Genomic DNA, 49,307 nt, shown 5'->3' on the forward strand with positions numbered 1-49,307 from the left:
ATGAATTTGTCCGCCTTAAAAAGCTGGGCCTGGTGGTGGACCGGATCCCGCTGGATCAGATTGCGACCAGCAAACTGGTGCGTGACCGGGCTGTGTCGCGCGACCCGGAATTGGAAGAGCTGAAAGCCTCTATTCGCAGCATTGGTCTGTCCAACCCGATCCGGGTGGAAGAGGTCGGCGATGGCAGCTACCAGCTGATCCAGGGGTTCCGTCGGCTGTCGGCCTATCGCGCGCTGCTAGAGGAAACCGGTGCCGCAGAATACGCCAGCATCCCGGCAGGTTTGATTGCCAAGGGAGAAGATTTGCAGGGGCTCTATCGCCGCATGGTGGATGAAAACCTGGTGCGCCGCGATATCTCTTTTGCGGAAATGGCGCAGCTTGCGCTGTCTTATGCGCAGGATCCGGAAACAGACTGCGACGGGGTCGAGGGTGCGGTGACGCATCTCTATGGATCGGCGGGTCGGCAAAAGCGGAGTTACATTCGCCACTTCGCCGATCTGCTTGAAATGATCGGTGCGCATCTGCGTTTTGCCGAGGCAATTCCGCGTGCGCTGGGGTTGGATCTAAAAAAGAAACTGGCGGAAAACGATGATTTGGCGGCCGATTTAATCCAGCAGTTGCAGGCTGGCGAAGTCCGATCTGAAGAAGCCGAACTGGCGATGTTGCGCACTTTCTTGTCATCAAGTCCCGGTTCTGGTCCTGTGGCCAAGCAGGGCGGCGCGTCGGGGCGCACGTCAGAAACCGGCGTCGCCAAGACCACGCTGCGCTGCAGTGTCCCTGCGGGGACAGTGCGCTGTCAGGCCCGCGACGGGCGGATTGAATTGGCGATGGAGCGCGACTTTTCGGTGATTGATCGCTATCGGCTGGAAGGCGCAATTGCCGCATTTTTTGCCGCGCTAGAGGACGGGGAGCCCTCGCAAGAATAGCCTTGCCAGATCTTCCCGATGTGAGATGACGGCGGCAGATGGTATGCTGGGATCAGTAATGCGATACTAAAAAAGGGCTGTCCCCGCAGGGACAGCCCTTTTGCATTGTCATTCATACCGGGTTAGCCGGGGGTGGGATCAGTTCAAAACCTTGAACGCGATGCGCCGATTTTTTGCCCGGTTCTGTGCGTTGGAGTTGGCAACCAGCGGGCTTGCTTCGCCATAACCCACGGGCTTGAGCCGTTCGGTTGCAATACCCTTGGCCGCCAAATAACTGACAACCGAGGCCGCGCGCCGCTGGCTCAGCCTTTTGTTGGCGGTTTCGCTGCCCTTGTCGTCCGTATGGCCACCGACCTCGATCACCATATCAGGGCAGCGGCTTACGATATCAAACAGGCTGTCAAGAAACTGGGTCGAGCGCTGATCCAGCCGCGAGGTGCCGGGGGCAAAGTTGACACTTCGGCTGCGTGACAGGATGTCAAAACGCCCGATGCAGGCCTCGCGGCTGAAATCGCCGGTCGTTTCCAGCGCGGCGGTGGCACCACTGGCAGCGGCAATTGGCAGCACTTGAGTGCCTGCAGCGCTGCGATCGAACGTAAGGTTCAGATTGACAATTCCCAGCGGCGTAATGGTCACATTTGCGGCCTCTTGCAGTTTTTCACGCCCTTCCATCAGATTGAAATCCGCCAGTTGCAGGATGACGGGATTCAGGGTGGAAATATTGACCCGGTCATTATCCAGCAGGGTGACTGCAACTTTGGCAGACAGATCCATTTCAACTCCATGCAGGGACAGGGTGACCGGTACCTCGATCACCTTGCGGCGTCGCTGGGGCAGGTCCATCAGCTGGGTCGGATCCAACACCGCTGTCACCTTTGCCTCGGGATGAGTGAAAGTTTCAAAGAACAAAAACCGCATTCGCACATTGCGCAGATCAATCTTGGTATCAACTGAATCCAGCGCCACAACCAGCTGCGCAATACCGCCTTCGGTAATCTGGCCGCTGATGGAGGCAAATTGGCTGGTCTCTGCGATCGTGTCTTTCTTGACGGATAAAAAGGTAATGGCAGAGGCCTCAGGGTCAAGTTGCCAGCCGTGTTCAAACGGATCCAGCGCCAGCGCAGGCTGTGCGGCCAAGAACAAAAGGGCGAGAAGGGGGCGAAGAATTAAGCGTACCATGATAAAACTCATACAAGACTAAAGGGGGCAGGGCTGACGATTGGGGTGGCAAAGACGCACGCGCGGCGCAAATCGCGGTTCCTCAGCGCGCTACCTCTTTGATTAACGGCGATAGTGACGCATAATGCAAGGATTGCGGTAATTCGGCGCGGAAAAACCTCGCCAATGTGTAATGTCCCCGCGGGGACGGGTTCGGAGTATTGGTGCAGTGAATTTCTTGTGGTCGCAGGGCCTGTTTAAACACCTGTTTTCCCTTTTTGCGGTTTTTGCTTTTTCCGCTGGCGTGACCTGGGCGCAAGAGATCGAAAGGGAGCCGCGGCTGGCGCTGGTGGTTGGAAATGCCTTGTATGGGCAGGTTGCGCCGCTGGATAATCCGGTGAATGATGCTAACCTGATTGCCAATACATTGAAAGATCTAGGTTTTACGGTGACGCTGGCAACCGACCTACGCCAAGTGGAGATGAAGCGGGCTATTGCCCAGTTCGGTCGTGATCTACGCGCCGCCGGCAGCGAGGCAACGGGGCTGTTTTACTATGCCGGTCACGGGGTGCAGAGCTTTGGCAACAATTATTTATTGCCAGTGGATGTGGCATTGGCGGATGCTGCTGATCTGGATTTGATGGCGGTCGAGGCCCAGTCAGTGCTGCGGCAGATGGGCTCTGCGCGCAATCGCACCAATTTGGTGATCCTGGATGCCTGCCGCAACAATCCCTTTGAAAATGTGGCCGATCTTGATGAAAGCGGGCTGGCGGAAATGAAGGCCCCAACCGGGACATTTCTGGCCTATGCCACTGCGCCTGGCAGTGTGGCGCTGGATGGGCAGCGCGGCAATAGCCCTTTTACCCAGGCTTTGGCACATGAAATTGTTGTTCCAGGCCAACCGGTTGAGCAGGCTTTCAAGGCGGTGCGCCGTACAGTGTTAGCACATAGCGGGGGCCAGCAAACGCCTTGGGATACCTCTTCGCTGGTCAGTGACTTCGTCTTTGTCGATTCTCCGGCTGCCCCGGTGCTTAGCCCGGCTGAAACAGAGGAATTGCAGCTTTGGCAGTCGGTGCGCGCGACGCGAGATCCGGTGCAGTTGATGCTGTTTTTGCGGGGCTACCCCGAGGGGGCTTTTACAAACGAGGCCCGCGCCTTGCTCAGCGCGGTGATGGAAGAAGAGCTGGGCGGCGGATCATCCGCGCCTGTGCCGCCATCTGTGGAACCCGACACAGGCGAAACCGCTATGTTTACCGCTGCACAGCAAGATGGCTCTGTCACCGGGTATGAGGCCTATTTGCAAAGCTATCCTGATGGTACCTATGCGGAAATCGCCCGCACTGAAATCGCTGCTCTCCAGGCCGGGCAGGCGCAGGACCCTGCCGGTGCAGAGCCGTCAGAAGAGGTGACAGCTGAAGTTGCTGAAACACCCGAGAGCACGCCGAAGCAAGCCGAAGCCGGGCCGGTGACATTCGTCAGCCCGCTGGTTTCGGATCTGGCGCAGATCAGTGGCCTCAGTCTGGCAGAGATCGTTGAGCAATCGCCAATGTTCCCCCCGATTGAGGGGCTGCCGGAAAGCTATTGGAAAACAGAGACCTGCAGCTCTTGCCATGAATGGACGCGCGACCGCCTTTGCACCCAGGCAAATACCTATCTGAGCCTCAATATGCAGCGATCCTTGAACAAGCAGCATCCCTTTGGCGGGGTGATGAAGCGCAGCCTGAAGTCCTGGGCGGCGGGGGGCTGCCAATAGGGGGCGTGGGCTGAACGCGGCGCTTTAGCGCGGGGTGGTTTCAATCAGGAAATAGACCCATTCCCCTTTGAAATCAGTGTCTTGATTGCGTACCTCGGCAATTCTTTCGCGTAGGAAATCCAGATAGGGCGCGGCGGGTTCGTTTATGGGGCGTGGGGTTTGGTATAGCGGTGCAGAGGCTGCAAAGGCGACGGCGATTTCCTGCCCGTAGGGGGGGGCAATTGTGATTTGCAGGCCTGGCTCTTCCGGGGTTCTCGCCCCCACCCGCTGGGCGCTTTTTGCCGGTGCAAGCTGCAGCGGGGCTGCGCCGTTGGGGCTGAGGTGGATTACATCGCCCGCGGCATCAAAATAGTCCACGTAGATATAGGCTGGGTAATCCGGTGCTGTCAGTTCAAAGAACAACTGTTCGCCGCCTGAATAGGACAGCACCCGTGCCTGTGAATCTGTTCCCAGCAGCAATGGGTTGGTAATCTGGTCGGTGCTTTGCGGCAGGCCAACAGTGGAAATACCGCTGAGCGCGCCACATTGCGGGCGCGGCAGCAATCGCATGTTGTCCTTGAGCGCGATATCACGCCCCATCTGCGCCTGTAGCGCGGCAAGAACCGGTGCACGCAGGCCGGCTTCGGGCAGGTGACCGCGCAGCTCCAGGGTTGCGGTTTCGGGGTCAAAAGCAACCTGCAAACGGGCGCAGGGCACCGCGCTAAGCAGGGCTTCCAGGCCATCGCGTAGATTCGCGGATTGTGCCGCAAGATCCCCCGGTCTGGTGAAGCTATGAAAGGCGGCCAGAGAAACAGGATCGACCACGCCCATATCCTGCCCCTGAAAGGCCAGCGCAGCGGTGACCTGGGTGGCCTGTGGTGTGCTTTGCGTGAGCGCGAGCGCGGCTGGCGTGGCCTCGGGCAGGGGCTGTGCCGCCTGAGTGGGCGGCGTGACCGGGGCAGGGGGGCTATTGGCCTGTGTCGACGGAAGGGCAGCCGCGACGCTGGCAAGGTTGGTTCTGCGCGCAGGTTCCGCGCTGGCGACCTGGGCGGCGAGGGTATTTGGGCGCAGCTGAGCGATGGCGGCTGGCTGGGCCTGTGCTGGTTGTGGGCGGGCCTTTTGCGCGGGCAGCGGTTTGGCAGTGCTTGGGCGGCTTGGCGGCAGATCTGCGACCAGTGTTGTCGCCTGTGTTGCGGCTGAAATGGGCGCCTGTTGTTTTGTGCGGGTTGCCGTATTGGTCGGCCTCGCCCTTGTCTGGGGTAAGGCCCCGGCGCTAAGGTTGTCGCCTGTGGTGGCCAATTGTTTACCGAGGTCTGCAGCGGGGGCGCGTGGTTGTGCCTGGCTCCGCGTGATCTGTTGAGAGGCAAGCGTGAGGGCGCTTTCGGGGCCGGGTTTCTGCGGCACAGGCACCGGATTGAGAAACGGTAAAAGAACTGCAAAAACAGCAAGGTGAGCAATAACTGACGTCCCGAACGCCAGCGTCCATATGCCAATCCTTGGCGTCATTTTCCTACCCCTGCGCTGGCCTCTGGTGTGACCACAAGCACCACATCTACGAACCCCAGAGCTTCGGCCAGGGAGACATGCGGCAGAACATGGCGCAGATCTGCGTCGCGGTGGGCATTGATACGCAGACGGAGTGCCGGGTCTTTGGTCAGCGCTTCGGCCAGCGCAGCGGAAATTTCTGATTTGGGCAGGGCATCGCCATCCAGCGCCAGCCCGCCGTTTTGCGAGATTGCCAGAGTGATGCCGCCCGTCGGCATATCCCGCCCGGTTTGCGCCTGTGGTGGTGTGACCTCAAAGGGGGCGGTTGCGTCCATTCGCCCGATCAGCATGAAAAAGACCAGCAGGAAAAATACCACGTCGATCAGGGCGATGATGGTTTCAGTGGGGGCGGTTCGGCGGTTCTGTTTCAGTTTCACGGCCGGGCCTCCAATTGCAGAACCCGCATGTTTTTCACCCCGGCGCTGGCTGCCCGATCCATCAGAGAAATCAGCGCCTGGGTTGGTGCCGCGCCGGAGGGCAGGATCATCAGCTGCGTCTGTGGGTCCAGGGCAAGGCTGCGGCGCAAAAGTTGATCCAGGGTTTCGCTGGACAGCGCCTGGGCGCGCAGGTGCGGCGTACCAGTGGCATCCAGTCGGATCATCAGCCTCTGTTGCGCCGAACTGTCCGAATTGACCGCGTCATCTGTGGGGCGCAGCGCCGGGATCATATCCAGGTTGAGATAGCTAGAGGTCACCATGAAAAATACCAATAGAATCAACATCACATCGATCATCGGCACCAGAGAGATCAGGGCTTGGGGGCGCGGGCGTCTTGCTAGCTGCATGGCGGCCTCTGTCGGGGGATGCAGCGCGCGTTACTGGCCATGATCTGCCAACATCAGCTGACCAACTGCGCTTTCGATCATTTGCGATGCCCGGTCGATACGCGCGGCAAAAAGACCGGCGGCAATTGCTGCCGGGATGGCCACCACCAGCCCGGCAGCGGTGGTCAGCAGCGCCTGCCAGATGCCACCTGCCAGAACCGAAGCATCGGCAGCCCCCTGGGCCAGCTCTAGCTCTTGGAACGACTGGATCATGCCCAGCACTGTTCCCAACAGCCCAAGCAGGGGGGCGACCATGGCGATCAGCTCTAGCAAGCGGATGAGCCCATTCATCCGCTGGACCTCTTCGTTGCCGCGGCGTTCCAGTTCTGCAATCAGGACGGGCCCCTTCAGACCGTTTTGCAGGGCTTCCATCGCATAGCGGAGCACCCGGTCTGCCGGCGCCTTGTCTGCGACGATATCGCCCTGGGCACCCGGCCTGTCGCCGCTTTGCCAGCGGGCGATGGCGGCGGTGCGTTGTGCGGTTCCAGAGGTCACCGGCCAGAGCTGCGCCAGCTTCACCGCAATCACGGTCAGCGAGAGCAGAGAGGTTGCGGCCAGCAGGACAATCACCGGCCCGCCATTTGTGAGAATCTGTAGCAGAAAACCCATGGCTATTTCACCAGTTTGGCGGTGCTGCGAGAGGCTAGATCCAGCAGCGGGAAGCAATCCATTTCCGCTTCGTTCTGCGGCTGGCAAGAGGTGATGTCATGTAGCAAAAGCTCGGAAATATTGCTGCAGGCGATTTCGGGAATTTCAAAGAGTTTCAACGTGGTGCGCTGCACCGGCAGGGGGGCCGCATCCACTGAGAGCAGCCGGTCGATGATGCCGGCCCCATTCAGAATGGCCAGGGACATTTCAAAGCCTGCAAAGCTCTTGCCGGTCTGGTTGCGAAACAGAAAAAAGGCGCGGCAACCGCCCCCCTCGATCTCTTCCATTTTGTTCAGTTCGACCAGCAGCGACCCGTCGGCAGAACTGGCGGTTTCGCTAAGCGCCTGCACCGGCAGTAGCGCCAGCAGCGCCAGCGCAGCACCGCGGGTAATCAGGGGGAAAGAAGGGCAGGGTAGGGGCATCGCGGTCTCCAGTGGGTTTGAAACAGGGTTTGCAAGGGGCGGCGGAATTTGACGGCGACGCCGAATTATACCAGCGAGGTCAGGGCTTTTTCGATCTTGTCCATGGCATCGCGGGCACCGTCCAGGTCGCGTTGCTTCAATAGTTTGGCGGCTTTGTGGATGGCGCGGGTAAGCCGGTCGCGTGCGGGGCCTGGGGCGCGCGCAACATCCGCCTGCAGGCTCTGGACCCGTTTAACCTGCGCCCCGAGCGAGCGCGTATCTGTGGCGCGTTGACCGCGTTTGAGCGTGGTTTCTTCGTCCTCGCGGTCTTTGCCAAGGGCGGCGATGGCGCGTTCACTGACAAGGATCAGCACCTCTGCCTCTTGCAGCCGCCCGGCATTGATCAGGGTCACCGATTTTGCCAGCGCGCGGTTAAGCTTCAGTTCCAAGGGGCCGGGGGCCAGGGCGATTCGTGGCTGCAGCCGTTTCATCCGCTGTTTCAGCGGCAGCACCGCCTTTGGATCAACTTCGGGGGCGTCAATATCGCTACTATCGGCCGAACGAGGCGTGGTCTCGCTGGCGACTTCTGGCTTTAGGCTGTCCAGAATATTGCCGCCATCGTCAAGGAACAGGACGTTCACCTTGGGGCGGTTGTTCTTGAGGAACCGTTTGAGCTGCAACAGGATTCTTGCCGAAGTCTGCTCGCAGATCATTTCCATCTGATCGCCCTTAACAACATAGGTCCCCCAGAGCATGGGAGTCTTGCCACCGGCCTTTTTCAGGGGCGCGCGCAGGGCTTCGGGTTTGTTGCCGGGCTGGATCATCAGAAGGGCATCTTTGGTGTCATCCAGACAGAAGCCAAAACTGGTCCGTCGCTTGGTGCCCTCGCGTACCATCGCCCTTATTTCGTCACCGGTAACACGGTCAGCACACATCACCACCACTCACAAAAAGGTGTAAAAACAATTGACTTTAAGATGGCGATAAGGCTCACTCAACGTCAAGTTATTGTTTTGTAAGTGGCGCGCCTGGAGGCTGCCGCATCTCTGTATGTCCATATGGTATGTGGTTTTTTCTGATCGCGCTTGACCTGGTTTTTGGGGGGTCAACTGTATGGATCTGGCTGTTTTGTTACAGCCCAAAGGGGAAGACGCCCCCAGCGGGGATAATCTTGAATATGATCCGGCCTTCACAGAGATGGCGCTTGCCGCGCAGCCTGGTGAAGAGACTGTGGTCGGTGATGAGCGTGTCGATGCAACCGACCCGGATTATGCAACCGTAGAGGAAAACGCGCTGGATGTTTTGGCGCGCAGCCATGATTTGCGGGCGGCGGTATTCTTGGCAGATGCGGTGCTGCAACGCGATGGGCTGGTTGGCTTTGCCGAGTGCATCAGTTTTATCCGTGGTTGCCTGGAACAATTCTGGCCGAGCTGTCACCCAGAGTTGGACGAAGATGACGGCGACCCGATCATGCGGATCAATGCGGTGCAGGATCTGTGCGGGCAGCCTGATGGGATGGGGGGGCCATCGCCCGTATTTCGCTCGTTGCGACGCTGCGCGTTAAGCGACAGTCGCGGCTTTGGTCGCTTTACCCTGCGCGATATTGAAATTGCCGAAGGGTTGCTGGCCGCACCCAACAGCATGGATACAGTTCCGGATCGGGCCACCATCGGGGCGGCCTTTCAGGACAGCGACAGTGCCGGAATTGCAGAACGCCTTGTTGCTGTCGAACAGGCCGAGCAAGACATCCGGGCGATTTCGGCGGTGTTTGACGTTCAGACGCCTGGGCAGGGCCCCGAATTGGACCCGCTGATTAAACTGCTGCGCCAGATCAGCAAACGGCTGCGCGACTATGGTGACCTTAAAGATGCCCCGGCGACAGAGGCGAGCGATGAGGCGGCTGATGACGCAGAGGGTGCGGAGGCGGCTGTTGCACCGGGGCGCAGTGCTGCGGTGCCTGGTGCAATCAATTCTCCTACTGATGTGGCGAATACGCTGGATCGCATTATTGCCTATTACCAGCGGGAAGAACCCTCTAGCCCGCTGCCCTTGTTGCTGGAACGTGCCAAGCGCCTGGTGGGGGCTGATTTCCTTACCATTGTGAATGACATGGCGCCGCGTGGTCTGGAAAATGTGCAGCTGATCGGCGGCCTGGAGGATGACGATTGACAAAATCGAGGGGGATGCAAGTACCCAAGCCGCGCAAAAGAGGTGTTTTTGCCAAGGGTCCTTGTCAAGTTTGATGACGAGTTAAGGAGAGCTAGATGGCTGGAAGTTCACAAAAGTTTATTGCCCGCAATCGGGCGCCACGGGTGCAGATCGAATATGATGTGGAACTGTATGGCGCTGAAAAGAAGGTCCAGCTGCCCTTTGTGATGGGGGTTTTGGCGGATCTCACCGGCAAGTCCGAGGTCGAGCAACCCGCCGTTGCGGATCGCAAGTTTCTGGAAATAGACGTTGATAACTTTGACAGCCGGATGAAATCCATGGCACCGCGCGCCGCCTTTACGGTGCCCAATACCCTGACGGGTGAAGGCAATATGGCGGTCGATATCACCTTTGAAAGCATGGATGATTTCAAGCCCGCAGCTATCGCGGCGAAGGTGGCGCCGCTGAAAGAGTTGCTGGAGGCGCGCAGTCAGCTGAGCAATCTGATGACCTATATGGATGGCAAAACCGGGGCCGAAGATCTGATCACCAAGATCATCCAGGACCCCAGCCTGCTGAAGACCCTTGCAGCGCAGCCCAAACCCGGCGGTGACGCCGATGGCGACACGGAATAGGAGGTAGACATGGCAGAAGAACAACTCCAGACCGAGGCCGCCCCGGAAGAAAGCGCCTTTGGCTCCAGTGAATTTGCAAGCCTGTTGCACAAGGAATTTCGCCCTAAGTCCGACCAGGCCAAAACGGCAGTGGAAAGCGCGGTCAAAACCTTGGCAGAACAGGCCCTGGCCAATGCCGGGCTGATTTCGGATGATGCGCTACGGTCGATCGAAAGCATCGTGGCCGAGATCGACAAAAAGCTGACAGAGCAGGTCAACCTGATCCTGCATAACGAAGAATTTCAGCAGCTTGAAAGCGCCTGGCGCGGGTTGCATTATCTGGTCAACAATACCGAAACTGACGAGATGCTGAAAATCCGGGTGATCCCGATCACCAAAAAGGAACTGGGCAAGACTTTGAAGAAATTCAAAGGCACGGCCTGGGATCAGTCACCGATCTTCAAGAAACTCTATACCGAGGAGTTCAGCCAGTTGGGGGGCGAGCCCTATGGCTCTTTGGTGGCGGATTTCCATTTTGACCATTCACCACCAGATATTGAGCTGCTGGGCGAGATGTCCAAAATCGCCGCCGGGGCCCATGCGCCGCTGATTACCGGTGCCAAGCCCTCTCTGTTTCAGATGGATAGCTGGTCGGAACTGTCCAATCCGCGCGATCTGACCAAGATCTTTCAGACCCCGGAATATGCCGCCTGGCGGTCGTTGCGTGAAAGCGAAGATTCCAAATATGTCGGGTTGGCAATGCCGCGGTTTCTGGGCCGGATGCCCTATGGCTCCAAAACAGATCCAGTGGATGAATTCGCTTTTGAGGAAGACACAACAGGCGCCGACAGCGAGAAATATTCCTGGGTGAACGCGGCCTATGGCATGGCGACCAATATCACCCGCTCGTTCAAATCCTATGGCTGGTGCTCGCGCATTCGCGGGGTTGAAAGCGGTGGGACGTTGGAAGAGCTGCCCTCGCATACCTTCCCGACTACCGATGGCGGGGTGGATCAGAAATGCCCCACCGAGATTGCCATCGATGACCGGCGCGAGGCCGAGCTGGCCAAGAACGGCATGATGCCGCTCTTGCATCGCAAAAATACTGATGTAGCAACATTCATGGGCGCGCAATCCTTGCACAAGCCCACCGAATACGACGACCCGGATGCAACCGCCAACGCCAATCTTGGCGCGCGTTTGCCCTATCTTTTTGCCACCTGCCGCTTTGCGCATTATCTGAAATGCATGGTGCGCGACAAGGTTGGGTCGTTCAAAAGCCGTCAGGACATGGAATCCTGGTTGCAGAACTGGATCAACAATTACGTTGATTTCAACGCGGATATCTCTTCCGAGAACGAAAAGGCGCGCAAACCTCTGGCCGCTGCCGAAGTGGTGGTCGAAGAGGTCGAGGGCAACCCGGGTTATTACAGCTCAAAATTCTTTCTGCGCCCGCACTACCAGCTGGAAGGCCTGTCGGTCTCGCTTCGGCTGGTGTCAAAATTGCCCTCGGAAAAGGGAGGCTAACAACCACTCTGGCCTCAAATTTATGTCAATGAGTTATGGTTTGAAAGGATAGCAAAATGGCTGCTAGCATGTTCGTGGAAATCTCGGATATCGAGGGTGATGCGACCGAAGATAAACACAAGAATTGGATCGTCATTCAGTCGGCAAACTGGAATGTTGAACGCGCGGTTGAAATGACCGATCTCGGTTCGACCCAGCGGATGCACTCCAATTCCAATTTTGGCAAGATCGAGCTGACGTCGCAGATGGGCAAGGCGTCGAACGAGCTGGCCAAATCGGTTGCCAACGGCACCGTACGTCCGGAAATCATCATGCATTGGTGCCGGTCTGGCGATGCTCAGGCCGAAGGTCTGCTGGAATATTCCGTGTGGAAGCTGAAAGACGTGGTGATCGACAGTTATTCGATCTCGGCCAGTGATGATGGCATTCCAGAGGAGACCTGGTCGCTGGCCTATGCCGCGATTGAGCATACCTATAAATCCACCAATCAAAAGACAGGTAAGTTGGAAAGCCCAATTGTTTTCCAATGGAACGTCCAAACCGGCAAGTTCGAGTATTGATTTGCCTCTCCCTCGGGCGTGGCTGCACGTCCGGGGGTTTTATGTGTATTTGACATGGCGGAGTAGTGCCCATGACCCCTGAAGCGCATTTGCGGGCTGGTGATCCGGAACAGGCCCTGGCCACTTTGCAGGCCCAGGTGCGCGCGGACCCTTCCAATGCCAAACTGCGAATTTTTCTGTTTCAGCTCCTGTGCATAATGGGAGACTGGAAGCGGGCGGTGGCGCAGCTGCGGCTGAGCGCCGAACTGGATGCCGGGGCAACGATCATGGCGCAGGCCTACCGAGAGGCCATCTTATGTGAAGTTTACCGTGAAAAGGTGTTCAAGGGTGAAAAAGACCCCTTGATCCTGGGCGAGCCAGCCCCCTGGCTGGCGCAGTTGATCGAGGCGCAGAAACAACTGGCGCAGGGCCATGCGGACCAGGCGCAGGCCCTGCGAGAGGCTGCATATGCGGCGGCCCCGACAACGGCGGGAACAGTGAATGGCACTGCCTTTGATTGGATTTCTGATGCCGATATGCGCCTTGGCCCGGTGCTAGAGGTGATCCTGAATGGGCGTTATTTCTGGCTGCCCTTTGCCCAGATCCAGAGCCTTGAAATCGATGAACCCAGCGATCTGCGCGATACCGTCTGGATGGCAGGCACGCTGACCCTGGCAAATGAAGGTGCCCTGGCGGTGCTGATACCGACCCGCTATCCCGGCAGTGAAACGGCGGATGCAGCGGCCCAACTGGCGCGGGCTACCCATTGGCAAGAGGCGGGAGGCGGGGCCTATATTGGTCTGGGTCAGCGGCTTTTGACCATCGGTGACGAGGATTTCGCCCTGATGGACATTCGCCAGCTGCAGATCGGCGGCGCGGGCGCTGAGGATGCACTGAACAACAGCGATGCACCGGGCGGCAGCGATGGCTGACAAGATGCTTGCCGAACGCCTGCAACCTTCGCTGTTGGATCGGTTGACGGACAACGCGCCGAGGGAGCGCAGGGAAAGCCGCGATGCGCGGGTGATTGATCTGAACCGGCTGCGCGAAATCATTCAACGCGACCTGTCCTGGCTGCTCAACACACAGAACGCTGGGCGCCAGATTGATGGCGACCGCTACCCGGCGGTGGCGGGCTCTGTGTTGAACTATGGGCTGAGCGAAGTCACCGGCGAGTTCTCGACCACTGAAAAGGCTGAAAGGATCCGCCGCGCGATTGAACAGGCCATCAGCAGTTTTGAACCCCGCATTATCGAAGGCACGGTGGATGTGCAGTTGATTGGCGATGCGGAGGCGGCAGGCATGACCATTGGGTTGGATATCCGCGCCGACATGTGGGCGCAGCCGCTGCCGCTGGAATTGTACCTGCGCAGCAAGGTCGATGTGACCACCGGCGAAGTCAAAATGGAACGGGGGCTCTAACCATGGATACCCGCCTGCTGGGCCACTATGAGAACGAGCTGAACTATCTGCGAGACATGGGCGCAGAATTCGCGGCTGCCTATCCCAAGATTGCCTCGCGTCTGGGGATGGAGGGGGTCGAGGTTCTGGACCCCTATGTTGAACGGCTGCTGGAAGGCGTGGCCTTCTTGTCGGCGCGCGTCCAGCTGGAGCTGGAGCTGCAATATCCCAATTTCACCTCGAACCTCCTGGAAATCATCTATCCGCATTACCTTGCGCCAACCCCATCGATGATGATTGCGCGGCTGGATCCGGATCCCAGCAATTCTGCGGTCAAAAGCGGCTATCTGATGCCGCGTGGCTCGGTGCTGCGCTCGCGCTTGCAAGACGGCGCGCAGACGGCTTGCGAATTTCGCACCGCCGCCGATCTGACGCTCTGGCCGGTAGAGATTACCGAGGCGCAGTATATCGACGGGCGCGGTGATCTGGTAGCCGCTGGGGTGGCCGCCGGCTATGAGGCCCGCGCCGGGATCCGGCTGCGCCTGAAACGCAGCGACGGAGAGCCGCTGCGCGACCTCGATATGGATCGCTTGCAGATCTATCTGGGCAATGCTGCCGGCAATAGCTGGCCACTGCTGGAACTCTTGTGCACCCAGGTGCAGGGCATCGTGGCGCGTTCGACCGACCGGCGGGCCGACTGGCAGCTGCCCCTGCCTGACGGGGCCGTGGTGCAAAAGGGCTTTTCCCGCGATGAGGCGCTGTTGCCGGTGCCTGCGCGGGTGTTTGATGGCTACCGTCTGTTGCAAGAATTCTTTGCCATGCCGGAGAGGTTTCGCTTTGTTGAACTGCAGGGGCTGCGCCCGGCGCTGCAACAAAGCACAGGAGCAGAGGTGGACCTATACATTCCGCTGCGTGAAGGGCTGCGCGAAGCAGCGCCTGTGGTCCTACCGGAGGTATTTCAGATCAATTGTATCCCGGCGGTAAACCTGTTTGAAAAGCGTTGCGACCGGGTGCGGCTGACCACACGCGACACCGAACATCAGGTTATTCCCAATCGTACTGCGGGGCTTGATTTTGAAATATACGCGCTGAAAAAAGTGATCGGAATCAGCGGAGAAGGTGCCGATGATATCGAGTTCCGCCCGTTTTATTCATCGGATGATTTCACTGCTGCTGGCGAAACCCACCCGGCCTATTACACCCTGAAACGGCGCATGCGGGAACGATCCGAAAAGGAACGGCTGCGCGGGGTGCGTTCGTCCTATCTCGGCTCTGAGGTCTACCTGACGCTGGTCGATCGGTCGCAGGCGCCCTATGGACCGGATCTGGAGCAGCTAGCGGTACAGGCGCTTTGCACCAATCGCGATCTGCCGCTGCTTTTGGCGACAGGCAATGAAGGCCTGTTTCACCTGCCCGAAGGTGGCCCGGTCAAGCAGATCACGCTGCCGATTTCACCAACGCGGCCGCATCCGTCGCTGGGGCAGGGGGATACGGCCTGGCGGCTGATTTCACATCTTAGCCTGAATTATGTGTCGATTGCCGACAGCGGGCGTGGCCAGGCCGCCGAAGCCCTGCGCGAGCTGGTTGGTCTATACGCGCCGCTGGGAAACCGGGTCACCGAAAAGCAGCTAGAGGGAATTGTCTCGGTTTCAAGCCGCCCCATCGTGCGCCGGATGAGCGATGAAATCCTGTCAACGGCAGTGCGTGGGATGGAAATATCCATAGGTTTTGACGAGAGCTTTTTTGAAGGCAGCAATATCTATGCGCTGGGGGCGGTGCTGGAACGGTTCTTCCATGGCTACGCCAGCATCAACACATTCACCGAAACCGTACTGACAACCGAAAAACGAGGGGAAATCGCCAGATGGCGACCACAAAAGGGCCTGGGCCGAATGATTTGAGCCACTTTGACCGGCTGGTCAAAGCCCCTGAGGAACACCATGTTTTTCAGGCCCTGAGGGTATTGGAAGCGCATTACCGGGACTCGCCCCGCCTGGGCGAGAGCCGCCGCCCGCGCCAGGATCCGTTGCGCCTTGGCCAAGAGGCAGAGCTGGCCTTTCCGCCCTCAACCATTGCCAGTTTCACCCCGGCCACCAAGGACGGCCCAGCCCGGTTGACCAATCGGTTTTTTGGGTTGTTTGGCCCGCAGGGGCCATTGCCACTGCATCTGACTGAATATGCCCGCGATCGCTACCGTAACCACCGGGATCCAACGCTGGTGGGCTTTGCCGATATGCTGACGCATCGGATGATGTCGCTGCTTTACCGGGCCTGGGCCGAGGGTGCCCCGGCGGTCAGCTTTGACCGCGACGAAGATCCGCTGGCGGACCGGGTGGCGGCGCTGGCGGGGTATCACGGCACCGGGCTGCGCAACCGGGATGAAATGCCGGACCTGTCCAAGTTGCATTTTACGGGGATCATGGCGCAGGGCACCAAGACGCCTGCCGGGCTGGTGGCCCTGCTGTCTGATTTCTTTCAGGTGCCGGTGCATCTGGAAGAATTTGTCGGCAGCTGGCTAGAGCTGGAACCGGATGACCGCTGGCAGATGGGGCGCGGGCAGGGGGGCTTGGGGCAGAACACCAGCCTTGGCGAGAAGGTCTGGAGCCGATCTGCCAAGTTTCGCCTGCGTATCGGCCCGCTTAGCCTGCAGGATTATGAACGCCTGTTGCCGGGCGGAGCAGCGCTGGCGCGTTTGCGGGCGATTGTACGCAATTATCTGGGGGATTTCCTGGATTGGGATGTGAATTTGGTGCTGGCCGGGGATGCAGTGCCGCGCGCCAGTTTGGGCGGCACAACCCGGCTTGGCCATACCAGCTGGATTCGCAGTCGTCCGGACCCAGAGGCGGACCAGGCGGATGTGAGCGATTTGTATTTGTACCCCGGCCTAAACACCGGAACGTAAGAGTGCCTATAGGGAGCGAAGTGACATGACCGAGATCAGCCGTGTGGCGCTATTTGGGAAGCTCAATAAATTGGGCTATCAGGCGGTAGAAGGGGCAACCGTGTTCTGTAAGATGCGTGGCAACCCCTATGTGGAACTGGTGCATTGGATGCATCAACTCTTGGCCCAGCCGGACAGTGATCTGCATCGAATTATCGCCCATTACGATCTCGATACTGGAAAAATCTCTAGTGAAATGACCCGCGCGCTGGACATGTTGCCGCGCGGGGCCTCGGCGATTTCGGATCTGAGCGATCATTTGATGGATGCGATGGAACGGGGCTGGGTCTGGGGCTCGTTGCTGTTTTCCGCCAGCCAGGTGCGCAGCGGCTATCTGCTTTTGGGCATGCTGAAGACACCAGCACTGCGCAATATTCTGACCTCGATTTCGCCAGAACTGGCGCGGATTGGCGCGGATGATTTGGCCGATAACTTTGCTGCAGCCACCGATGGCTCGCCCGAGGCCGGGATGTCGGCGCAGGATGGCAGCATGGTCACCGGAGGTGGTGCCGAACCTGGCGAGACCTCTGCCGCTATGGCCCCTGGTGCCATGGGCAAGGGAGAGGCGCTGGCGCAGTTTTGCACTGATCTGACGGAACAGGCCCGCGCGGGCGAGATTGATCCGATTGTGGGGCGTGACGAAGAGATCCGCCAGATTGTTGATATCCTGATGCGGCGACGCCAGAACAACCCGATCCTGACCGGCGAGGCCGGGGTTGGCAAAACAGCGGTGGTCGAAGGCTTTGCCCTGCGCATTGCCCGTGGGGATGTGCCACCTGCCCTGCGCAACGTGCGGCTCTTGGTGCTGGATATCGGGTTGTTGCAGGCTGGTGCCTCGATGAAAGGGGAATTTGAAAATCGGTTGCGTCAGGTGATTGATGAGGTTCAGGCCAGTGCCGAGCCTATCGTGATGTTTATCGATGAAACCCACACGCTGGTGGGGGCTGGCGGCGCGGCGGGCACCGGCGATGCGGCCAATCTGCTGAAACCGGCCCTGGCCCGCGGCACCCTGCGCACCATCGGCGCAACCACCTGGGCGGAATACAAGAAATATATCGAGAAAGACCCGGCTCTGACCCGCCGCTTTCAGGTGGTCAAGATTGACGAACCCTCGGTGCCAAAGGCGATCCTGATGATGCGGGGCATTGCTTCGATGCTGGAAGCGCATCACCGGGTGCAGATTTTGGACGAAGGGATTGAGGCTGCTGTCAGTCTGTCGGCCCGCTATATTCCGGCGCGGCAACTGCCGGACAAATCGGTAAGCCTGCTGGATACCGCCTGCGCCCGCGTTGCCGTCAGCCAACACGCGGTCCCGGCAGAGGTTGACGACAGTCAGCGCCGGATTGAGGCCCTGACCACCGAGCTGGAGATCATCAGCCGTGATGAAACTGCTGGTTACGAGGTGGCAGAACGCCGCGCGGCTGTCGCGGACGCAAAGACCCGCGAGGAAGAGCGGCTCGCCGCTCTGACCACCCGTTGGGACAATGAAAAAGCGGTGGTCCAGGAGATCCTCGACCTGCGCGCCAAGCTCCGAGAGGGGGCCGCGCCCGTAGATGATGTCGCGGATGCTGGGGAAGAGGCGGCCGAGGGCGCATCGAACAGCCCGCTATCCGAGGAAGAGCGCGCCGCCCTGATGCAACAGCTCAAGGAAAAGAATGCCGAACTGCAAGTGCTGCAGGGTGAGTCCGCCCTGATCTTGCCGATTGTCGACCAGCAAGCGATTGCCAGCGTGGTAGGCGACTGGACTGGCATCCCGGTTGGACGCATGGTCAAGGATGAAATCGACACCATTCTGCACCTCGAAGAACATCTGGCAAAGCGGGTGATCGGTCAGGATCACGCGATGCAGATGATCGCCAAGCGGATCCAGACCAGCCGCGCCGGGCTGGACAATCCCAACAAACCCATCGGGGTTTTTCTGCTCGCCGGGACCTCGGGCGTTGGCAAGACCGAAACGGCCCTGGCCCTGGCCGAGGTGCTTTATGGGGGGGAACAGAATGTCATCACGATCAATATGTCGGAATACCAAGAGGCCCATACCGTTAGCAGCCTGAAGGGCGCACCGCCCGGATATGTCGGCTATGGCGAAGGTGGCGTGCTGACCGAGGCGGTGCGGCGCAAGCCCTATTCCGTGGTGCTGCTGGATGAGGTCGAAAAGGCCCACCCGGATGTGCATGAGATCTTTTTTCAGGTCTTTGACAAGGGCGTGATGGAGGATGGGGAAGGGCGGGTGATTGATTTCAAGAATACCCTGATCCTGCTTACCTCTAACGCGGGGTCCGACATGATTATGGATATGTGTTCTGATCCAGACCTGATGCCCGCCCCGGAAGGTATCGCCAAGGCGCTGCGCGATCCGCTGCTGAAGATCTTTCCGGCGGCGCTTTTGGGGCGTCTGGTGACCATTCCCTATTATCCGCTTAGCCCAGATATGATTGGCAAGATCACCAAGCTGCAACTGGGGCGTATCAAGAAACGGGTGGAAGAGGCCCACGGCGTGCCGTTTTCCTACACCGATGCGGTTGTCGACAAGATCGTCGCCCAGTGCCAGGAGCTGGAAAGCGGTGGTCGGATGATCGACACGATTGTGACCAATTCGATGCTACCGGATATTTCCAACGAATTCCTGCGCCGCCTGATGGCGGGGGAGCAGGTCGCGGCGGTGGCCATAGATGTGAAAGAGGGGGCCTTTTCCTACAATTTTGACTGAGCCCCAGGCACAGCCCCGCAGCGGTGGTGAAACCTGCAAGCCGCATCGTCCTATTGTGATCCGCCAACCAAATGGAGTCCTTCGTGCATCAGAGCGCCGACACTCAACTCACCCTACAGGATCGGGCCCGCATCTTTGTGGAACGTCCGGTGGTGACCAATTCCATTCTTGGAATCATCATCTTCAATGCGGTGACCCTTGGGCTTGGTACCTCTCATGTGGTGAACAGTCATATTGGTGGGTTGCTGGGCGTGATCGACAGCCTGGTCCTCACCATCTTTGTGGCCGAGCTGGCGCTGAAACTGTTTGCCTACCGGCTCAAATTCTTTTCCTCGGCTTGGAATATCTTTGATCTCTTGGTGGTCAGCGTTGGCCTGTTGCCCGACAAGCAGGGGCTGTCGGCGCTGCGCGGGCTGCGGGTCATCCGGGCGCTGCGACTATTGTCGGTGATCCCGCAGATGCGAAAGGTGGTGCAGGCGCTGCTTGATGCCTTGCCCGGCATGGGTGCGGTGATCGTGATGATCTCGATTGTCTTTTATGTCTTTGGTGTGATGGCAACGCTGATGTATGGCGCGGCCTTTGATGTCTGGTTTGGAACCCTTGGGCGGTCGCTGTATTCGCTGTTCCAGATCATGACGTTGGAGAGCTGGTCTATGGGCATCGTGCGTCCGGTGATGGAGGTTTACCCCATGGCCTGGTCCTTCTTTGTGCCGTTTATCGTGATTACCGCTTTCTCGGTGCTGAACCTCTTTATCGGTCTCTTGGTCAATACAATGCAGACCGCAGTGGAGGCCGAAGCCGAGGCCGAATTTGAACAGCTGCGGGAACTGGTGCGCCAGGAAACCGATGTGGTTGATGCACATGTGATTGAGCTGCACGCCGAGCTGAAGGCCCTGCGCCGTGAAATCAGTGAGCTGAAAGGAGGCGACAATGGCGGATAATTCGCAGAAATTCATTGCCCGCAACCGGGCGCCACGGGTGCAAATCGAATATGACGTCGAATTATATGGCGCTGAAAAGAAGGTGCAGCTGCCCTTTGTGATGGGCGTGATGAGCGACCTTCTGGGCAAAAGTACGACACCGCAGCCTAGCGTCGAGGACCGCAAGTTTCTTGAGATTGATATTGATAGTTTTGACAACCGGATGAAGGCCCTGGCACCACGGGCGGCCTTTCGGGTGCCCAATACGCTGACCGGCGAGGGCAACCTGGATATAGATCTTACCTTTGAAAGCATGGGCGATTTTACCCCCGGTGCAATTGCTTCCAAGGTGGACGCCCTGCGCCCACTGCTAGAGGCACGGCAACAGCTGCAAACCTTGATGGCCTATATGGATGGCAAAGCCGGTGCCGAGGGTCTGATTGAGCATATCCTGCAGGACCCGGCCCTGCTCTCGGCTCTGGCGGCTGGTGACAGCGCGGGCGCGGCTGATCAGGACACTGCCTTGGACAGCCTGCGCCGGATTGCACAGCCCACGGCGGCAGAGGACCAAAGCGCAGAGGTGCTTGCCGCGTTGCGCAACAGCGCACCGGCAGAGGCGCCAGCTGCTGATGACAGGTCTGATGTGCTGCGGGATCTGGCCAGATCGACAGTCAGTGAACCGGAGCAAGCCCCCCCGGCACCTGCAGCGATACTGGATGATCTGGCGGCCTCTGCCCCGCCCGAACCACAGGCGGCGGAGGGCGCGGTCGATGATGTCTTGCAAGAGCTCGGCGCGCTTGGTGCAAAGGATTCCGCAGAGGCGGATGCAATCGAAGACAGTCTGGCGCAGGCGCTGGACAGTCTGGATGCGCCTGTGGAGCAAGACGAAGAGCCAACCGGCGATATCCTGAAAGAGCTTGCAGCGCAGGATCGCCCGGAAGAAGGCCGGGCCGATAACCCGAAAGAGGAGGATCTTTCGCAGCTCTTGGGGGATCTGGCCGCGCATGCTCCGGCAGAGGCTGCAGAAGCGGCGCCTGAGCTGGGCGATATTCTTGAGAGTTTGAGTGACACGGAAGCAGAGCAGGAAACCGGGCCAGAGGTCGCAGACATTCTGTCCGATGTTGCTAGCCATACGCCCGAAGCGGATCCTTCTGCCCCCGAAGACGCGGCGCTTGCCGATATTCTGGGGGATCTCGATCTGCAGGACGATGCGGCAGAGGACAACCCGGACCTGGGAGAGCTGCTTGCCGATCTTGCGCAGAGCCCGGTTGAAACGGATACCTCGGATGCGTTTGATTTGGACGACATATTGGCCGGGTTAGAGCCTGCTGCAGAGGAAAGCGTCGTGGGCGAGGACCCAGACGCCGTGCTCTCTGGCCTTGCCGCCGAAGCTGAGGCGACCCCGCCGGTTCCTGCCCCAAGCGAGGATGACCTATCGGAGTTGCTTGCCGATCTGGATGCGCCGTCCGATCCTGCGACAGCGGACAGCGCGGAGTCCGATCTGGATGACCTGTTGGGCGACCTTGCGGAAGGCCCCGGCGCACCAGAGGCCGCGACGCTGGCGGCGGATTTATCGGATCTGGATGATCTGCTTGGGGATATGGAGACAGAGCCTGAGAAGGCTGTCCCAGAACAGGATGTGAAACCGATCATAAGCGAGCCGGAATTTGCCTATGGCACGATCACTGCGCAGCGTCCGTCATCGCAGCAGTTGCAGCGCAAACGCTTTCGTATTGCCCTGTTCGGGGATTTTTCAGGCCGTGCCGCGCGCGGCCAGATAGAAATTGGTGCCCCCCTGGCGGCCCGCCCACCTATTGTTCTGGATCCGGATACCCTGGAAGAGGTGATCGAGGGGTTTGCTTGTGATCTGGTCCTGCCGCTTGGGGCGGAGGATGCGGAGCAAGAGGCAATCTCGGTCACGCTCTCGGAGTTTGACGATCTGCACCCTGATGAATTGTTTGAAAACGTGGCCCTGTTTTCAGAGCTGGTCAGCCTGCGCAAGCAATTGCAATCGGGGGTTACCGTTGATCACGCAAGCCGTAGTCTGGCGGATTGGGCCAAACGCTTTGGGACACCCGTTCGGGTGCCAAAACGTGCGTCTGGCGGGCAGGCGGTGCCGGCGGATCGACGGCTGAGCGCCTTTCAGCAGCTAATTGGCGATCAGGATAACAGTCTGCGCGAGGTTTCGGCGCTTGATACGCTTTTGGCGCGGATCGTCGGGCCTCATATTCATGCCCTGCCCAATCCGGATGTCGCGGCAATGCAACAGGCCGTGGATGCGGCCCTGTCGGATGCCATGCGTCTGGTGCTGCACCACCCCGAATTTCAATCGGTTGAGGCCCAGTGGCGTTCGCTGGATCTGATCGCCCGTTCGGTCGAGGTGGACGATACGCTGGAAGTCGTGCTTTACGATGTTTCCGCCGAGGAGCTGGCCGCGGATCTGGCGGCGCAGGATGATCTGTCGCAAAGCGGCCTGACCCGATTGCTCACGGAAGCGCCGCTGGATCCTGAAACCGGGCGCGGCGGCTATTCGGCGTTGATTGGGCTGTATGGGTTTGAAGAAACCCCGCCACATGCCGAACTGCTGGGCCGCATTGCCCGGGTGGCGGCGCATGTGGATGCGCCTTTCTTCACCAGTCTGTCACCGGGGTTCCTGCAGACTTCCAGGCAGGACCGTGCGCCGCTGGTGGCCAGTGCTTGGGACACGTTGCAACAGATGCCAGAGACCGGACATCTGGGCCTGGCCAGCCCGCGGTTTCTGCTGCGCCGTCCCTATGGTGCCAAAAGCGATCCGCTGGACAGCTTTGCCTTTGAAGAGTTTACACAGAGCGAAGGGCTGCGCGGTATGCTCTGGGGCAATCCGGTTGTCCTGGTGACAATCCTTCTGGCGCGCTCTTTCAAGGAAAATGGCGCGGCGATGCAGCTGGGTTCGATCATGTCGCTGGGGGATATGCCCTATCATACGGTGACGGACCGCTTTGGCGATCAGGTGGCGCTGCCCTGTACCGAACGCAACATTGATCTGGATAAGATTGCCTTGGCCAACGACCGGGGCGTCATGGCGGTCAGCGCGGTCAAGGGCCGCGATGAACTGCGCCTGACTTCTTTTTTCTCGGTTGCCGGGGCAGAGATCCTTGGCCCCTGGAGCGGGGTTCCCGCACCGGCACCGTCGCCTGCCGACCCACGTGAAAAAACCGGTCCGGCGGCGCGGCAAGCGCAGCCGGATAGCGCGTCAGAAACGGGGCAGGAACCAGCCTCGACACCAACAGATTGGGTTGTGGATCCGGGGGGAGATGATCTGGATCTCGAGGGAACGGACACATCGGCTGGCGGCGACAGTGATTTGGATGATCTGGATGCGCTCTTGGCCGGCTTTGACGCCGAAGGCGGAGTTGATGGGGGCAGTGATACGGCGGACAGCGGTGAAATGGACGCCGAATTGGCGGCGCTATTGGCGGATTTATGATGCGTAATTTCAGAATGACAGTGGCGTATTTTCGCCCAGATTTAGGCCCGGCCCCCGGTGTGGGCTGTCCAGTCCCGAATGGGAAAAGGAGGAGCCATGGTTGAAAGCAAAGCACATGACAGTGACATGGTCTGGATGTCCGGCAGCTATTCCGTTCGGGATCTGATGCTGAAACGTGCCATCGTGCGCGAAGGATTGAGCAAGCTGACCGAAACAACGGTAGAATTCCAATCCAAGAACAAGGCGGTCAAGCTGGAAGACATCGTGGGCCAGACGATGAGCCTGCATGTCCAGACCGATGCAGGCACCGATCAAAGGTTCTCGGGTCTCTGTGTTTCGGTTGAAAACATGGGCTTCCGCGATGGATACGGGCTCTATGTTGCTGAGGTGCGCCCCTGGTTCTGGTTGCTGACCCGCACCACCGACAGCCGGGTGTTCCAAGAGCTTTCGGCGGTGGATATCATCCTGCAGATCTTTAGCGAAAATGGCTTTAGCGATTACCGCAACCGGCTGAGCGAAAGCTATGCGTCGCGCGAATACTGCCTGCAATACCGCGAAAGCGATTATGATTTCATCTGCCGCCTGATGGAGGAAGAAGGGATTTATTTCTACTTCGACAGCACCAGCGATAAAAACACGGCAGAAAGCCTGGTGCTATGTGATGGGATGAGTGGTCATTCGCCGATTAATGGCAAGGCAAAGGTGAAATTCTATGCGCGCGATGACCGGGATCGGCGCCGCGAGGACCATATCTCGGAGTGGACCCAGGAAGAGGTTCTGACAGGCGGCAAGGTGACGCTGACGGATTTTGATTTTCTATCGCCAGCGGCAGACTTGCAGGTCAAGAATGCTATTCCCAAAGGCAGCCACAGTCATAAGGATTTTGAGCGCTACGACTATCAGGGTCGCTATCGCAAGGACACTGCACTTGGCGATAAACGGGCGCGGGTGCAGATGGAGGCGGAAGCCGTTCGTCACAAGCGCTGGCGGGGTGCCGCCAGTCTGCGCACCCTGGGAACCGGCTATACCTTTCAGTTGGCAAATCACCCGGACAAGCCGGCAAATGGTGAATATCTGGTGGTGGATACGACCCATTATTTGCAGGTGGCGGGTGACTACAACGAACGGGAAAAACGCACCACCTCCGCAGCTGAAGAGGGCGAGATGCGGCGCGATATCAAGCCGCGCAACATGGACTTTCCCGAAGAGGTCAAGGGTGACGCCTATGCCTGCACCTTTGGAGCCATCGAAAAACACGAACAGTTTCGCGCACCGCTGACCACCCCCTGGCCCAAGGTGCCAGGCCTGCAGACAGCAACGGTCGTGGGGCCCAGCGGCGAGGAGATCCTGACGGATAAACATGGCCGCATCAAGATCGAGTTCCACTGGGATCGCGAGGGCGAGCGGGATGAAAAATCATCCTGCTTTGTGCGGGTTGTGACGCCTTGGTCGGGCAAAAACTGGGGCATGGTTGCGGTGCCGCGTATCGGCCAAGAGGTGGTTGTGCAGTTTGAGGACGGCAACCCGGATCGCCCGATCTGCACCGGTATGCTTTACAATGCCGATACCATGCCGCCCTACAGCTATCCCGATGATCAGACACAGCTGGGGATAAAGACCAACTCCTCCAAGGGGGGGGGCGGTTACAATGAGCTGATGTTTGACGACAAGAAGGACGAAGAGCTGATGCGGGTGCAGGCAGAAAAAGATCATCAGATGTTGATCAAGGACCGCTCGGCTGTCACCATCGGGCTGGATGCGCCAGATCCCGAAGTCAGCGGAACCGATGAAAAAAGCTACGCGCTGACCGTCAAGCAGAACATGGATGAGGTTGTCAAAACGGGCAACCGAACCGAGGTGGTTGAAACCGGCGACAAGGCGGAAACCATCCAGACCGGCAATATGACGCTGGATGTGGACACTGGCAATCTGACCGAAACCATCGCCAAGGGGAACCATGAAGAAACGGTCAGCCTTGGCAATCTGACGGTGGATGTCACGGCGGGCAAGGTCAAGATGACAGCCGGTCAGGAAATTCTGCTGCAGGTTGGCGGCTCTTCGGTGAAAATTGATAATTCTGGGGTGACCATCAAGGGGCCGATGATCAAGGTCGAAGGCAGTGCCATGGTTGAAGCCAAGGCACCAATGACAACCGTCAAGGGGGAGGCCATGCTGACCCTTAAGGGCGGCCTGACGATGATCAACTAGGTGGGAAATATGTCCGAGAACTTTGAAAATCTGGTCAAGCTTCCGCCTGATCCCGTGGCCAAGCTGCTGTCGCATGCCAATGTTTTGCTCAAGACGCAGCTACAGGCACCGCCAACAGCCTTGGCGGGGGAGGTGTTGCGGGAACTCTATGAAAAAGAGGCGCTGGTGGATCTGCTGCGCTTGCTTGGGGTGTTGTTGCCGCCACGAGAACGGGTTTGGTGGGCCTGCCTGGCAGCGCGGGATTACATTGGGGCGCGTTCAGACAAGGATCCCGCTTCGCTGACCTGTTCAGAGGCTTGGGTGCGCGATCCTAGCGAAGAAAACCGTGATGCCGCGCGGATGACGCTGGATCACGCCTATGTCGATGATGACACGGTGAACTGCGCTCTGGCTGTGCTTTATGCGCCTGGCACCCTGGGGCCGGGGGATCTGAACCAGTACCCCGCCCCAGCTGGCGCATCAGAAGCAGCCGCCTTTGCCATGAATATGGTAGCATTGAGCCAATTGTCTGATAAGTTTGAAGAACACGGCCGTGTTTTGGTCGAGCGTGCGCTGGATATTGCGCGCGGCGGTAATGGACGTGGCAGTGCCAAGGCGGCTGCCGCGTCGGGTAACGAGAAGGAAGTCTAAGATGGGAATGCCCCAGGCCCGCGTCGCTGATCTGCATGCCTGCATGTTGCCTTCGGTACCGCCACCGCCAGTCCTGCCGGTGCCAACCCCCATTCTGCCGCCCTGCGCAGTGACGGTTCTGGTGGGGAAACTGCCAGCCGCGCGTTTGGGGGATATGTGCACGGCCGCACCGCCGCATCCCATCATCAAAGGTTCTACCAGCGTTTTGATCTGCAACATGCCTGCTGCGCGTATTACTGATAATGCGGCCTGTGGCGGTCTGATCGTCAAGGGCGAATTCACCGTTCTGGTCGGAGGGTAGCTGGATCAATGGCGGTGACACTCAAGTTCCAGAATTCAGGGGCAATGCCGGGGGATGCGGCACCTGTTTCGATGTTGGGGCCCAGCCTGACCATCGGGCGGGGGGCCAGCAATGATCTGGTGCTGCCGGACCCGGATCAGCTGCTGTCACGCAATCACTGCGCCATTGAGGACCACAACGGCAATGTTGTGGTGGTGGATCTTAGCGCCAATGGCACTTTTCTGAACTATTCGAAAATTCCGCTGGGCCGCACGCCAACGCCGCTCAATACCGGCGATGTCTTGTGTATCGGCAATTACGAACTGCTGGTGGAGATTCACAGCGCCTCGGCGATGGATAGCATTCCCGATCCGCTTGCTGATGCGCCCGTCTCGCATGGGGTCGCGAGCAATGCACCCGATCCCCTGGCCTTGCTGGATGAGGCCGGGCCCGCCGGGGATTTTCTGGATGATCTGCTGGGCGAGTCCGGCCCGACCGGGCCATCGCAGTTGAACCCGGTTGACCCGATTGATGATCTTCTTCCGCCGCTGGGAGAAGAGGAAGACCCATTCTTTCAAACCCCAAAGGATGGGCGAGAAGGCACCGGCGCAAGCCTGCCGAGCCATTCGCCCTCGGCGGCGGATAGTTTTGCTGCGCCAAGCGTCCAATCTTCGACAATTCCAGATGATTGGGATGAAGATTTCCTGTCTGGTATTGGTCCCGCTGATACGCCGGAAACCGCGCCAGCCCCACCAACGCCACCCGCGCCCCCGGCAGCGGCGTCGCCTGCCGCCCCAGTGCCCGAGGCTACGCCGGATGATGTCGGCCTAACGCCCGCATCGCCGCCATCGGCAATCAGCGAACCGGTAGCGGCCTCGGAGCAACCTGCGACCTCTGATGTGGTGCCTGCCTTCCTGCTTGGTCTTGGCGTGGCAGAGGATGCCCTGGGGAACGAAGACCCGGCCAAGGCACTAGGGCGCATGGGGCGGGTGCTACAAACCCTGGTGACCGGCCTGCGCGAAATTTTGATGACCCGGACTTCGATTAAATCAGAGTTCCGCATCGAACAGACGATGATTTCGGCCGGGGGTAACAATCCGCTGAAGTTTTCGATCACGCCGGATCAGGCGATCGAGGCGATGCTGAAACCCGCGACCAAAGGCTATCTTAGCCCGGAAACTGCCGCCGAAGAGGCGTTGAAGGACATCAAGGCGCATGAGGTCGCCATGGTGACCGGCATGGAGGCGGCGTTGAAAGGCGTTTTAGCCCGGCTCGATCCGAAGGCATTGGAGGCCCAGATCGAAGACAAAGGCGGTCTTGGCGGGCTGCTGCGCGGCAAGAAGGCGCGCTATTGGGATGTCTATGAGCGGCTGTTTTCCGAAATCTCGGATCAGGCCGAAAATGATTTTCACGACTTGTTCAGCCGCGAATTTGCGCGGGCCTACAAGGCACAATTGGACAAATTGAAAGACTGATCCGTGCAGCGTTGCGCGGGCAAAAAAAGGGGAGAACCAGGTGTCCTGGGACAGCAAGGTGCTTTGGACTGAGGGGTTGTTTTTACAGCCGCATCATTTCCAGCAATCAGATCGCTATACCGAAGGCCTGGTAACGGGCCTGGCCCGTCGTCTTGGCCCCTATGCCTGGGGGGTGAGCGGGCTGGAAATTGACCATGAGGCGTTGAAGATCGGACAGTTTGCGCTAAAATCCTGTGAGGGGTTGACCCAGGATGGTTGCATCTTTCGGGTGCCGATGGCCGATCCGCATCCCCCCGCGCTGGAGGTGCCAAGTACAATCAAGGATTGTGTGGTCTATCTGACCGTGCCGCAACGCCGCCAGGGGGCGGTCGAGGTCGACCTAAGCGGTGGCGAACGCTCTGCCAGCCGGTTGCGCCCCGCCAATCAGGAGGTCACCGATGTCACTAGCACCGAGCGCAAGCCGGTTGCGCTGGACGTGGGTAAGATGCGGTTGCAGTTTGCCCTAGCGGTGGATGATCTGGCTGACCTTCTTGCGATCCCGGTGGCCCGGATCATCGAGGTGAGATCTGATAAGGAAATCGTGCTGGATCAGGCCTTTATTCCCTCTTGTCTGGATGCGCGGGCGGCTTCTGTATTGCAGGATTTCTTACGCGAACTCGAAGGGCTCTTGGCACATCGAATGGACGCGCTATCGGGGCGGTTGGCCGAGGCAGGATCTGCCCGAGGGGTCGCGGATGTATCTGATTTCATGTTACTTTCGATAGTGAACCGCATGTTGCCGATGGTGCGGCATCTGCGCCAGATCGAAAATCTGCATCCCGAACGGCTCTATATGCTCTGTGCCGGTCTCGCCGGAGAGCTGTCTGGTTTTATGGCGGCGGATAAACACGCGCCAGAGCTGCCGCCTTACACGCATGATGATCTGATGGGGTGTTTTGCCCCGTTGATCCGGGTGCTGCGGCAATATCTCAGCTCGGTTCTGGAACAGACGGCCATCGCCATCAAACTGGAAGAGCGCAAATATGGTATTTCGGTAGGGGTGATTGCCGATCGCAAGCTTTTGGGCAATGCCGGTTTTGTGCTGGCGGTGAGCGCCGACCTTCCCGCAGAAGATGTGCGGAGGCATTTTGCTGGTCAGGCCAAGATCGGCCCGGTGGAAGAAATTCGCCAGTTGGTCAATTCGGCGCTGCCGGGGATCACGCTGAGGCCGCTGCCGGTGGCACCGCGTCAAATCCCCTATCATTCCGGGGTGGTCTATTTCGAGATGGATGGCGAAAGCCCGTATTGGCGCAAGATGACCACCTCGGGCGGGGTCGCGGTGCACGTGTCGGGGCAATATCCGGGGTTGAAGATGGAGCTTTGGGCCATTCGCAACGGCTAAAGGCCCGGCGTGTTTGATCTGCCTGTAGTGGCAGTTGGTTTTGGTGAATTGGTGATTGGGGTATAGATCATGGGCGATTTTGACGATCCCTTTGCGGAACCGGGGGATACCGACAAGACGGTGATCCGCCCCAATCCCGGTGGTCGCCGTTCTGCATCGCCGCAGCCGATCACGCCGCAGCCTGATGCGGCCCCGGCTGAAGGTGCCGCCTCTGACGCGGCCATTGGTGTGCCTCAGGCTGCGACCCCGTCGGGCCAGAAGGCTTCTCTGACGGGTCAATCAGGTGCCGGAACACCTGCTCAGATGGCACTGACAGGGATGAATCCCTTGGCGGCCTGTGCCTCGGCGCTGTTTGCCCTGATCAGCCGTATCCGCAACCGCGCCCAGCATATGGACCCGGACGGGTTGCGCAAAAAAGTGGTTGCCGAGGTGCGCGCTTTTGAAAATCGGGCGCTGCAGGCTGGGATCGCGGCGCAGACCGTAAAGGTCGCCCGCTATGCGCTTTGTGCGACCCTGGATGATGTGGTGCTGAATACCCCCTGGGGCGGGCAATCCAGCTGGGGGCTACAATCCATGGTGGGCACCTTTCATCGCGAAACCGTTGGCGGCGATCGGTTCTACGATCTGTTGGCCCGGCTGGAAAAAGAACCCGGTGCCAATATCGACATGCTGGAATTTCTGTACATGTGCATGTCGCTTGGCTTTGAGGGGCGGCTGCGGATTGAACAGGGCGGCGCAGAAAAACATCTGCAAATTCGGGCTGCTCTGGCGCGGATCCTGCGCAATCAGCGTGGGCCGATTGAACGCGATTTGTCGCCCCATTGGGAAGGTGTGAGCAAGCCTTTCAAAGTGCTGTCTGCCTGGCGTCTTGTCTGGATCGCGTTGGGGGTGACTGCGGCTCTGCTGCTGGCGCAGTTTCTGGGTCTAAGCTGGACCCTGTCCAACAAGACTGAAAATGTGGTCGGGAAGTTGACCATTGTTGATGCCGGGCCGCCTGCACAATTGGCACGCCGTGCGCCTCCACCCCCGCCGCCTCCGCCGATCCAGACACTGGAGGAACAGGTGGCAAAAGTCGCCGATTTTCTGGGGCCTGAAATCGATGAGGGCATCGTTTCAGTGTTTCAAAAGGGCAATACCCTGATCATTCGGCTTGCGGGGTCGGGGATGTTCGGGTCCGGCTCGGATCAGTTGAGCACGGGCTTTCAGACCCCGGTAACGCGGGTGGCCGAGGCACTGAACGACGAAAAGGGCCGGGTCATCGTTGCGGGCCATTCGGATAATATCCCTATCCGGTCTTCGCGGTTTCCGTCCAATATGGCGCTGTCGCTGGCGCGGGCCAAATCGGTGATGAATGGCATGTCACGGGTGCTGAACGATCCTGGCAGACTGTCGGCCGAGGGGCGGGCCGAGAAAGAGCCGATTGCCGATAATGGCACCCGCGAAGGGCGCGCCAAAAATCGCCGTATTGAAATCTTGCTGGTGCAGGAGGTCGACCAATGATCCGCCGCTATCTTCTGCCGTTGTTGCGCTCGCTTTATTCAGCGCTTGTCTTGTTGGCCATCGTTTTGTCGGCCTGCGTCTGGTTTTTTGCCCCCTATCTTGGCAGTGCCGATTGGCGCCCCTTTGATAGTATTCAGGCGCGGATGATTGCTATTGCTGTCATCTGGGTGGTGGTGCTGGCGATCATCACCTTGGTGTTCTGGCTGCGGCGGCGACGGGATCGCAAGATGGCAGATGATATGGTCGAAGCGGTTGAAACCGTGGATGACGATGATGTCATGCTGGAAGAGCTGGGCGAACTGCGTAACAAGTTCAAACAGGCAATGACAGCGCTGCGTAAATCCAAGAATGGCCGCAGGCATCTGAATGTGCTGCCCTGGTATGTGATGATTGGTCCGCCAGGGGCGGGGAAGACCACGGCGATTGTAAACTCTGGTCTGCAGTTCCCGCTGGCGGATAAGCTGGGGAAGGCCGCCATTGGCGGGGTTGGCGGCACGCGAAACTGTGATTGGTGGTTTACCAATGAGGCGGTGCTGATCGACACCGCCGGGCGCTACACTACTCAGGAAAGCGATGCCGAAGCAGATAACGCGGCCTGGCTGGGCTTTTTGGGCCTGTTGAAAAAATACCGCAAACGCCAGCCGATAAACGGGGCACTGGTGGCGATTTCTCTGTCAGATCTGTCCCTGCAGGATGAGGTCACGCAGCAAGCACATGCCCAGGCGGTGCGCCGCCGTCTGTCAGAGCTGCGCGAGAGGCTTGGCGTGCGCTTTCCGGTCTATGTGCTATTCACCAAAGCGGATCTGATCGCGGGGTTCCAGGAATATTTTGACAGTCTTGGCAAGGAAGAGCGCGAACAGGTCTGGGGCTTTACCCTGCCGTTGGGCAAAACCAAAAAAGACCCGGCTGCGATTGAACATTTTGACGCGGAATTTGCCGCGCTTCTGGGGCAGATGAACGCGCAGCTGCTAGAAAAAATGCAGACCGAGACGGACCACCAGCGCCGTGCCCTGGTGGCGGGGTTTCCTGGCCAAGTGGCTGCTATGCGCAGCGTTGCCAAGGCTTTCCTAAACGAGGTGTTTCAGGATAATCGCTACGAACAGCGTCAGATGCTGCGTGGCGTTTATTTCACCTCGGGCACCCAGGAAGGCACCCCGATTGACCGCCTGATGCTGGGCATGGCGCAGACCTTTGGCATTGGCCGTCAGGCGATTGGCACTGGTCAGGGGGCAGGGCGCTCATACTTTTTGACCCGCTTGTTCGAAGGCGTGCTGTTCCCCGAGGCGGGCCTGGTTTCTGCCGATGACAAGGTTGAACGGCGCTATCGCTGGACCCGACGGCTGGCCATTGCCGCGACGGTCCTGGTGGCGGCTGCCATGGGTGGGCTATGGGTGAATTCCTATCTGAAAAATGCCGACTTCATTCGCCAGGCCGAACAGCAGGTGAGTGCCTATCAAGAGGCGGCCGGCACGCTGCCTTCTAGCCCAGTGGGTGATACCGACCTGGTGCCCGTGGCTGCGGCGCTGAACCTGCTGCGGGACATGCCGGGTAATCCCGTGCTTTCTGATCCAGAGCCGGACCGCGCCATGACCTACGGCCTATATCAAGGCGAGGTCATTGGCACCCAGACTGCCCAGACCTATCGTGCGGCGCTCAACCAACGCCTTCTTCCGCGGCTGCTGGTGCGTCTGGAAGAACAGATTGCAGGTAATGTGAATAACCCAGATGTGCTGTATGAGGCGCTGAAAATCTATTTGATGCTTGGGCTTCAGGGGCCGATGAACCCGGATCTGGTTAAAGAATGGATGCGGCTTGACTGGGAACTGGTGGCCTATCCGGGGGCCGCACGTGCGGCGCTGCGCAGTGATTTGATGGATCATCTGTCTGCCCTGCTGTCGCAGCCAATGGAAGAGATTGCGTTGAACGGCCCGCTGGTCGAACAGGTGCAAAGCATCCTGTCTGAAATGCCACTGGCGCAGCGGGTCTACAATGGGATCATCAATTCCAATCAGGCCACCAGTCTGCCGAAATGGCGTCTGACAGAGATAGGCGGCCCTTCGGTCAAACGGGCGTTGGTGCGCAGTTCAGGCAAACCTCTGAACGAGGGGGTCGAGGGCATCTTTACCTATGACGGCTTTAACAACACCTTCTTGCCAGAGGCGGTAAGTGTTTCGGAACGGGTGCAGAATGAGGCCTGGGTGCTGGGGCAACGGGCAGGTGAAGGCCAAAGCGAAGCCGCGCTTCTTGCGCTAAGCCGGGATGTGTTGGACCTGTATTATAACGATTATATCAGCCGCTATGACCAGATCCTGGGTGATGTGGATATCGTCCCGCTGGAATCCCTGAGCCATGCGGTCGAGGTGACCAATGTGCTGTCCGGCCCCACCTCGCCGATTATGAATATCCTGACGGAAATCAGCCGCGAAACCCGGCTGGCGGAAGATCGCTCTACGCTGGATTCGGATGCCTTGAATGAAGGTGTGTCGCAGGTGGTCGGGATCGAAACCCGCTCTGGGCTTTCCATTCAGGGTCAAATCCTGTTGGAGGCCCTGGTCAGTTCGGCGGCGAATGCGCCGGGCGAGACGGCAAAGCCGCCGGGGGCCTATGTGCAGGAGCGGTTCCAATGGCTGCATGATCTGGTGGCCCGTCCAGAAGGGCAGCCTTCGCGGCTTGATGATCTGATGGGGTCATTGCAACTGGTCTATCAAGAGCTGAACAAAATGTCGTTCAGCGGTGTCACCTCGGGGGAAAGTGGGCAGGCGCTGCTTCAGTTCCAGCAGGTGGCCTCGCGGATTGATGGCCCGATACAACGCTGGGCGACGCAGGTTTCGACCGGTTCCTCGGGGATTACCTCGGAAGGGACGCGGGCTTCTATCAATGCGCGCTGGCAATCTGCGGTGTTGCCGTTCTGCGAAAAGGCGTTGGACAACCGATATCCGTTTAATCGGCGCGCGCGGGCGGATGTGGCCATGGTGGACTTTGCCAAGCTGTTTGCGCCGGGTGGGTTGATTGATGGGTTTTTTGACGAAAACCTGCTGAAATACGTTGATACCCGCAGTCGGCCCTGGACCTGGAAGCGGGTGAATGATGTCGATCTGGGCATCAGCCAAGCGGTGTTGCAGCAGATGCAATATGCCGCTGAAATCCGCGATGCCTTTTTCAATAGCAGTGCCAATCCGGCAGTGCAGTTTCAGATCACGCCCAAGGCTTTGGACCCCAAGGCAAAAGAGGTCCTATTGGAGATTGATGGCTCCAAGGTTGCCTATAATCACCGTATGGGCCAACCCACCCCGGTTGCGGTCAACTGGCCTGGATCGGTGGGTCTGGCCCGCATTACCCTGTTGCCGCAACGGCGGGGCAATGAAAATACTCTATCCCGCGATGGACCGTGGGCCTGGTTCCGCCTGTTGGACGCAGCCGAGGTGCGGCGCACCAATGTCAGTGATCGGCGGCGGGTGAATTTCCGTGTCGGTGGCCGCCTTGCCCTGTTTGAGCTACAGTCGGGATCGGTTGTGAATCCCTTTGCCCTGCCTGCAATGGCCAAATTCAACTGCCCGAAGTCGATGTAATGGGGCATGTTTTTGGAGCCTTTGGCAAGATGCCGGCAGTTGGAGATTTCTTTCGTACCAACGTGCCGCCTGGCTTTGTGCGGGTCTGGGACGCCTGGTTGCAACAGCTGCTGCTTACGGCGCAGGCGCAGTATGGCGACCAGTTTGATCCGCACTATATGTCGGCCCCCTTGTGGCGTTTTACCCTGGCAGCGGGGGCGGCAGGGCCACGCAAGATCATGGGCGTTCTGATGCCTTCGGTGGATCGGGTGGGTCGCCGTTTTCCCTTGACCCTGATGGTGCCGCTTGGCGGGTCTGCTGCCCCGGCGCAGGATCATTTTCAGGCCTCTGCCTTGTTTGAGCAGATGGAAAATATTGCGCTTTCCACGCTTGAACAGGATATATCCAAATCCCGGTTGGAGACCGATCTGGCGGCGTTGTCCCTGGCTGATATGCCGCGTCCCGCGCCGATACAGCAGGTGGAGGGGAGCCTTGTTTTTCGCGGTGCCGATGACAGTTGTGGCAGCGATCCGCGGCTTGATGCCCAGCTGGCCGGCGTTTTAATGGCGGAAAAATCCCCTGCGGGCTGCCTGTGGAGCACCCATCTGGCAAGCGGGCCGCGCCTGATGGTCACAGAGCATCTTCCGCAGGGGAAAGCGGCGCTTGGTCTGTTTGATCTTGGTGCCCCCATCTGGCAGGAGGCTTCGCCACTATGACAGAGAACTTGACCTATCGCTATGTGGCGCAGACCCATGTCGGGTTGAAGCGCCGGGTAAATGAGGATGCAATCCTAGCGCTACCAGAGCATGACATCTGGCTGGTGTCAGATGGTATGGGCGGCCATCAGGCGGGCGATTTTGCCAGCGCGCTGATCGTGGATGCCGTGGCCACCCTGGCGCAGGGGCTTGATCCCGCGGCCAAAATGCATGGGCTGCGTGACAGGATACAGGGCGCCCATCGCGCAATCCAGACCGAGGCAGAGTTACGCGGCGGGGCCACCATCGGTGCAACGGTTGTCGCATTGATCCTGGCCAATGGGCATTTTGTTGGCATCTGGGCTGGTGACAGCCGTCTCTACCGCCTGCGCGACGGCGAGATTGCCCTTCTGACCCAGGATCATTCTGCAGTGGCTGAATATGTAAAGGCCGGCAAGATGAGCTGGGATGAAGCAGAACAACACCCGCAGTCCAACGCAATCACCCGCGCGGTTGGCGTCGGCGATGAGCTGGATTTGGATAAGGTGCGCGGAACCATTGCGTCGGGGGATCGCTTTTTGCTTTGCTCGGATGGGCTGACCAAATATGCTAGCTTTGCAATACTGCAAGACGTGCTGTCCACCGCGCCGCTTGAAACTGTTGGCGACCGGCTGTTGCAGATCGCCCTGAACGGCGGCGGTGCGGATAATATCTCGCATATCGTTGTAGATGTGATCTAAAGTCTCCCACGTTTCATGTGAACGGCGGGCGGCTTTAGGCGGATAGGAAATACCACCGAACGGAACCTAGGGCAGGGCGGTTTCCAGTATTCTGGAATCCAGTGACAGGATCAGCCCTTCGTCCTTAATACTGTTCTCTTTCAGGGATTCGGCGAAGCCCACCGCGCTTTCAGACGTGGGTCGCAGGCCGGCAAAGAGCGGTTCTGTGGAGTGCAGCATCAATATCCGGCTTTTGCCCAGGGTGCTGTCATCGACCCGAAAGGCCAGGCCGCCGTTCTCTGCGGAATCTGCCAGACTATAGGCCACCCGCACCGGCACTGGCCCGGCAGCACCTGCGCGCAGATCGGCAATTGCATTGCCCTGGCGAGAAATATTGGGCAGCAAATGAAAGACATTCCCGGATACATCCAAAATAGACACAGTCAGATAACCGCTGGTCATTGTGGCTGGAATTACCACATCAATCACTGGGTTTTCCCCGACAAAGAAGCGGCCCGAGGGATTGGGGCTGCCGTCGCCACCGACCTGAAAGGCAACTTCTAGATCGCCTGTCGGGGCCTTGGGCAGGGCTGTCTCTACCACGCAAAGGGCTGGATTCAATACCTCGGTGTCCAGGGCAATTTCGCGCGTGCCGACCATTTTGCGCAGGCTGTCAAACAGCTGCACACGGGTCGCTGGTTTGGCAAGGGTGCCAGTGATTTTGACTGTGTCATCAGGGGCAAAACCGCCTCCGGAGGTCCCCCCCGTAACCCGAAGCGGGCCGCAGTCTTCAAAGCCGCCGACCAGTCCGCGCACCTGTGCGATTGGGAGAACCGGCAGCCGATAGGTGATTTCTGCCCGTCCGGTCATGCCACCGGGCAGTCCTTCCTTGAACAGGGCATTCAGCCGCGCTGCCAGCTCTGGATCGGTGGTAACACCGCTGAGTTTTGCCTGATTGTTGCTAACCGCAAGACGCCAGTTCTGTACGTCCATCATCGGCGCGACCATGGCCAGGATGTCGTCGCCCCAAGTGTCGGAAATGTCCCCCTGCGCGAGGGTCAGATCAGCCTGTTCGACCAAGGCCGCCAGGGCATCACTGCTATCCTGCGAGGGCATGTTGCCAATGGCGCGCGTTTGCCCGGATTCTGGTTTTTCGACAATCAGCGTGAAGGGATCTGCCCGCGGATAAGTTGGCCCCAAGACGCTGTCCAAAGCACCGCTGAAATAGGCGCCAAGGGTTGCAACGACCAGCACAAGGCCCACCAGCCCAGCCAGGATCGGCGTCTTGCTACGGCTGGTTTTGGCCGGGGTTGGCTTGCTGTCGCGCTTTTCCGCCGGATTTGGGGCAACCGACGGCACAATGATCGTGGCCTCCTCTTGCAAAGGAGCTGGCTCGGGCGCTTGCGGGTCGTTCAGATTGTCCAGAAAGGATAATACCTCGGCTGCGCTGCCCAGGCGGGTGTCTGGATTGGGGTCGCACATCCGCTGAATAAGCCGTTGAAATGGTTCGGGCAGCCCCTCTGTATTCAGTGGTTTTTGTTTGTTTTCAACCACCTCCATCGGATTGGCACCCAGCGACGGGGCGGCGCCGCGGAAATTGGCCAAGAGCAATGCGCCAAGCGCGTAGACATCGGCCCGCGCATCGGTCTGCCCCGCCATCTGTTCTGGCGCCGCGTAGGAATATTTCCCTGCAAATTCATTGCCAACAATGGTTTCTGCGCCGGGCTTGGTGTCTTTGGCGATGCCAAAATCAATGATAACCGCCTGCGCCGGATCGCCGTCGCGCAGGATGATATTGTCTGGGCTAAGATCGCGATGCACGATATTTCGGGCATGGGCCGCCTTCAGGCCTTCGGCGACACGGCGACAAATCACCAAGAGATCTGCGGCCTCCATTGGCCCCTGTTTCAGCTTTTTGTCCAGACCGGGTCCATCGACATAGTCCATCAACAGATAGATATGGCCGTCGGGTGTGCGGTGATTTTCGGAATAGCGCACCACCGCGTCGTGCCGGATTTCGCGGATGTTTTCTTCGCGGGCCATCAAGACGGTAAAGTCTTCGTTGCCGGAAAGCTCATGCTTGAGCACCTTGATGGCGACAAGGTTGCCGGAGATTTCCGAGCGCGCCTTATAGACGTCCGAGGTGCCGCCCCGGCCCAACAGCATCTCAATGCGATATGTATTGTTCAGCAAATCGCCGGGCTGGAACATGTCACTTGGCCGAGAGCTTATCATGCGCCTTGGCCCTTATCGGCTGGCACTGATTGCAGCGGGACATTGCACAGGGGCACAACAGATCCGCCTGATTGTGCAGGCCCCGGTGCGGCCATGGGGAAAAGCACCGGGTTAGCCCAGAGCCTGGAATTCTACCCGGCGGTTTTCATCCGCGCGCGGATCATTGGCATTATAGGGGGCTGTTTCGCCCATGCCGATGGCGCGCAGCATGTTTTCGGCAACGCCGCAGGTGCTGACCAGATAGCGGCGGACTTCTTTGGCGCGCAGTAGCGACAGCCGTTCGTTATAGGGCGCCGAGCCAGAACTGTCGGTATGGCCGATGATCTGAAAAACCGTGCCCTCCATCGCCTTCATCGAGGCGCACATATTGGCCAGCTTGGGCTGCTGATCGGCGCGCAGGGCAGCGCTGTCAAAATCAAAAGAGATCTGCACATTGATTTGCGACTGCCGTTCAACTGGCGTGTATTCGTCGCTTGCGGCGGCCACGGTCGCGGTTTCCTGGGTGTCAGCTGCCGCGGCCGTGTCGGCCCCACTGGGTACGATCACCAGACCTCGGGTTTTTTGCTGTTCAAAGGCTTTGGTGATCTCTTCGACAGAGAGTTCCTGATTGCTGTCTTGTGCCTGCGCCAGGGAGACCTGAAAAAGCAGGGCGGAACAGAGACAGGCAATACCAAACTTAATGCGGACCATAACGTGCCCCCTATACTGAAAAACAACTCACGAAAAAGTCTATACCACAGGATCGGTTCTGCCAATGGGGCGGCGGGGATAAGATCGTCGCGGGGGCGACAAAAGGCTTTACTCGCCGTGGCTACCGTTCTTGAATGAGGTTGGTATTGAGTAGAGGATGTTATGCGGGTTTTACCGGCGATTATTATCTGTCTGGGGCTGCTGTTGGCACCTGCGGTCTGGATGGGCCTGAAATGGCTGCTTTCGGAGGAAGATTTCCAGGGCGCGGCTGTTGACTCCACCGCGCGAATTGAAATCGAAATGCTGCGGCAACAGATCGAGGATTTGCAACTACGGCTGAGTGATCTGCAGACCGAGGTGACACGTTTGCCGCTGGATGGCAGCGGCCAGATGGCGCCAGAGGCTTCCTCTGCCGAGGCCGAACGTGAAATCTGGGATCAGACCGAAGGGGCCGATCTGGACTATGCCCAGGTTGTGCTGATTGCCGATCGGGTCAATGTCAATCGTGGGCTACAGGTGACTGGCGGGCGCTACCTGACAGAGCGGTTGGGCCGTCCGCGCGAAAGCCTGAGTGACACCTGCCAACCCATGACCAACCCTGATCTGAAGGCAAAGCTGGTGACAGAGCAGGTTGGCCCCATCCGGGTCAGCATGTTGCGCCCCGCCATCGAGAGCCTGAAGGTGGTGTTTGAAAACATTCGCAAGGCCGATCCAGACCTCTATAATCGGATCAATACTGCAGGGGCGCTCTGTGTGCGGCGTATCCGGGGTACCACAAATTCGCTTTCAACCCATAGTTATGGCCTGGCGGTGGATCTGAATATTGATGGCCAACTGGACAATTTCACCGATGGCAAAACCCAGTTGGGCTTGACCATCATGGCGGATTTTTTCTTTGATGAGGGCTGGGTCTGGGGGGCCGGATTTCGCCGCGAAGACAGCATGCATTTCGAAATCAGCCGCCGCCAGTTGGAGAGCTGGATGAGCGAAGGCCTGCTGTAGCAGGACCTGTGCGGTTCCAATCCGCAACAGGCCCGCAACAGGAATGGCGCACTCTGCGCGGGAGACTAGGAGCGGAGCAGGACTTTGTTTGATCCCAGCGCCTGGGCCAACTGCTGATATTGGCTGGCGCGTGCCGCCGACTGGGTGGAGGAGCGCAGCAATCGTGTCTCGGCTTCTTCGAGGATGACGAGGGCCTGCTGGTAGCTGCTGGCGCGCTTCTCTGGGGCGATGGAAACCAAGGGCCTTGAGGAATATTGCCCATCAGCGCTGCGCAGCCGTGCCCGGGGTTGGGCCGGGTCGGAATTGTCGCGGGCCAGCTGGCGTAACTCTTTTGCGGTGTCGCTCAGGATTTGCTTCATTTCTTCATGACCGCCCATCTGGGCGGCATCAGCCACGACGGCTTCCAGCCGCTCTGCGAGGCAATCGACCACGAACCCTGCGCTGCCATTGCAAAGCGCCGGGGCCTGCCCCAACCGGCTGGCAATCTGCGGCACAGAGCTGACCCGCGTGGTCGGAGATCTGCCAGAGGGGCTGCCGGCGCTTTCCTCTTCGCTGTCGTAATCTGCATATCCCCCATAATCACTGGTGTCAGAACTGGAGTCATCGGTTTCCTGCGCCGCCAGTGGTGAAAATAGGCCAAGCCCAAGAATAAGAGCTGTGACAAGGGTCGTTCTGAGACAACGTAACATGAAGAAAACCTTTCACTTATTACTGCAAATATTGCTGCATTGCCCACTTTTTGGGTGACTTAGTCTTCCAACCCATAGGCCCGGCGGATACCGCGTTGGGTGCCGGGGCCAAAATCACCATCAATTGAGCCTTGATAGAATTCATGCGCTCTCAGCTCGCTCTGCAAGGCCCGGCGGGTTGCCAATGTGAACATGTTGGGGCGTTTGCTCAGCAGGTCGAGCACATCGCTGCTGCCCGTGCGCAGGGCCGCATAGAGGAACCGGGCCGCATCCTTCGGACCCTTGTCTGGAACCAGGCCATCGTCGATCAGGGCCGCAAAATTGAACTGTGCCTGCGGATGGCGCAGTTCTGCGGCACGTTGAAAGAAGCCATAGGCTTTTTGTGGATTGGCAGGCAGACCAAGGCCGCCCTGATGGTGCAGGAAGCCCAGATCATTAATTGCATCAGCGAAATTCTGGCGGGCTGCCGCCTGATATAACTGCAGCGCTTTTTGTGGATCAGCCGCCACACCGGTGCCGCGTTCATATAGCTTTGCCAATTCGAACTGGGCCTCAGGCGCGCCGGCAGCCGCCGCCCGTTCCAGAAAGGCCACGGCGGCCGCCGGGTCAAATTGCCCCGCATTGGGGTTGAGCCGCATATAGGCCAGGCCCAGCATGGAGCGGGTGTCGCCCAGTTCGGCTAGGGCCAGAAGCTGTTCTTCCTGATCTGGTTTGATTGCTGACCAAGACTCAGAGGTGCCTGCCGGCAGGGCCTCACCATTGCTTGCTGAGGCCAAATAGAAGGGCACCCCTGTCAACGACCCGTAGGTATGGGGTTCTTGCAGATTTCCTGTTTTTTCCAGAACAAGGTCACGTACCTGGCGAAACATCAGGCTGATCTCCAGCCCGGGCTGTACCATTTTCTGCATCAGTGCCTGGGCGTAGGGGCTGTTGTTTCCGGTGCCGTCCAGCGCCACCTGGCCATCCCGCGCAGCAAAGGCCACCAGGGTGCCGCGCTCAGGATCCACCGCGGCCATGCCACCGCCGCCACTGCTGCGGGTGTCTTCTACGGTGTCGGTGGCTTCGGCAAGCTGATCCAGTGCAATGGCATCCCCAAGCGGGTTGTCGCGGCAGCTGTCCAAGATGACGATACGCATCTTGCGCGCCCGGTCCACCGCCGCCAGCAGTTGTTTCAACGAGGCGGACTGACGCTGCACATCACGATTGTTGGTGACCTCGGCATCCACCGGAATGAGGAAGTTTTCCCCCTGTACCTCGATGCCATGCCCAGCATAATAGACCAGCGCCAGATCGGCCACTTCGGAGCGAAAGGCAAAATCTTCAAGCAGGCGGGTCATGTCCTGCGCCGTGGCATCCAGCGCCAGGGTCACGTCAAAGCCGATACCTTCCAGACTTTGGGCCATTCCGCTGGCGTCATTGTGCGTGTTTTTCAACGGCGGCAGATACTGATAGTCGGCCATGCCAATCACCAGTGCGATCCTATCGCGCCCGGCCTCGCCCATTTGGGGAAGCATAAGGCAGACTGCTGCCGCCAGGATTTTTAAAAAACCAGCCATACCAATACCAATACAGAGACAAAACGCGCCTTACTGGTAATCTAACGCGTTGTCGCTGCAAAGAAAGGGAAAAAAGCCGCTCAAGCAATAGGCTTAAGCGGCTTTGATCGGTTTTTCTGGATCTTTCCCCTTATGAGGGAATAAAGTTCCCAATTTCGCTCAGGCGGTCCCGCAGTTTCTGCAGCGTAACCGTTTCGGTTGCCGCCTGCAGATCTGCTGCGCCTGTGTCTAATACTTGGGTTTCGACCTGTTCATAGAACGTGGCCATTCCTGCCAGCGTTTGCAGCACCAAATCAAAGTCCTGCAACGACTGCGTTTCCTGGCGGGTCGGTTTGGTGCCACGATCAAAGATATCGTGGACCACGTCCTCTAGGTTTTGCACCTTGGAATAGAGCTGCCGCATTTCACGTGCTGAAATGGCGCTTAGTCCCGAGATTGTATCGCTTTGCACGGTGTCGCTTTGCATATTCATGATTACAGTCGCCCGACGACCTGTTCGATCGCCTGTTTCATGGTCGCAACGGTAAAAGGTTTGCGGATGATATTGTTCAGCCCAAGCTTTTTGCCCACTTCGATGATTTCTGGCGTTGGTTTGCCTGTCACCAGAATAAAGCCAAGACGCTGGGTTACCTGATTGGTGCGCACCGCCTGCAACAGGCCCAGGCCATCCATGCCTGGCATGTTGTAGTCAGACAGAACCAGATGCACAGGCGTCGTCGTCAACTTTTGAAAGGCGGACTGGCCGTTGTTTTCGACCATGTAGTTCTTGATGCCAAGCTCGTCCAGACACTGGGTAATGATGCCGCGGCTTGTGGACATATCATCCACGACCATAACGCGTAGAGAGTCTTTTAAGCTCATGATGTTTTCCTCGTGTTGCTCTTGTCTGCTCGTTTACTGAGCATCGCCTCCGTGGGGAGTGTTGATGTAGGTCGTGATCCCAGAAGTTTTCATGTTTGCCTCGGCCGGCCCGGACATGCGTTCCGAGTGGCCGATAAACAGATACCCTCCTGGGTTCAAACAGCGTTGAAAGGCTTGCCAGACCTTCTGCTGGGTCGGTGTATCAAAGTAGATGGCCACGTTGCGGCAGAAAATTGCGTCGAATTTTCCCTTAAACGGGAAGGGTTCGATCAAATTCAGCACCCCAAAGGTGATCATCGACCTTAGATTTTCGGGCATACGCCCATCTGGTTCCATCTTGGGAACCAGGCTGCGGTATTCAGCCGGGATCTGGCCCAGTTCGTCCTGCGGGTATATTGCGGCCTGCGCGTGTTTGATTACCTGCGGGTCAATATCCGTTCCCAGGATTTTGAAATCATACTTGCCGATCTCCGGGCACATGCTGTGCACGATCATTGCCATGGTAAAGGGTTCCTGCCCCTTGGAGCACCCCGCAGACCAGATCCGGATCCGTCCCCCATTTCGCGCCCGTTCGATCAACTTTGGCAGGACATCTTTGCGCAGAGTTTCAAAGTGATGCGGCTCCCGGAAAAAATGAGTGACATTGGTGGTCAGCAGCGACAGCAACTTGCTGCGCTCTGCGTCACTGTTCTTGCCATTCAAACGGGCCAGGTAGTCTTTGAAGTTGACGACATTCTGCTGTCTCAGCTGACGGGCGAGCCGCGCAGAAACCAGGGGTTTCTTACTGCTCGACATCGACAGCCCAAAGTGTTTGTAGGCAAAATCAGCAATTGCCTCAAAATCCTGATCCGTCAGGTTGAACCCGTCGGTCGCGGAGTCGATGGAACCCGCAGCAAGCATTAGAGCACCTGCTCTGGAACAGAGATAACCGCGTCCAGGTTGATGATCCGCACCATGGTTTCATCATGCGAAATGATACCCTGGATATATTCCATCGTGTTGCGGCTATCGACCGGGGGTGTTTCCTGGATCTCTTCAGGATCGATCGAGATGATCTCAGAGACGGATTCGGCCAGCAGGCCAACGGGTTTGCCATCCGAAGAGACGACGATAACAACATTGCGCTCGCTGGCTTCGGTGGTTTCCAGACCAAAGCGGGCCGAGAGATCATAGATCGGGATCACTGCTCCGCGCAGGTTCATCACGCCCAACACGTCCGAAGGCGCATGGGGCAGGATGGTGACCGGCGACCAGCGACGGATCTCGCGGATCTGGGTGATCTTCAGACAGAAGGCCTGCCCCGCGACTGTGAAGCTGACAAACTCGCTAAACTGAGCGTGCTTCACTTCCTGGTCATTACTTTTTACTTCAGCTTGCATTGCTCATTCTCCGCTCGGTGTCAAAGGCACCTGCCGTGGTAGGCGAGGCTGCCAGTATGCTTTCTGGATCAAGGATCATCGCGATCTTGCCGTCCCCCAGGATGGTTGCGGCGGCGACGCCGGCAATTTCGCCGCAGACACCATCAAGGCTTTTGATGACGACCTGGCGTTGGTCGTGGATGTCATCCACTGCCAGGGCGCTGCGTTGTCCGGTTTCGGTTTCTACCAGCAGATAGACGCCGGGGGGGCGGTCATTGTCTTCCTTGCGAAGGCCAAGCGCGCCGGCGACATCACAGATCGGAACAAAACTGCCGCGGATCGACAGCAAGGTGCCATCGGCGCCCAGGTTGTTGATCATATCGTCGTTGCCGCGCATTGTTTCGACAATCGAGGTGATCGGAACCACCATGGTCTGATCCGCCACTGAAACCACCATGCCATCCATAACCGCAAGGGTCAGAGGTAGGATGATGGTAAAGGTTGATCCCTTACCCGGCGTGGAGGTGATGTTGATCCGCCCACCAAGCCCGGTGACCGCATTCTTGACCACATCCATGCCAACCCCACGACCCGAGAGGTTGGAGACCTCTTTCGCTGTTGAGAACCCTGGCAGGAACAACAGGTTGTCGATCTCGCTATCCGTCAGTTCGGCGTTTTCTGGAATCAGGCCCTTGTCGATGGCAATCTGCTTCACACGGGGGCGGTTGACCCCTGCACCGTCATCTTTGACTTCGATACAGACAGAGCCGGACCGGTGTGAGGCGGTCAGCCGGATTTCACCAATCCTGTTTTTATTGGCGCTTTCCCGGTTTTCGGGCGTTTCGATGCCATGGTCGACTGCGTTACGCAGGATATGCGTCAAAGGGTCTGCCAGGCGTTCGATTACTGTCTTGTCGACTTCGGTGTTTTCGCCTTCGGTCACCAGTTTGCAGGTCTTGCTTGTCGCACTTGATGCTTCTCGTACGATCCGGGCCATGCGTTGGAACAACGGTTTTACTGGCTGTGCCCGGATGGACATGACGCCTTCCTGAATGTCGCGGGCCAGATTCTTAAAGCCCTCGAGTTCTGTTTCAACGTCCCGTACATCGGCCACATCGAGATTGGCAATTTGCTGTGCCAGCATCGAGTGGTTGATAATCAGCTCCCCAACAGCGTTGATGAGCCGGTCCACCCGTTCGAGATCTACACGCAGTGTCGGATTCGGCCCACGCTGCTCTGATTTTGTGCTCTCGGCTTTGGGGGCTGAAGATTTGGCGCCAGAGGCTTCCAGCTGTGCTTCAGGCGTCGGCACGGGGGCCGGCTGTTCAAAAGGGGGTGTTGCTGTCTCTTCAACCATGGCTGTGGGCTCCGCTGCCGGGGTAAGGTCTACAGGGGCCGTCCCGAAGGCGGCGTCCAAAGCAGCCAGAGCTGCGGCATCCGCATCCGCATCACCCGCGCCTACGATTGACAGCTCGCAGAGGCCTTCAACAAATTCAAAGACGGCTTCTACGGTGGATCGTGGTTCGCTGGTGGTCAGGGTCAGATTCCAGCTCAGATAGCTTTCTTCTGGATCCAGACTGTCAAAACCAGGCAGTTCAGAATCGTCAAGAACGATGTCCAGCGGGCCCATCTCTTGCAGAGCCTGGAACAGGAAAAAGGGTTCGTTTCCTGTGCTGTACATGTCCTTCAAAGGGCGGAAGTGAATCTGATAGGTCTCTTCCGTGGGGACCTGTGGGATATCGATCGCGCCAATATCTATCGGTCCGCCTAGCCCCATGGGCTCAAACGTGAGATCCTCTTCCTCTTCAGGAATATACTTGTCCAGCGCTTCGATCAGCATGTCGTGATGCGCCTGATCGGTTTCGCCGCCATCGCGGGCAACCGCCACCAGGTTGTACAGGTGGTCACAAGACCGCAGCAACAGCTGGATCAGCGGTTCGTCAAGCTCCATCCGGTTTGAACGGACTTCATCAAAAACGGTCTCAAATCTGTGGGCAAAAGCCACCAACTCGTCCAAGCCAAATGCGCCCGCGCCACCCTTGATTGAGTGAACTGCGCGGAATACGGCATTGACTACCTCTGGGTCATGATTGCCTCCTTCGATGGCACTCAGACCCTCATCCGTTGCTTCAAGGAGTTCTTCGCACTCCTCAAAGAAGGTGTCCTGAATGGAGCCGGCCATCTTACGCCGCAGCCCCGGTAACGCGCTTCAGCGCGAAGATCAGAGAGGCATCATCAAATGGCTTGGTGATCCAGCCGGTTGCCCCTGCATTGCGGGCACGGGCCTTCATTTCAGGCGCGCTTTCCGTGGTCAGAACCAGGATTGGAACCTTGGAGTTGATACCGGTGCCGCGCAGCTCTTCAATGACGCCAAATCCGTCCAGGTTGGGCATGTTGATGTCGGTGATGACCACATCAGGAGCGACATCTTCGTACATATCGACGCCTTCGCGCCCGTCAACGGCGCTGACGTATTCGAAACCAGCCTCTTCCAGAGTTGCTGCAAGAAGGTTTCGAATGGTACGGGAATCGTCGATTGCCAATACTTTGGTTTTCATGCTGTTACCTCGTCTTCAAATCGGTTGGGCTCTAGACCCAAGAGCGTCAGGGAGTTGCGGCAGGATTCGGTAATATGGGTTACCGCGAACCCCAATTCTTCAGAGCGCCACTGCTGCTCGGCACTGAGAAGCAGTTGTAGGCAGCGCGATGGCATTGCCGCTACGTTGCTGCAGTCAATCTCGACAGCAGCGGCACGCGCCTCGCCCAGAAAAGTCGCAAGCGGACTCAACTCGGCAAATGCATTTGGCAAATCCAAAAGGTGTTTCTGCGTTTCTGTGGTCATCTTCCGCGATTCTCACCCCCGTTGTCGGTGACATGTGTGTATTCGATGGCTCCATAGTTAGGCCGTCTGGCTTAACAATTGATTGCTGTAAGATGTCAGAAAAGCGGTTTTGTGCGCCCCGCAACCGGTGACAATTCTTGATTTTCCTAAAGTTTTCCCAGTCTTCGGGCCGATTCTTGAAGGCGGTGAGGGTGTTTTAAAATGAAATGCCCGCGCGCTTCCGTAAAACGTCCGCAATGCCGCTCCGTATATACGCGGGCTGTTTTGCCCTGCTGCCTAGCAGCGCAAAATGGCGGATCCAGGGTCCTGAAACTTGCCAAGATCAGGCGGATTCAGGGCAAATTGCTAAACTTCAAAATACTGTGTCAGCGGCGTAAGCGGCAAATTAACATCTCTTCTGCAGTCTGGGCCTAGTTCCGATGCGCATTGCCGCAGTAAAGCCTCAGGAGAAAAAAATGCAGGGTTTGAGATCTCTCAAGATTGCCTTCAAGTTGCCACTGTTCGTGGTTGGCTTTGGTGCGCTGCTTACAGCTATTATCGTTACGATCAGTACCGTCAATTTTCAAAAAAGCGCCTTTAACCAGGCAGAAAATCAGTTCGAATCCTTGATTGCTGGACGTAAAACGGCGCTGGGATCGCTGTTTCGTGGCATCAGTGCGGATCTGATGACACTGGCGGCAAATCCGTCAACTGCAACGGCGCTGCAACGGCTCTCAGCCGCCTGGAGCAATCTGGGCACCGAGGCCTCTGATGTGGCGCGCGCAGCCTATATTACTGATAACCCATTCCCGGCAGGCGAGCGACATAATCTGGATCGTGGGAAACAGACGATTCCCTACAATATCCATCATTCCAAGTTTCATCCGGCCTTTCGCACTCTGCTGACGGCCAAGGGGTATTATGACGCCTTCCTGATCAGTATGCCTGGAGATGTGGTCTATAGCGTTTTCAAAGAAGACGACTATGGCACCAACCTTATGACCGGACCCTATAAGGATTCGGATCTGGGCAATCTGTTCCGGGCTGCGTTGGACGCTGCAGAAGGTGAAGTCATCTATTCTGACATCCGCCCCTATGGCCCCAGCGACGACATGCCTTCGGCGTTTGTGGCCACCAAGATCGTGTCGAACTCTGGCCAAACCGTTGGTGTTGTCATCTTACAGATGCCGGTTGGTCTCATCGATGGCATTATGAATGATGCAAAAGGGATCGGTGAAACGGCCGAAGTTTTCCTGGTTGGGGATGACTTCAGGGCGCGCTCTACCTCTCGGTTTGAAGGCGGCCATGCAATTCTGGATCCGCTGCCCACCAGGTCCTTCCTGACAGAGGCCCTGGCAGAGCGCGGCACCTTTACCACGGATGCAACTGGCCTGCGTGGTCAGCAGGTCGCCGCCTATGCTGAACATATCCAAATGTTGGGCACCAATTGGGCGATTGGTATTGAACAAGACAGAGACGAGCTGCTGGCTCCTGTGGTGCATGATCGCAATATCCTGTTGCTCGCATCCCTTGCCGGCGCTGCTGTCATGTCGATCCTGGGCTGGCTCTTTGCTGGCACCATCACTCGACCGCTGGACCGGATCTGCCGCAGCATGGAGGCGGTCTCTTCAGGTAACCTGAATACCGATGTGCCAGAGGCAGGTCGCGGTGATGAAATCGGGGCGATCGGAAAAACCTTGGTCAGCATGCAGGAAGATCTGCAACAGGCCAGAATCGCGGAAGAACAGCGCGCCGAATTGCAGCAGCAACAACAGATTGTTGTCGAAAACCTGAGTGCCGGCCTCGTGCGGCTGTCCGAAGGTGATTTTTCGCAACCGATTGAACAGGCCTTCTCGGGGGAGCACGAGAAGTTGCGCCAGAACTACAATCAGACGATAGACACGCTTAGCGGCACTGTTTCTCAGGTGATCGAGGCCTCTGGTTCCATTCGCAACGGAGCCGCCGAAATCAGCCGTGCATCGGATGATCTGTCGCATCGTACCGAAAGCCAGGCGGCGACGCTGGAAGAAACCGCCGCTGCGATGGACGAGCTGACCGCAAGCGTCAAATCGGCCGCCGAAGGGGCGCGCAGCGTCGAGGCGACGATGGAGGCAGCCAAGAAAGAGGCAGAGATCAGCGGCGAGGTGGTGCAGAGCGCGG

At 58.4% G+C, this 49,307-nt stretch carries 42 protein-coding genes (1 of these 42 only partly in view); 24 read left to right on the forward strand and 18 right to left on the reverse strand.

The genetic code is table 11. From position 1 onward, the window contains the following. Positions 1 to 926, forward strand: partial view of a ParB/RepB/Spo0J family partition protein gene (locus P2081_RS15700; protein WP_278923806.1) — the 3' portion only. Its footprint begins 220 nt before the window's first position; only the last 926 of its 1,146 coding nucleotides appear in the window; its start codon lies off the left edge, out of view; it ends in the stop codon at positions 924 to 926. 138 nt (positions 927 to 1,064) lie between these two features. On the opposite strand, the gene P2081_RS15705 is transcribed toward P2081_RS15700, so the two are convergent. Beyond that, the gene (locus P2081_RS15705; RefSeq protein ID WP_278923807.1) at positions 1,065 to 2,105 is read right to left on the reverse strand and encodes an OmpA family protein; all 1,041 of its coding nucleotides are present in this window, start codon (positions 2,103 to 2,105) and stop codon (positions 1,065 to 1,067) included. Between the two features lie 208 nt (positions 2,106 to 2,313). On the opposite strand from P2081_RS15705, the gene P2081_RS15710 reads away from it, so the two are divergent. Then, positions 2,314 to 3,837 carry a caspase family protein gene (locus P2081_RS15710; RefSeq protein ID WP_278923808.1) on the forward strand — a complete coding sequence of 508 codons (1,524 nt, stop codon included), beginning with the start codon at positions 2,314 to 2,316 and terminating at the stop codon, positions 3,835 to 3,837. A 24-nt stretch (positions 3,838 to 3,861) separates the two neighbouring features. On the opposite strand, the gene P2081_RS15715 is transcribed toward P2081_RS15710, so the two are convergent. The 6 genes from P2081_RS15715 to P2081_RS15740 all read right to left on the reverse strand — a co-directional run bounded on the left by P2081_RS15715 (position 3,862) and on the right by P2081_RS15740 (position 8,168). Next, positions 3,862 to 5,322 carry a DUF4384 domain-containing protein gene (locus P2081_RS15715; protein WP_278923809.1) on the reverse strand — a complete coding sequence of 487 codons (1,461 nt, stop codon included), beginning with the start codon at positions 5,320 to 5,322 and terminating at the stop codon, positions 3,862 to 3,864. Then, entirely contained in the window at positions 5,319 to 5,738 is a 420-nt protein-coding gene (locus P2081_RS15720; RefSeq protein ID WP_278923810.1) for an ExbD/TolR family protein, read from the reverse strand. Before P2081_RS15720 ends, P2081_RS15715 begins: the two co-directional genes overlap by 4 nt. Then, the gene (locus P2081_RS15725; RefSeq protein ID WP_278923811.1) at positions 5,735 to 6,145 is read right to left on the reverse strand and encodes an ExbD/TolR family protein; all 411 of its coding nucleotides are present in this window, start codon (positions 6,143 to 6,145) and stop codon (positions 5,735 to 5,737) included. Before P2081_RS15725 ends, P2081_RS15720 begins: the two co-directional genes overlap by 4 nt. 30 nt (positions 6,146 to 6,175) lie before the next feature. Continuing rightward, positions 6,176 to 6,793 (reverse strand): MotA/TolQ/ExbB proton channel family protein, encoded by a 618-nt coding sequence (locus P2081_RS15730; RefSeq protein WP_278923812.1) that lies wholly within the window; start codon positions 6,791 to 6,793, stop codon positions 6,176 to 6,178. A 2-nt stretch (positions 6,794 to 6,795) separates the two neighbouring features. After that, a complete protein-coding gene (locus tag P2081_RS15735) occupies positions 6,796 to 7,254 on the reverse strand; it encodes a hypothetical protein (RefSeq protein ID WP_278923813.1) in 459 nt (152 codons plus the stop codon). Positions 7,255 to 7,319: 65 nt separating this feature from the next. Next, positions 7,320 to 8,168 (reverse strand): hypothetical protein, encoded by an 849-nt coding sequence (locus P2081_RS15740; protein ID WP_278923814.1) that lies wholly within the window; start codon positions 8,166 to 8,168, stop codon positions 7,320 to 7,322. 178 nt (positions 8,169 to 8,346) lie between these two features. On the opposite strand from P2081_RS15740, the gene tssA reads away from it, so the two are divergent. The 20 genes from tssA (at position 8,347) to P2081_RS15845 (ending at position 35,956) form a co-directional block, all read left to right on the forward strand. Next, the gene (gene tssA, locus P2081_RS15745; RefSeq protein ID WP_278923815.1) at positions 8,347 to 9,402 is read left to right on the forward strand and encodes a type VI secretion system protein TssA; all 1,056 of its coding nucleotides are present in this window, start codon (positions 8,347 to 8,349) and stop codon (positions 9,400 to 9,402) included. A 95-nt stretch (positions 9,403 to 9,497) separates the two neighbouring features. Then, a complete protein-coding gene (gene tssB, locus P2081_RS15750) occupies positions 9,498 to 10,016 on the forward strand; it encodes a type VI secretion system contractile sheath small subunit (protein WP_278923816.1) in 519 nt (172 codons plus the stop codon). 9 nt (positions 10,017 to 10,025) lie between these two features. Then, the gene (tssC, locus tag P2081_RS15755; RefSeq protein WP_278923817.1) at positions 10,026 to 11,522 is read left to right on the forward strand and encodes a type VI secretion system contractile sheath large subunit; all 1,497 of its coding nucleotides are present in this window, start codon (positions 10,026 to 10,028) and stop codon (positions 11,520 to 11,522) included. Positions 11,523 to 11,578: 56 nt separating this feature from the next. After that, complete coding sequence (locus tag P2081_RS15760) at positions 11,579 to 12,082, forward strand: Hcp family type VI secretion system effector (protein WP_278923818.1); 504 nt, start codon at positions 11,579 to 11,581, stop codon at positions 12,080 to 12,082. A gap of 71 nt (positions 12,083 to 12,153) precedes the next feature. Then, the gene (locus tag P2081_RS15765; RefSeq protein WP_278923819.1) at positions 12,154 to 12,993 is read left to right on the forward strand and encodes a type VI secretion system accessory protein TagJ; all 840 of its coding nucleotides are present in this window, start codon (positions 12,154 to 12,156) and stop codon (positions 12,991 to 12,993) included. Continuing rightward, positions 12,986 to 13,483, forward strand: coding sequence for a type VI secretion system baseplate subunit TssE (gene tssE / locus P2081_RS15770; protein ID WP_278923820.1), 498 nt, complete (start codon positions 12,986 to 12,988; stop codon positions 13,481 to 13,483). Before P2081_RS15765 ends, tssE begins: the two co-directional genes overlap by 8 nt. Positions 13,484 to 13,485: 2 nt before the next feature. Then, positions 13,486 to 15,363 carry a type VI secretion system baseplate subunit TssF gene (tssF, locus tag P2081_RS15775; protein ID WP_278923821.1) on the forward strand — a complete coding sequence of 626 codons (1,878 nt, stop codon included), beginning with the start codon at positions 13,486 to 13,488 and terminating at the stop codon, positions 15,361 to 15,363. Continuing rightward, positions 15,327 to 16,364 carry a type VI secretion system baseplate subunit TssG gene (tssG, locus tag P2081_RS15780; protein ID WP_278923822.1) on the forward strand — a complete coding sequence of 346 codons (1,038 nt, stop codon included), beginning with the start codon at positions 15,327 to 15,329 and terminating at the stop codon, positions 16,362 to 16,364. Before tssF ends, tssG begins: the two co-directional genes overlap by 37 nt. 25 nt (positions 16,365 to 16,389) lie before the next feature. Next, positions 16,390 to 19,113 carry a type VI secretion system ATPase TssH gene (gene tssH / locus P2081_RS15785; RefSeq protein WP_278923823.1) on the forward strand — a complete coding sequence of 908 codons (2,724 nt, stop codon included), beginning with the start codon at positions 16,390 to 16,392 and terminating at the stop codon, positions 19,111 to 19,113. A gap of 83 nt (positions 19,114 to 19,196) precedes the next feature. Then, positions 19,197 to 20,054 (forward strand): ion transporter, encoded by an 858-nt coding sequence (locus P2081_RS15790; protein WP_278923824.1) that lies wholly within the window; start codon positions 19,197 to 19,199, stop codon positions 20,052 to 20,054. Further along, positions 20,044 to 23,499 (forward strand): type VI secretion system contractile sheath small subunit, encoded by a 3,456-nt coding sequence (gene tssB, locus P2081_RS15800; protein WP_438826541.1) that lies wholly within the window; start codon positions 20,044 to 20,046, stop codon positions 23,497 to 23,499. The genes P2081_RS15790 and tssB (P2081_RS15800) overlap by 11 nt, the downstream gene beginning before the upstream one ends. A gap of 96 nt (positions 23,500 to 23,595) precedes the next feature. Beyond that, positions 23,596 to 25,707 carry a type VI secretion system Vgr family protein gene (locus tag P2081_RS15805; protein ID WP_278923825.1) on the forward strand — a complete coding sequence of 704 codons (2,112 nt, stop codon included), beginning with the start codon at positions 23,596 to 23,598 and terminating at the stop codon, positions 25,705 to 25,707. Between the two features lie 9 nt (positions 25,708 to 25,716). After that, positions 25,717 to 26,337, forward strand: a complete 621-nt coding sequence (locus P2081_RS15810) for a DUF6931 family protein (RefSeq protein ID WP_278923826.1) — start codon at positions 25,717 to 25,719, stop codon at positions 26,335 to 26,337. Between the two features lies 1 nt (position 26,338). Then, positions 26,339 to 26,638: a PAAR domain-containing protein gene (locus P2081_RS15815; RefSeq protein ID WP_278923827.1), complete on the forward strand. Its 300-nt coding sequence runs from the start codon at positions 26,339 to 26,341 to the stop codon at positions 26,636 to 26,638. An 8-nt stretch (positions 26,639 to 26,646) separates the two neighbouring features. Next, complete coding sequence (gene tagH, locus P2081_RS15820) at positions 26,647 to 28,092, forward strand: type VI secretion system-associated FHA domain protein TagH (protein WP_278923828.1); 1,446 nt, start codon at positions 26,647 to 26,649, stop codon at positions 28,090 to 28,092. Between the two features lie 40 nt (positions 28,093 to 28,132). Further along, entirely contained in the window at positions 28,133 to 29,473 is a 1,341-nt protein-coding gene (gene tssK / locus P2081_RS15825) for a type VI secretion system baseplate subunit TssK (RefSeq protein WP_278923829.1), read from the forward strand. A gap of 69 nt (positions 29,474 to 29,542) precedes the next feature. Beyond that, the gene (gene tssL, locus P2081_RS15830; protein ID WP_278923830.1) at positions 29,543 to 30,973 is read left to right on the forward strand and encodes a type VI secretion system protein TssL, long form; all 1,431 of its coding nucleotides are present in this window, start codon (positions 29,543 to 29,545) and stop codon (positions 30,971 to 30,973) included. Then, positions 30,970 to 34,542, forward strand: a complete 3,573-nt coding sequence (tssM, locus tag P2081_RS15835) for a type VI secretion system membrane subunit TssM (protein WP_278923831.1) — start codon at positions 30,970 to 30,972, stop codon at positions 34,540 to 34,542. The genes tssL and tssM overlap by 4 nt, the downstream gene beginning before the upstream one ends. Next, the gene (gene tagF, locus P2081_RS15840) at positions 34,542 to 35,237 is read left to right on the forward strand and encodes a type VI secretion system-associated protein TagF (RefSeq protein WP_278923832.1); all 696 of its coding nucleotides are present in this window, start codon (positions 34,542 to 34,544) and stop codon (positions 35,235 to 35,237) included. Before tssM ends, tagF begins: the two co-directional genes overlap by 1 nt. Then, entirely contained in the window at positions 35,234 to 35,956 is a 723-nt protein-coding gene (locus P2081_RS15845) for a PP2C family protein-serine/threonine phosphatase (RefSeq protein ID WP_278923833.1), read from the forward strand. The genes tagF and P2081_RS15845 overlap by 4 nt, the downstream gene beginning before the upstream one ends. A gap of 66 nt (positions 35,957 to 36,022) precedes the next feature. Here P2081_RS15845 and P2081_RS15850 read toward each other — a convergent pair whose 3' ends face one another. Beyond that, positions 36,023 to 38,170, reverse strand: coding sequence for a serine/threonine protein kinase (locus P2081_RS15850; protein ID WP_278923834.1), 2,148 nt, complete (start codon positions 38,168 to 38,170; stop codon positions 36,023 to 36,025). A gap of 111 nt (positions 38,171 to 38,281) precedes the next feature. Further along, positions 38,282 to 38,860, reverse strand: coding sequence for an OmpA family protein (locus P2081_RS15855; protein WP_278923835.1), 579 nt, complete (start codon positions 38,858 to 38,860; stop codon positions 38,282 to 38,284). Between the two features lie 162 nt (positions 38,861 to 39,022). Between P2081_RS15855 and P2081_RS15860 the strand changes: the two genes are divergently transcribed. After that, entirely contained in the window at positions 39,023 to 39,862 is an 840-nt protein-coding gene (locus tag P2081_RS15860) for a M15 family metallopeptidase (RefSeq protein WP_278923836.1), read from the forward strand. Positions 39,863 to 39,927: 65 nt separating this feature from the next. Here P2081_RS15860 and P2081_RS15865 read toward each other — a convergent pair whose 3' ends face one another. The 9 genes from P2081_RS15865 to P2081_RS15905 all read right to left on the reverse strand — a co-directional run bounded on the left by P2081_RS15865 (position 39,928) and on the right by P2081_RS15905 (position 47,168). Further along, positions 39,928 to 40,551 (reverse strand): hypothetical protein, encoded by a 624-nt coding sequence (locus P2081_RS15865; RefSeq protein WP_278923837.1) that lies wholly within the window; start codon positions 40,549 to 40,551, stop codon positions 39,928 to 39,930. Between the two features lie 59 nt (positions 40,552 to 40,610). Continuing rightward, positions 40,611 to 42,065 carry a caspase family protein gene (locus P2081_RS15870; RefSeq protein ID WP_278923838.1) on the reverse strand — a complete coding sequence of 485 codons (1,455 nt, stop codon included), beginning with the start codon at positions 42,063 to 42,065 and terminating at the stop codon, positions 40,611 to 40,613. A 172-nt stretch (positions 42,066 to 42,237) separates the two neighbouring features. Continuing rightward, positions 42,238 to 42,579, reverse strand: a complete 342-nt coding sequence (locus P2081_RS15875; protein ID WP_278923839.1) for a DUF8776 family protein — start codon at positions 42,577 to 42,579, stop codon at positions 42,238 to 42,240. A gap of 2 nt (positions 42,580 to 42,581) precedes the next feature. After that, complete coding sequence (locus P2081_RS15880; RefSeq protein WP_278923840.1) at positions 42,582 to 42,968, reverse strand: response regulator; 387 nt, start codon at positions 42,966 to 42,968, stop codon at positions 42,582 to 42,584. A 33-nt stretch (positions 42,969 to 43,001) separates the two neighbouring features. Further along, a complete protein-coding gene (locus tag P2081_RS15885; RefSeq protein ID WP_278923841.1) occupies positions 43,002 to 43,868 on the reverse strand; it encodes a CheR family methyltransferase in 867 nt (288 codons plus the stop codon). Further along, positions 43,868 to 44,347, reverse strand: a complete 480-nt coding sequence (locus P2081_RS15890; RefSeq protein WP_232405273.1) for a chemotaxis protein CheW — start codon at positions 44,345 to 44,347, stop codon at positions 43,868 to 43,870. The genes P2081_RS15885 and P2081_RS15890 overlap by 1 nt, the downstream gene beginning before the upstream one ends. Next, the gene (locus P2081_RS15895; protein WP_278923842.1) at positions 44,337 to 46,508 is read right to left on the reverse strand and encodes a chemotaxis protein CheA; all 2,172 of its coding nucleotides are present in this window, start codon (positions 46,506 to 46,508) and stop codon (positions 44,337 to 44,339) included. The genes P2081_RS15890 and P2081_RS15895 overlap by 11 nt, the downstream gene beginning before the upstream one ends. A 1-nt stretch (position 46,509) precedes the next feature. Next, positions 46,510 to 46,884 (reverse strand): response regulator, encoded by a 375-nt coding sequence (locus P2081_RS15900; protein ID WP_278923843.1) that lies wholly within the window; start codon positions 46,882 to 46,884, stop codon positions 46,510 to 46,512. Further along, positions 46,881 to 47,168: an STAS domain-containing protein gene (locus tag P2081_RS15905; protein WP_278923844.1), complete on the reverse strand. Its 288-nt coding sequence runs from the start codon at positions 47,166 to 47,168 to the stop codon at positions 46,881 to 46,883. Before P2081_RS15905 ends, P2081_RS15900 begins: the two co-directional genes overlap by 4 nt. Before the next feature lie 455 nt (positions 47,169 to 47,623). Here P2081_RS15905 and P2081_RS15910 point away from each other — a divergent pair. Continuing rightward, positions 47,624 to 49,307 (forward strand): HAMP domain-containing protein (locus P2081_RS15910; protein ID WP_278923845.1); only part of this gene is annotated, 1,684 nt, incomplete at its 3' end.

The sequence above is a fragment of the Pseudophaeobacter profundi genome, assembly GCF_029697505.1.
Lineage (GTDB): Bacteria > Pseudomonadota > Alphaproteobacteria > Rhodobacterales > Rhodobacteraceae > Pseudophaeobacter > Pseudophaeobacter profundi.

Coding starts and splice junctions, on each gene's coding strand:
- P2081_RS15705 (WP_278923807.1), bottom strand. CDS start 2,105: ATGGTACGCTTAATTCTTCGCCCCCTTCTCGCCCTTTTGTTCTTGGCC.
- P2081_RS15715 (WP_278923809.1), bottom strand. CDS start 5,322: ATGACGCCAAGGATTGGCATATGGACGCTGGCGTTCGGGACGTCAGTT.
- P2081_RS15725 (WP_278923811.1), bottom strand. CDS start 6,145: ATGCAGCTAGCAAGACGCCCGCGCCCCCAAGCCCTGATCTCTCTGGTG.
- P2081_RS15730 (WP_278923812.1), bottom strand. CDS start 6,793: ATGGGTTTTCTGCTACAGATTCTCACAAATGGCGGGCCGGTGATTGTC.
- P2081_RS15735 (WP_278923813.1), bottom strand. CDS start 7,254: ATGCCCCTACCCTGCCCTTCTTTCCCCCTGATTACCCGCGGTGCTGCG.
- P2081_RS15740 (WP_278923814.1), bottom strand. CDS start 8,168: ATGTGTGCTGACCGTGTTACCGGTGACGAAATAAGGGCGATGGTACGC.
- tssA (WP_278923815.1), top strand. CDS start 8,347: ATGGATCTGGCTGTTTTGTTACAGCCCAAAGGGGAAGACGCCCCCAGC.
- tssB (WP_278923816.1), top strand. CDS start 9,498: ATGGCTGGAAGTTCACAAAAGTTTATTGCCCGCAATCGGGCGCCACGG.
- tssC (WP_278923817.1), top strand. CDS start 10,026: ATGGCAGAAGAACAACTCCAGACCGAGGCCGCCCCGGAAGAAAGCGCC.
- P2081_RS15760 (WP_278923818.1), top strand. CDS start 11,579: ATGGCTGCTAGCATGTTCGTGGAAATCTCGGATATCGAGGGTGATGCG.
- P2081_RS15765 (WP_278923819.1), top strand. CDS start 12,154: ATGACCCCTGAAGCGCATTTGCGGGCTGGTGATCCGGAACAGGCCCTG.
- tssE (WP_278923820.1), top strand. CDS start 12,986: ATGGCTGACAAGATGCTTGCCGAACGCCTGCAACCTTCGCTGTTGGAT.
- tssF (WP_278923821.1), top strand. CDS start 13,486: ATGGATACCCGCCTGCTGGGCCACTATGAGAACGAGCTGAACTATCTG.
- tssG (WP_278923822.1), top strand. CDS start 15,327: ATGGCGACCACAAAAGGGCCTGGGCCGAATGATTTGAGCCACTTTGAC.
- tssH (WP_278923823.1), top strand. CDS start 16,390: ATGACCGAGATCAGCCGTGTGGCGCTATTTGGGAAGCTCAATAAATTG.
- tssB (WP_438826541.1), top strand. CDS start 20,044: ATGGCGGATAATTCGCAGAAATTCATTGCCCGCAACCGGGCGCCACGG.
- P2081_RS15805 (WP_278923825.1), top strand. CDS start 23,596: ATGGTTGAAAGCAAAGCACATGACAGTGACATGGTCTGGATGTCCGGC.
- P2081_RS15810 (WP_278923826.1), top strand. CDS start 25,717: ATGTCCGAGAACTTTGAAAATCTGGTCAAGCTTCCGCCTGATCCCGTG.
- P2081_RS15815 (WP_278923827.1), top strand. CDS start 26,339: ATGGGAATGCCCCAGGCCCGCGTCGCTGATCTGCATGCCTGCATGTTG.
- tagH (WP_278923828.1), top strand. CDS start 26,647: ATGGCGGTGACACTCAAGTTCCAGAATTCAGGGGCAATGCCGGGGGAT.
- tssL (WP_278923830.1), top strand. CDS start 29,543: ATGGGCGATTTTGACGATCCCTTTGCGGAACCGGGGGATACCGACAAG.
- tssM (WP_278923831.1), top strand. CDS start 30,970: ATGATCCGCCGCTATCTTCTGCCGTTGTTGCGCTCGCTTTATTCAGCG.
- tagF (WP_278923832.1), top strand. CDS start 34,542: ATGGGGCATGTTTTTGGAGCCTTTGGCAAGATGCCGGCAGTTGGAGAT.
- P2081_RS15845 (WP_278923833.1), top strand. CDS start 35,234: ATGACAGAGAACTTGACCTATCGCTATGTGGCGCAGACCCATGTCGGG.
- P2081_RS15850 (WP_278923834.1), bottom strand. CDS start 38,170: ATGATAAGCTCTCGGCCAAGTGACATGTTCCAGCCCGGCGATTTGCTG.
- P2081_RS15855 (WP_278923835.1), bottom strand. CDS start 38,860: ATGGTCCGCATTAAGTTTGGTATTGCCTGTCTCTGTTCCGCCCTGCTT.
- P2081_RS15860 (WP_278923836.1), top strand. CDS start 39,023: ATGCGGGTTTTACCGGCGATTATTATCTGTCTGGGGCTGCTGTTGGCA.
- P2081_RS15865 (WP_278923837.1), bottom strand. CDS start 40,551: ATGTTACGTTGTCTCAGAACGACCCTTGTCACAGCTCTTATTCTTGGG.
- P2081_RS15870 (WP_278923838.1), bottom strand. CDS start 42,065: ATGCTTCCCCAAATGGGCGAGGCCGGGCGCGATAGGATCGCACTGGTG.
- P2081_RS15875 (WP_278923839.1), bottom strand. CDS start 42,579: ATGAATATGCAAAGCGACACCGTGCAAAGCGATACAATCTCGGGACTA.
- P2081_RS15880 (WP_278923840.1), bottom strand. CDS start 42,968: ATGAGCTTAAAAGACTCTCTACGCGTTATGGTCGTGGATGATATGTCC.
- P2081_RS15885 (WP_278923841.1), bottom strand. CDS start 43,868: ATGCTTGCTGCGGGTTCCATCGACTCCGCGACCGACGGGTTCAACCTG.
- P2081_RS15890 (WP_232405273.1), bottom strand. CDS start 44,347: ATGCAAGCTGAAGTAAAAAGTAATGACCAGGAAGTGAAGCACGCTCAG.
- P2081_RS15895 (WP_278923842.1), bottom strand. CDS start 46,508: ATGGCCGGCTCCATTCAGGACACCTTCTTTGAGGAGTGCGAAGAACTC.
- P2081_RS15900 (WP_278923843.1), bottom strand. CDS start 46,884: ATGAAAACCAAAGTATTGGCAATCGACGATTCCCGTACCATTCGAAAC.
- P2081_RS15905 (WP_278923844.1), bottom strand. CDS start 47,168: ATGACCACAGAAACGCAGAAACACCTTTTGGATTTGCCAAATGCATTT.